43 protein-coding genes and 1 rRNA gene are annotated in these 43,776 nt (G+C 41.6%); 38 read left to right on the top strand and 6 right to left on the bottom strand.

Annotated elements, in window-relative coordinates:
* The 8 genes from rrf to hisC all read left to right on the top strand — a co-directional run.
* Positions 1–106: ribosomal RNA gene (gene rrf / locus FTU39_RS11575) — 5S ribosomal RNA — on the top strand; the annotation flags it as partial.
* Positions 107–325: 219 nt separating this feature from the next.
* Complete coding sequence (locus FTU39_RS11570) at positions 326–1,780, top strand: RNA polymerase factor sigma-54 (protein WP_154320393.1); 1,455 nt, start codon at positions 326–328, stop codon at positions 1,778–1,780.
* A gap of 166 nt (positions 1,781–1,946) precedes the next feature.
* A complete protein-coding gene (gene hpf / locus FTU39_RS11565) occupies positions 1,947–2,279 on the top strand; it encodes a ribosome hibernation-promoting factor, HPF/YfiA family (protein ID WP_004975196.1) in 333 nt (110 codons plus the stop codon).
* A 138-nt stretch (positions 2,280–2,417) separates the two neighbouring features.
* Complete coding sequence (gene ibaG / locus FTU39_RS11560) at positions 2,418–2,669, top strand: BolA family iron metabolism protein IbaG (protein ID WP_004975198.1); 252 nt, start codon at positions 2,418–2,420, stop codon at positions 2,667–2,669.
* Between the two features lie 7 nt (positions 2,670–2,676).
* Positions 2,677–3,933: a UDP-N-acetylglucosamine 1-carboxyvinyltransferase gene (gene murA, locus FTU39_RS11555; protein WP_004975199.1), complete on the top strand. Its 1,257-nt coding sequence runs from the start codon at positions 2,677–2,679 to the stop codon at positions 3,931–3,933.
* Entirely contained in the window at positions 3,933–4,637 is a 705-nt protein-coding gene (gene hisG / locus FTU39_RS11550; RefSeq protein ID WP_004975201.1) for an ATP phosphoribosyltransferase, read from the top strand. Before murA ends, hisG begins: the two co-directional genes overlap by 1 nt.
* 186 nt (positions 4,638–4,823) lie before the next feature.
* The gene (gene hisD / locus FTU39_RS11545) at positions 4,824–6,128 is read left to right on the top strand and encodes a histidinol dehydrogenase (protein WP_179990908.1); all 1,305 of its coding nucleotides are present in this window, start codon (positions 4,824–4,826) and stop codon (positions 6,126–6,128) included.
* Between the two features lie 135 nt (positions 6,129–6,263).
* On the top strand, positions 6,264–7,352 hold the full coding sequence (gene hisC, locus FTU39_RS11540; protein WP_180052206.1) for a histidinol-phosphate transaminase: 1,089 nt from the start codon (positions 6,264–6,266) through the stop codon (positions 7,350–7,352).
* A gap of 66 nt (positions 7,353–7,418) precedes the next feature.
* On the opposite strand, the gene pabB is transcribed toward hisC, so the two are convergent.
* Positions 7,419–8,759, bottom strand: coding sequence for an aminodeoxychorismate synthase component I (gene pabB, locus FTU39_RS11535; protein WP_180052205.1), 1,341 nt, complete (start codon positions 8,757–8,759; stop codon positions 7,419–7,421).
* Between the two features lie 255 nt (positions 8,760–9,014).
* On the opposite strand from pabB, the gene FTU39_RS11530 reads away from it, so the two are divergent.
* From FTU39_RS11530 to FTU39_RS11505, 6 genes are all read left to right on the top strand, one after another.
* Positions 9,015–10,034: a DUF6160 family protein gene (locus FTU39_RS11530; protein ID WP_180052204.1), complete on the top strand. Its 1,020-nt coding sequence runs from the start codon at positions 9,015–9,017 to the stop codon at positions 10,032–10,034.
* Between the two features lie 192 nt (positions 10,035–10,226).
* The gene (locus FTU39_RS11525) at positions 10,227–11,060 is read left to right on the top strand and encodes a C39 family peptidase (protein WP_104852437.1); all 834 of its coding nucleotides are present in this window, start codon (positions 10,227–10,229) and stop codon (positions 11,058–11,060) included.
* 45 nt (positions 11,061–11,105) lie between these two features.
* Complete coding sequence (locus FTU39_RS11520; protein ID WP_179996580.1) at positions 11,106–12,236, top strand: hypothetical protein; 1,131 nt, start codon at positions 11,106–11,108, stop codon at positions 12,234–12,236.
* Between the two features lie 12 nt (positions 12,237–12,248).
* A complete protein-coding gene (locus tag FTU39_RS11515; protein ID WP_070154334.1) occupies positions 12,249–13,913 on the top strand; it encodes an OmpP1/FadL family transporter in 1,665 nt (554 codons plus the stop codon).
* Positions 13,907–15,259 (top strand): putative pilus assembly protein FilE, encoded by a 1,353-nt coding sequence (gene filE / locus FTU39_RS11510; protein ID WP_180052203.1) that lies wholly within the window; start codon positions 13,907–13,909, stop codon positions 15,257–15,259. The genes FTU39_RS11515 and filE overlap by 7 nt, the downstream gene beginning before the upstream one ends.
* Before the next feature lie 20 nt (positions 15,260–15,279).
* The gene (locus FTU39_RS11505; RefSeq protein WP_180052202.1) at positions 15,280–17,190 is read left to right on the top strand and encodes a flagellar protein FilF; all 1,911 of its coding nucleotides are present in this window, start codon (positions 15,280–15,282) and stop codon (positions 17,188–17,190) included.
* 101 nt (positions 17,191–17,291) lie between these two features.
* Here the strand turns inward: FTU39_RS11505 and FTU39_RS11500 are convergent, their stop codons facing one another.
* Positions 17,292–17,840 carry an NUDIX hydrolase gene (locus FTU39_RS11500; RefSeq protein ID WP_178318289.1) on the bottom strand — a complete coding sequence of 183 codons (549 nt, stop codon included), beginning with the start codon at positions 17,838–17,840 and terminating at the stop codon, positions 17,292–17,294.
* Positions 17,841–17,963: 123 nt separating this feature from the next.
* Here FTU39_RS11500 and FTU39_RS11495 point away from each other — a divergent pair, with 123 nt between their 5' ends.
* From FTU39_RS11495 to FTU39_RS11455, 9 genes are all read left to right on the top strand, one after another.
* Positions 17,964–18,560 (top strand): CoA pyrophosphatase, encoded by a 597-nt coding sequence (locus FTU39_RS11495; protein WP_004975226.1) that lies wholly within the window; start codon positions 17,964–17,966, stop codon positions 18,558–18,560.
* Positions 18,561–18,591: 31 nt separating this feature from the next.
* On the top strand, positions 18,592–19,122 hold the full coding sequence (locus FTU39_RS11490) for a gamma carbonic anhydrase family protein (RefSeq protein WP_104852433.1): 531 nt from the start codon (positions 18,592–18,594) through the stop codon (positions 19,120–19,122).
* A 160-nt stretch (positions 19,123–19,282) separates the two neighbouring features.
* Positions 19,283–19,948 (top strand): tRNA (adenosine(37)-N6)-threonylcarbamoyltransferase complex dimerization subunit type 1 TsaB, encoded by a 666-nt coding sequence (gene tsaB / locus FTU39_RS11485; protein ID WP_096902124.1) that lies wholly within the window; start codon positions 19,283–19,285, stop codon positions 19,946–19,948.
* A gap of 12 nt (positions 19,949–19,960) precedes the next feature.
* On the top strand, positions 19,961–20,785 hold the full coding sequence (locus FTU39_RS11480) for an undecaprenyl-diphosphate phosphatase (protein ID WP_104852431.1): 825 nt from the start codon (positions 19,961–19,963) through the stop codon (positions 20,783–20,785).
* Positions 20,779–21,588, top strand: a complete 810-nt coding sequence (locus FTU39_RS11475; RefSeq protein ID WP_179990324.1) for a class I SAM-dependent methyltransferase — start codon at positions 20,779–20,781, stop codon at positions 21,586–21,588. Before FTU39_RS11480 ends, FTU39_RS11475 begins: the two co-directional genes overlap by 7 nt.
* A 157-nt stretch (positions 21,589–21,745) precedes the next feature.
* Entirely contained in the window at positions 21,746–23,155 is a 1,410-nt protein-coding gene (locus tag FTU39_RS11470) for a C13 family peptidase (protein WP_180052201.1), read from the top strand.
* A gap of 18 nt (positions 23,156–23,173) precedes the next feature.
* A complete protein-coding gene (gene fghA, locus FTU39_RS11465) occupies positions 23,174–24,013 on the top strand; it encodes an S-formylglutathione hydrolase (RefSeq protein ID WP_179990320.1) in 840 nt (279 codons plus the stop codon).
* Between the two features lie 168 nt (positions 24,014–24,181).
* A complete protein-coding gene (locus tag FTU39_RS11460; protein WP_179990318.1) occupies positions 24,182–25,285 on the top strand; it encodes a YjgN family protein in 1,104 nt (367 codons plus the stop codon).
* A 14-nt stretch (positions 25,286–25,299) separates the two neighbouring features.
* Positions 25,300–26,331, top strand: a complete 1,032-nt coding sequence (locus FTU39_RS11455; RefSeq protein WP_179990899.1) for a M48 family metallopeptidase — start codon at positions 25,300–25,302, stop codon at positions 26,329–26,331.
* 10 nt (positions 26,332–26,341) lie between these two features.
* On the opposite strand, the gene FTU39_RS11450 is transcribed toward FTU39_RS11455, so the two are convergent.
* Entirely contained in the window at positions 26,342–26,623 is a 282-nt protein-coding gene (locus FTU39_RS11450; RefSeq protein ID WP_180052208.1) for a DUF2218 domain-containing protein, read from the bottom strand.
* 229 nt (positions 26,624–26,852) lie between these two features.
* Here FTU39_RS11450 and rpe point away from each other — a divergent pair, with 229 nt between their 5' ends.
* The 8 genes from rpe (at position 26,853) to FTU39_RS11410 (ending at position 34,461) form a co-directional block, all read left to right on the top strand.
* A complete protein-coding gene (gene rpe, locus FTU39_RS11445; RefSeq protein ID WP_004975246.1) occupies positions 26,853–27,539 on the top strand; it encodes a ribulose-phosphate 3-epimerase in 687 nt (228 codons plus the stop codon).
* 426 nt (positions 27,540–27,965) lie between these two features.
* Positions 27,966–28,487, top strand: a complete 522-nt coding sequence (locus FTU39_RS11440) for a hypothetical protein (protein WP_373686613.1) — start codon at positions 27,966–27,968, stop codon at positions 28,485–28,487.
* Positions 28,488–28,532: 45 nt separating this feature from the next.
* A complete protein-coding gene (locus FTU39_RS11435) occupies positions 28,533–30,578 on the top strand; it encodes a multicopper oxidase domain-containing protein (protein WP_004975248.1) in 2,046 nt (681 codons plus the stop codon).
* Positions 30,565–31,536, top strand: coding sequence for a copper resistance protein B (locus FTU39_RS11430; RefSeq protein ID WP_179996576.1), 972 nt, complete (start codon positions 30,565–30,567; stop codon positions 31,534–31,536). The genes FTU39_RS11435 and FTU39_RS11430 overlap by 14 nt, the downstream gene beginning before the upstream one ends.
* 122 nt (positions 31,537–31,658) lie before the next feature.
* Complete coding sequence (locus tag FTU39_RS11425; RefSeq protein ID WP_104852421.1) at positions 31,659–32,720, top strand: cation transporter; 1,062 nt, start codon at positions 31,659–31,661, stop codon at positions 32,718–32,720.
* Positions 32,721–32,866: 146 nt separating this feature from the next.
* A complete protein-coding gene (gene sugE, locus FTU39_RS11420) occupies positions 32,867–33,184 on the top strand; it encodes a quaternary ammonium compound efflux SMR transporter SugE (protein ID WP_004975255.1) in 318 nt (105 codons plus the stop codon).
* A gap of 95 nt (positions 33,185–33,279) precedes the next feature.
* Positions 33,280–33,771 (top strand): methylated-DNA--[protein]-cysteine S-methyltransferase, encoded by a 492-nt coding sequence (locus FTU39_RS11415; protein ID WP_004975257.1) that lies wholly within the window; start codon positions 33,280–33,282, stop codon positions 33,769–33,771.
* 51 nt (positions 33,772–33,822) lie between these two features.
* Positions 33,823–34,461 (top strand): nuclease-related domain-containing protein, encoded by a 639-nt coding sequence (locus tag FTU39_RS11410; protein ID WP_004975258.1) that lies wholly within the window; start codon positions 33,823–33,825, stop codon positions 34,459–34,461.
* A gap of 63 nt (positions 34,462–34,524) precedes the next feature.
* Here the strand turns inward: FTU39_RS11410 and FTU39_RS11405 are convergent, their stop codons facing one another.
* The gene (locus FTU39_RS11405; protein ID WP_180052200.1) at positions 34,525–35,292 is read right to left on the bottom strand and encodes a hydroxymethylpyrimidine/phosphomethylpyrimidine kinase; all 768 of its coding nucleotides are present in this window, start codon (positions 35,290–35,292) and stop codon (positions 34,525–34,527) included.
* 88 nt (positions 35,293–35,380) lie between these two features.
* Here FTU39_RS11405 and FTU39_RS11400 point away from each other — a divergent pair, with 88 nt between their 5' ends.
* Both FTU39_RS11400 and FTU39_RS11395 read left to right on the top strand, forming a co-directional pair.
* A complete protein-coding gene (locus FTU39_RS11400) occupies positions 35,381–36,040 on the top strand; it encodes an HAD-IA family hydrolase (RefSeq protein WP_019837216.1) in 660 nt (219 codons plus the stop codon).
* 106 nt (positions 36,041–36,146) lie between these two features.
* Positions 36,147–36,494 (top strand): hypothetical protein, encoded by a 348-nt coding sequence (locus FTU39_RS11395; RefSeq protein WP_004975264.1) that lies wholly within the window; start codon positions 36,147–36,149, stop codon positions 36,492–36,494.
* 117 nt (positions 36,495–36,611) lie between these two features.
* On the opposite strand, the gene hemJ is transcribed toward FTU39_RS11395, so the two are convergent.
* Both hemJ and FTU39_RS11385 read right to left on the bottom strand, forming a co-directional pair.
* Entirely contained in the window at positions 36,612–37,064 is a 453-nt protein-coding gene (gene hemJ / locus FTU39_RS11390) for a protoporphyrinogen oxidase HemJ (RefSeq protein WP_004975266.1), read from the bottom strand.
* Between the two features lie 18 nt (positions 37,065–37,082).
* The gene (locus tag FTU39_RS11385) at positions 37,083–38,312 is read right to left on the bottom strand and encodes a beta-ketoacyl synthase N-terminal-like domain-containing protein (RefSeq protein WP_004975268.1); all 1,230 of its coding nucleotides are present in this window, start codon (positions 38,310–38,312) and stop codon (positions 37,083–37,085) included.
* A gap of 284 nt (positions 38,313–38,596) precedes the next feature.
* Here FTU39_RS11385 and FTU39_RS11380 point away from each other — a divergent pair, with 284 nt between their 5' ends.
* The 5 genes from FTU39_RS11380 to FTU39_RS11360 form a co-directional block, all read left to right on the top strand.
* Positions 38,597–40,105, top strand: a complete 1,509-nt coding sequence (locus FTU39_RS11380; protein WP_180052199.1) for an EcsC family protein — start codon at positions 38,597–38,599, stop codon at positions 40,103–40,105.
* Between the two features lie 139 nt (positions 40,106–40,244).
* Positions 40,245–40,619 carry a 30S ribosomal protein S12 gene (rpsL, locus tag FTU39_RS11375; RefSeq protein ID WP_000246374.1) on the top strand — a complete coding sequence of 125 codons (375 nt, stop codon included), beginning with the start codon at positions 40,245–40,247 and terminating at the stop codon, positions 40,617–40,619.
* A gap of 179 nt (positions 40,620–40,798) precedes the next feature.
* Positions 40,799–41,269, top strand: coding sequence for a 30S ribosomal protein S7 (gene rpsG, locus FTU39_RS11370; RefSeq protein WP_004975277.1), 471 nt, complete (start codon positions 40,799–40,801; stop codon positions 41,267–41,269).
* A 131-nt stretch (positions 41,270–41,400) separates the two neighbouring features.
* Positions 41,401–43,536: an elongation factor G gene (gene fusA / locus FTU39_RS11365; protein WP_179990306.1), complete on the top strand. Its 2,136-nt coding sequence runs from the start codon at positions 41,401–41,403 to the stop codon at positions 43,534–43,536.
* 95 nt (positions 43,537–43,631) lie between these two features.
* The coding region (locus FTU39_RS11360; protein WP_257218308.1) for a GTP-binding protein at positions 43,632–43,776 on the top strand (145 nt) is incomplete at its 3' end.

Here is a 43,776-nt window from a genome sequence, read left to right as displayed (position 1 = left end):
CATAGCAAGAGTGAACCACCTGATCCCTTCCCGAACTCAGAAGTGAAACCTCTTCGCGCTGATGGTAGTGTGGGGTTACCCATGTGAGAGTAAGTCATCGCCAGCTCATTATTCAAACACCCTCAACAAATGTTGGGGGTGTTTTTTTATGCAAGAGAGAAAATAAAGTTAGAAAAACAATAATAAATTGAATAGAACTTCTGATTAAAATCTTTATGTCTTTTGATAAATCTGTGCTATACCTAATAAAACGGCATAGAAATTGCTTATCAAAAACTTATATATTAAGTTGTTGAAAAACATAAATTTAAAAGAGTGGGTGAAAATGAAGTTATCGGTTGGATTAAAAGTTGCAAACTCCTTGTCACTGACACCGCAGTTACAACAAGCCATTCGTTTGCTTCAACTTTCGAGCTTGGAACTTGAACAAGAAGTTCAAATTCAGTTGGACAGTAATCCCTTATTAGAAAAAGTCGAAGAACAAAGTAGTGTCGAAAGTTTATCCACCTTAGAAGAGCAAGAGCATGATCAAAAGGATTTGACTAAAGAATTAAATGCAGATCATCTACCGAATGACTTGCCTGTCGATACAGACTGGGATGATGTGTACACTCATTTACCCACGAGTTTGGGAGCAGCGGAATATGAAGAGCGCGAGGATAATCGTCAGGGACATTTAGGTTTAAAAGAGCACATGATGCAACAAATCAATCTGTTGCATTTTTCTCAAGTCGAGCAGCTCATTGCCTATTGTATTGTTGATGCTTTGGATGACAATGGTTTCTTGGATTGTGAAATATCTGAAATCACTACATCTGTGCAACATTTATTGATCTCCATGGAATACGAAGATGAAGTTGAAGACGATGAAGTTTTGGTGGTTTTGAAACATATTCAGCGTTTAGAGCCGATTGGTATTGGTTCGCGTAATTTGGCGGAATGTTTATCTATTCAGCTTGAAAGTTTGGCTACAGATGTGCCTTATCGGCAGGAAGCACTGCAACTCTTGCAGCATTATGAGTTATTAATTTCGAATGATTTAGCCAAGTTAATTAAGCAAACGGGTTTAAGCGCAGATCAGCTACAGCATGCAGTGGCTTTATTAAAAACCTTGAAAGCGCATCCTGGTACAGCATTTGAAGATCAGGAGTCAGATTATCAAATTCCAGATGTAGTGGTCAGTAAAAAGCAGGACCATTGGCAGGTGCAGCTGAATCCTGATGTTGTACCGAAGCTTAGAATCAATTCATTTTATGCCAATATGATTAAACGCGCAGATCAAAGCGAAGACAATCAATATTTGCGCAATCAAATGTTGGATGCAAAAAACTTTATTAAAAGTGTCGATGAGCGTCATAAAACTTTATTAAAAGTCGCAACCTGCATTGTGCAACATCAACGTGAATTTTTAGAAATTGGTGCTGAAGGAATGAAACCGTTGATTTTGCGTGATGTTGCCGATGAGGTGGAGTTGCATGAATCTACAGTTTCACGGGTGACCACTAATAAATATATGTTAACTCCACGTGGTTTATTTGAATTGAAATATTTCTTTTCAAGTCATGTTGGAACAAGTTCAGGTGGAGAAGCATCCTCAACTGCGATTCGCGCCAAGATAAAAAAATTAATTGCAGAGGAAAATCCACGTAAACCTTTGTCAGACAACACAATTGCAAACCTTCTTAAGGAAGAGGGAATTGATGTAGCACGCCGAACAGTTGCGAAATATCGTGAGTCATTAAATATTCCGTCATCTTCTGAACGAAAAGTCTTGATCTAATTTTTAAAATTGGTCTATTCTAAGGATTCATTATGACCAAATAATGAATTTTTTTTGAAGGAATAGTTAGACATGATTTAAAGTGACCGCTACAGTGATCTGTTATTTGGCAATCAATCATGTGAACTATGCCTTCCTAATCCTAATGAAGGTGAGGGATAGAATTATGCAAATAACAATTCGTGGACATCACTTAGCTATCACCCCTGCAATTGAAGAAAATATTCGACTTAAATTTGCACAAATGACCAAACATCTGGATCAGGTCAATAGTATGCAGGTGAAATTAAGTAAAGATCATCAAATCGATAAACATTCTAAAAAAGGCAGCGCCAATCATATTGCAGAAGCAATTATTCGTTTACCTGGAACGGAGCTTTTTGCGCAGGCTAGTGCAGATGATATGTATACTTCAATTAAGATGATGACAGAAAAATTAAAACGTCAGTTAGAGAAACATCGGAAGATGCAGTTGGATTATCAGCCTTTAGCCATCTAGTTAAAATGTGATTTAAAAAGAGGTTTTGGATAAACCTCTTTTTTTATTGCGATAATGTATAGGATTAATGAATTATTTTTTCTATTTATAGTAAAATGACAGGTTTTTACACCGTTGGTCCTATAAGAGGTCTTTGTGATGAATAGTGAACAGCTCACTGAAATTTTAAAAGCTGCTTTTCCAGAGGCTGAAGTTGCTGTAAGTGGGCAAGGCGGCAAGTTTGATCTTCGTATTGTAGATAATCAGTTTGAAGGTAAGCGTCCTGTTGCTCGTCAACAAGCAGTGTATGCACCATTGAATAGCTATATTGCCAGCGGTGAAGTTCATGCGGTTACAATTCGTGCAATGACACAAGAAGAATGGCGTAAAGCAAGCTTATTTGGAGCTTAATAATTTAATGGATAAATTTTTAATTCAGGGCGGTAATAAGCTCGAAGGTGAAGTGCGTATTTCTGGTGCAAAAAATGCAGCCTTGCCACTTCTTGCTGCAATGATTCTTGCAGAAACGCCAATTACATTGAAAAATGTTCCAAATTTAAAAGATGTAAATACCTTGGTGAAGTTGATCGCAGGCTTGGGCATTAAAATGTCTTATGAAGGCGATACAGTCATTGCAGATACCTCAACGTTGGACAACCAATTTGCACCTTATGAATTGGTAAAAACCATGCGTGCCTCTATTTTGGTGCTTGGCCCATTGGTTGCGCGCTATGGTAGTGCAAAAGTATCTTTGCCAGGGGGGTGTGCAATAGGCTCACGTCCTGTCGATCAACATCTTAAAGCACTCGAAGCGTTAGGCGCAGAAATTGAAGTTGAAAATGGCTATGTAAATGCCAAAGTCAATGGTCGCCTTAAAGGTGGCGAAGTGGTCTTTGATATGGTCACTGTTGGCGGTACAGAAAACATTCTCATGGCTGCGGTATTGGCAGATGGTGTTACCACTATTCGTAATGCTGCACGTGAACCTGAAATTACCGACCTTGCGCAAATGCTCATCAAAATGGGCGCTAAAATTGAAGGTTTAGACACCGATACTTTAGTGGTTACAGGTGTTGAACACTTGCATGGTTGTGAGTATTCAGTAGTTGCTGACCGTATCGAAACAGGTTCTTATTTGGCTGCAGCTGCAATTACGGGCGGTAAAATCAGAACCACACATACCGATCCTGCCTTGCTAGAATCTGTGTTAGATAAGTTTGAAGAAATGGGTGCGGAAGTCACACGTGGCGATGACTGGATTGAACTGGACATGATGGGCAAGCGCCCTAAAGCCGTGAGTTTCAGAACTTTACCACATCCTGAATTTCCAACAGACATGCAAGCACAGTTAATGGCGGTGAATGCGATTGGACGCGGTTTTGCTACCATTTCGGAAACTATTTTTGAAAACCGTTTTATGCATGTCCCTGAGTTGTCACGTATGGGTGCCAATATTCAGGTAGAAGGCAATGATGCGGTGGTGACAGGCGTAGAAAAACTTTCTGCTGCACCTGTTATGGCAACTGATTTACGTGCCTCATTCTCGTTGGTGTTAGCAGCATTGGCGGCAGAAGGCGAAACATTGATTGACCGTATTTATCATATTGATCGCGGTTATGAAAATGTAGAACAAAAGTTACAAGGTTTAGGCGCCCAAATTAAGCGAGTAAATTGATGAATGACATGAGAAACGATGATCCAAATTTTGACGTCATGGGCAATTTTGATCATGGTTTAACTTTGGCATTAAGTAAGGGGCGAATTTTAAAAGAAACTTTGCCTTTATTAGAAACTGCGGGAATTAATTTACTGGAAGATCCAGATAAATCACGTAAGTTGATTTTCCCAACCACACATAAACAAGTGCGTATTTTAATTTTACGTGCCTCTGATGTACCAACTTATGTTGAAAATGGTGCGGCAGATATTGGGGTTGCGGGTAAAGACGTGCTGATGGAGCATGGCGCTCAAAATGTATATGAGCCGCTGGATCTGAAAATTGCCAATTGTAAATTAATGACTGCGGGCAAAGTTGGTATGCAGCGTCCCAAAGGTCGTTTAAAAATTGCCACTAAATATGTGAATTTGACCCGTCAATATTATGCCAGCTTAGGTGAGCAGGTTGATGTCATTAAACTCTATGGCTCAATGGAATTAGCACCATTGGTCGGTTTGGGTGATTACATTGTCGATGTGGTTGATACAGGTAATACTTTACGTGCCAACGGTTTAGAGCCGCTAGAAGAAATCTGTAAAGTATCTTCACGTTTAATTGTCAATAAAGCCAGTTTTAAGCGCAAGCAAGATTTGCTCAATCCAATTTTGGCACAACTTGAAAAAGCTGTGGCAGAACGAGAGTTGGCAAAACAATCTGCTTAACTTTGTATCCATCATCCTGCCTTCTCAAAAAACCGTCATTCAATGGCGGTTTTTTTATGTTCGTGCATGATTCTGTTCTTGAATGATTTCGAACGTGAATTTCCATCAAAACATACTGCTTTCGCCATGTATAGATTCCCACAAAGCCCTAGAAACAAGGTAAACTAAACTTTTCTATCAAACCTTGTGGGTAAATTGATGCGACGTTTATCGACTCAAGATCAAAGCTTTAAACAAGCCTTTGCAGACTTGTTGGCTTTTGAAACTGTCAGTGATCCTGAACTTTTAAAAACTGTAGATCAAATTATTGCTGATGTGCGTCAGCATGGTGATGCTCAGGTTCTTAAACTCACTCAACAGTTCGATCGACATCCAGCGCATCAATTTTCAGAACTTGAGTTAAGTCAAGAACAACTGAAAGCCGCATTTGATGCTTTAGATAACGAAGTTCGTGAAGCTTTGGAATTGGCTGCTGCACGTATTCGTGAATTTCACCAAGCGCAAAAGCAGGATGGCTGGACTTATGTTGATGCTTTGGGCAATACACTTGGGCAAAAAGTCACGCCATTAGATCGCGTTGGTATTTATGTACCGGGTGGCTTGGCATCTTATCCATCTTCTGTGCTCATGAATGCCGTGCCTGCGCATGTTGCTGGTGTACCTGAAATTATTATGGTGGTACCTGCACCGAATGGTGAACTCAATCCATTGGTTTTGGCGGCTGCATATTTAGCAGGGGTGACTCGTGTATTTACCATTGGCGGAGCGCAAGCTGTTGCTGCATTGGCTTATGGTACAGAAACCATCCCATCGGTAGATAAAATTACGGGGCCGGGTAACCGCTTTGTGGCGGCTGCAAAACGTGCTGTGTTTGGTCAGGTCGGCATTGATATGATTGCAGGGCCATCCGAAATTTTGGTTTATGCCGAAGGTGAAAATAATCCTGAATGGTTGGCGATGGATTTACTTTCCCAAGCCGAGCACGACACGGTTGCACAATCTATTTTTATTACACCAGATGCGCAATTGCTGAATCAGGTTGAACAAGCGATTGAACAGCACTTGGCGAATTTGCCTAAAGCTGAAATTGCCCGCACTTCTATTGCAAATCGTGGTGCATTGATCTTAGTCAAAGATCGTCAAGAGGCGATTGAATTGATCAACCAAGTTGCGCCCGAACACTTGGAGTTGTGTATGGATGATCCACAAGTGATGGCAGAAGAAATTCGTCATGCGGGTGCGATCTTTATGGGGCGCTATACACCAGAAGCTATTGGTGATTATTGTGCAGGGCCAAACCACGTATTACCAACGTCGGGTACGGCACGTTTTTCATCGCCATTGGGTGTTTACGATTTCCAAAAACGCTCAAGTCTGATTATGTGTTCAGCTGAGGGCGTGAAAAGTTTGGCGAAAACCGCTGATATTTTAGCGAAGCAGGAAAATCTGGATGCGCATGCACGATCAGCACGTTATCGTTATCAATCATAAATAGCATTACAACCTCTCCCTGACCCTCTCCTAATAAAGAGAGGGGAATTTAAACCACACAAATTTTGTGTCTTTAGTAATGAAAATTCCTCTCCCTTTGGGAGAGGTTAGGAGAGGGTTTAAAGAGAATACAAAATGAATATCACAGCAGAACAAATGCGTTTTTGGAGCCCTGAAGTACGTGAGCTAGAGCCTTATGTACCGGGTGAGCAGCCAAAAATTCAAAATTTATTAAAATTGAATACCAATGAAAACCCGTATCCACCTTCGCCTAAAGTGGTGGAAGCGGTGCAAAAGGTTTTAGAAAACTCGGCAGATGCACTGCGTTTATATCCAGATCCAGATGCGTCTGAGCTTAAGCAAGCCATTGCGAAACAGCAAAATGTAGCTGTTGGAAATGTCTTTGTTGGCAATGGTTCAGATGAAGTCCTTGCACATATTTTTAAGGCTTTTTTTGTTCAGGAACAGCCGTTACTGTATCCAGATATCAGCTATAGTTTTTACCCTGTATATAGTCAATTTTTTGGGGTAAAAACTAAAATTTTGCCTTTAAATGATGATTTTGAAATTGTGGTTGATGATTATAAGCAAGCCAATGGCGGCATCATCATCGCCAATCCGAATGCACCGACCAGTATTGCTTTGGGTTTAAGTGCGATTGAAGAAATTTTACAGGCCAATCCAAATTCAGTGGTGGTGATTGATGAGGCTTATGTCGATTTTGGTGCAGAGTCTGCAGTAAAATTGGTAGAAAAGTACGATAATCTTGTGGTGTGTCAAACCACATCTAAATCACGTTCTTTGGCAGGTTTACGTGTTGGTTTTGCGATTGCGCAACCGCATTTAATTGCCGCACTGGAAGCCGTGAAAAATAGTTTTAACTCCTATCCAATGGATCGTTTTGCGATTGCAGCAGCGGTGGCATCTTTTCAAGATCAGGCGTATTTTGAAGCACAATGCCAAAAAGTTATTGCAAGCCGTGAGAAATTGGTGACGGATTTAACGAGCTTGGGCTTTAAGATATTGCCATCACACGCCAACTTTATTTTTGCATCACATCCTCAACAGGATGCGGGTGAATTAGCTGCAGCATTACGTGAACGCGGTATTATTGTGCGTTATTTTAATAAACCACGCATCAATCAATATTTGCGCATTACTATTGGTACAGATGATCAAAATCAACGCTTAGTAGATACTTTAAAATACGATATTTTGGCTTAATTGTTAAAATATCGTAGAGGCGAGTGAAGCATTGAATTCACTCGCTTTTTTTGTTTTTGCGACATGCTATTGCGCAGGTTTGTACCAGCGGTTCAATAAGTCCAACATCGCTGAAACTTTGTCAAAACATTCTTGATATTCTGCTTCACAAACAGATGCAATCGTGACGCCACCACCAGCCCATAATGAAACATCTTGCTGATATTTCTGAATAGAACGGATCAGGATATTCCAAGAACCCGTTCCATCGGCATCAAAATAACCCATAGAGCCGCAATAGGCGCCACGTGCTGCACCTTCGAGTTCATCTATAATTTGCATGGCACGAATTTTCGGTGCGCCTGTAATTGACCCACCTGGCAAGGCAGACATCAACACATCAAAAGGATTCATCTCGGCTTTTAGTGTTGCGGTCACTTCACTGACCATGTGATGCACTTGGTTAAAAGACTCAATATTGAATAACTTTGGCGTTTTGACGCTGCCAGTTTCGGCATAAACACTTAAATCATTACGTAATAAATCCACAATCATCACATTTTCAGCCTGATCTTTTTTAGATTCACTTAATTGTTGTTTCGATTGTCGGTCTAATTCAGGATCGCCATAACGTGGCATCGTGCCCTTAATGGGTTTTGTGGTAATTTTTCGATTTTCCTCAAAATCGATAAAGAGTTCGGGCGAACAACTTAAAATTTCAAAATCACCAATACGTAAATAACCTGCATAAGGTGCATTGGTCAGTTGCCAAAACTGAGCTGCAGTCTCTAAAAGTTGACCTTGAGCCTCAGCGCTAAACTCTTGCGTAAGATTAATTTGATAACAATCTCCTGCCACTATATAGTCTTGAACATGTTGAAAGGCGCGTTGGTAATCTGTGAAATTCCAGCGTGCTTGACACTTTTGGCTTAATTGGAACTGTTCAATTATGGTTGATTGAGTATATAAATTTAAAATAAAATCAAAGATTTGAGTAGCAGCATCGTCTGAACTATAAAAATACCAGCCATCAGTTTCTTGCTGTAAATAGCTTTTAAATTGACCTAAAAAAATACTTGGCTGGGGACGAGACTGCATATTGATGTGTTGCTGTGCTGCAGCATCATACGAAATAAAACCCATTACACTGCAAAATGGGGCAGTGTTTGTATCATTTGAAGTGCCTAGATGAGCTGTTAAATCTAATTGAGTTGGACTTAATTCATATTGATCCAATACCGTTTTTTGAAAGTAAAAATGTTGATGGTTTTGCTGCACACAATAGCGTTCAGCTAAAAAAGCAATACGTGCCTTTCCATTATTTTGCAAATAAATACAATGTGAAAGTGCTGCCAAAGCTTGCAAAATTCTTGCAGCCTCATATTCAGGTTCACAGAATAATTTTTTAAAATGAGTAGGATAGGACATAAAGCGTAAACAGCTGAGAGATTTTAAAAGGCTATTTTACATGATTGCAGCAGATAAAAAGCAAATAACCGTTTGTCGGTAAGATGTGGATTGCGACCAACAGCAGTTGAACAAAAAATAACTCAGATATACCTTTGTATGTGCAAACCGACTACTCAAGGAATGTGTGTCAGTGTTGTCCTCATCAAATAAAAACACAATCACTGGCACTGAGTGGTAAAACCAAAAAAATAATACTCTCGGGAGAGTAACAAGATGAAAAAATTTACTAAACTTGCTTTGGTATCATCAATCGCGTTAACGACAAATGCAATGGCAATGCAGGCAATGGACGATACTGCATTAAGCGCAACTACTGGTCAAGATGGTTTAAGCATCGGGATTGGTATTTCTAAAATCGAAATCGAAAAACTTTTAATCCATGATAATGATGGTTTGGCTGCAAAAGGTGCTGCTGGAGACTTAGGTTTCGGTGGTACTTCAAAGGCAGGTGCTATCGTAATTAAGGGCAATGGCGAAGGAAAAACAGCGAATCACGGTGTGGTTATTGAAGCCAATATGTCTGATGTGACAAATCCAACAAAATATTTATTGGCTTCTCATAATTTAGCAGATTTAGTCATTGATACAGATGCTGGTGAGACTGCTAATGGTGGTGCATTTATTAATGTAGCTGCTCAAGTAGCTGGGCTTGAAATTAATATTGGTGAAATTGGTGTCTCTGCATCGAATGCTAAGCCAGTAGCTGGTGCTACGAGCATTCGTCGTGGTAATGATGATAACAACTATAATGCAATTTTATCTGGCTTAACGTTAAAAACAGGTAAAATGGATGCCAATATTCAATTGGGTGCAGCGCCACAAGGTGCAATGATTAAATTAAATACCAAAATGGTGGGTGGTTTAGAAATCGCAAACTTAGGTATTTTGGACAACTCAACTAAGCAAGGTACTGGTGATGGTACTAAAGGTAATCGTGCAGCAGGTCAAATCTTTATTGAAAGCATTAAGTTTGCAGATGCTAATTCTACGGACTTAACCTTAAAGCAAGATATTAGTGTGATAGGTAAGGAAGGTGCAAACAATGGCTATATTCAAATCATTAGCCATGGTGGTGCAAAAGATAATTATGTACAAGGTATCCGTTTAGGCAGTAAGACTGCTGCTTCTATTGGTGATATGGAAGTTCAAGGCTTACAAACTTATTACGGTGGTAATACATTGCAACCTGCTGGTTATACACAAGGTGCAAAAATCACCATTTCTGGTCACTAATTTAAAAACTGAAAAAGCGCGTGAATTCACGCGCTTTTTTTTACAAATAAACTGATGAGTTCGCAAAAAAATAAAGAAAGCTCTTTTTTTTTTCTATAAAACGAGTATCTTTCTAAATACAAGGAAGTAGAGTGAAAACTCTAAAATAAAAATATTAGGCAGGTATTGCCGAGAACTAAAAAGTAAAAATATATGTTAGAGATCGCTTTGGGCTCGGCATTGATCTATTACGCTGCCACACAAGCCTTTGATTTAAAGGAACAGCATCCTGAAACTGTGCGTTACACAGAAACTTTGGATTCTAGAAATAATTCCTTTACCCGTATGCACAGAGAGCCTGTGCAAATTAAACCTGCTTTAGAAGATCAATTTCGCGGAATTGTGCGCCAAGCCTATGACTACAGTTGTGGTTCTGCAGCTTTAACAACCTTGCTGAATGGTTATGTAGGAACACAATTAAACGAGCAACAAACCATGAGTGGCTTGCTGCGTTATGGAGAATACGACCGAATTATTGAACGTCGTAGTTTTTCGCTATTGGATATGAAGCGCTTTGTCGCAGCTTTGGGCATGGAAAGTGGTGGATATCGCGGGGAGTTTTCGGATTTAGTTAAACAAGGACAGCCTGCAATTGTGCCGATTTCCTATGCAGGTTTTAAACATTTTGTGGTGTATAAGGCATATAAAAATGGACGTGTCTATGTGGCAGACCCTGCATTAGGCAATATCAGTTTCGATGAAGAACGCTTTAAAGAAGTTTGGGAGAATAACACCTTATTTCTAATTAATGTCGCACCGCAAAATCGTCAAACTATGTTGGCATTACAAGAAAAAGACTTGCGTCATGTGGAAGACGCAACAGTGAATCGTTATGCCTTTGTTGATATTCAATATCCACAATTTGCGATGGAAAAAATAGCCGATAAAGCATCGACAATACGTCTGGAACGTAATGTAAATAAAGATTCTGATAATTATGGACAGTACGAGCATCGTTTTTTAAGACTCTACTATAAAAACAAGTAATTAGTTGTTCACGAAATACAAAAATAAAAATGGAAGGGGTAAATCATGGATCGTAAATGGATGAATAAAACCTTATTGGCACTCAGTATTCAAATGGTATTTGGGGTGGCTTATGCCGCAGAGGAGCCGCAATTAGGGGAATATGAAACCACAACTGAACAGGCAGAAGTATCAGATACAGCAGCATCAACTGCAGATACAAGTGCTGAAACAAATAGTGCGGTTGTCGCTGCAAATGGTGCACAAGCAGCATCATCTGCTTTGCAACAGCAAGAGGGCGATGCAACCAAAGAGGCGAATTTAGAAGAAGTATTTACCTCGAATGAGCGGCAATACTCGCTCATGAAAAAAGGTGATATTTCATCTTATTATGATATTGATTATACCTATCATCGTGATACGCAGCTCGACCTTGAAATGGCTCAAGGTCAGTTGTATCAGCTTCGTGTGCAAGAAAATGCGTCCCACGCATTAACTAACACCTTCACCGCACAATATGGTTTGCGTGACAATTTAACTTTATCTGCTTCTGTACCATTGGTTGCAAAGTCAGACTTGTTAAAAGATGCCACGGCAGCAGGCTTGGGGGATATTTCTTTAGGTGCACGTTGGGAGCCATTCCCATTAAAAGCGGGGCGTTTACCTTTAATTTTATTCGCAAATTTATCGACCAAAACGGGGGATAGTCCTTACGAGATTAATCCTGTTAAAGATTTATCAACAGGTAAGGGTTACTACTCTGCAGGCATCGGTGCAAGTACGCGTAAATATATTGACCCTGTTGTATTGTTTGCTTCTGCTTCAGCCAACTATGGTTTTAAAGAAAGCGGTCTCAATCAAATTCGCGGTAGACGTATAATTGAAGAATTTGAGCCAGGGATTAGTGGTGGTTTTGCTTTTGGTTTTGCATATTCGTTTAACTACGATGTGTCGATGACCATGTCTTATCAGCAGAGCTTCAATACTGGTTCTGAGTTTTTTTATGAAGGAGGTGAAAGCTATTCGCCTGCAGACCAAACCAGTGCGACTTTAGCTATTTCATTAGGCGTGCGCGTTTCGCCTGAAACCATTGTGAATGGTACGGTAGGAATCGGTCTGACCGAAGACGCGCCAGACGTATCACTTGGTTTGTCATTCCCACTGGATATTCTCGGTTTCGGTAAAAAAATTCGCTAAGAGGCTAGTCGCATGAAAATGATACGACTTCGCCCGTTAGTGACTGCAATTATACTGTCGGGCTGTTCAGGGGCTGCTTTTGCGCAGCTTGGACAAAACTTATCTGTCGATATTCGTTCTTTGACTATGGGGAATGCGGTCACTGCAGATCCTCCTGGTATTAGTGCGATTCACTTTAACCCTGCTGCACTGACCAAAATTGAAGGTTTGCAAACAGATGTGCAAGGGGTATTGGCACATTTTGATGTACAGCGTGAGCTTTCTGTTCCAGCAGGTTATGACGTATTTGGTTATTCTGATGACCCTGTGGTGTGTAACGATGGGCCAGAAATTTTGGCCGATTTTTGTACCGATTTTAAAGGTACAGTACAAGCCGATGTAGAATATCCAACGCTGTATGTCCCGATTCTGAAAAAATTTGTCGATTTGGGTAAAGGCATGCCACTGGCAGCGCCAACCAACGGTATTGCCTATAATCCACCAGGTTCCAAAGTGACCTTTGCCACCGCATTATATGCGCCGTTGATTGCGGGCTTTGGTGCCGAAAATGGTAACCCTGGTAACTTTATGGGACAACAGGTTGCCTTAGAGCGTATTACTTATCTTTCTCCATCTATCGCCTATCAAGTCAATGATGAATTGTCAGTCGGTGCGTCAATAGGGATGTCTTACCAAGCCATCGCCATGAATACCGATTTACGCTTCCCGAATGAACTGATCGGGATGTTACGTATGGTGGATGAAGTGGTCTGTACGCCATTTAAAGAAAACGCCAATATCATCACCGATATTTTGTTGCTCGGGATTTGTAATGCCGAAGAAGGCATGAATCCATTTTCGCGTTTTGGGCAAATGCAATTGGCGGTTGAGCAAAGTTTAAGCCCGAGTTATAACTTGGGTATTTTGTGGGAACCGACAGAAGATTTTAGCTTTGGTATGGTGTATCAGAGTGCAGCTAAAATGCGCTTGAAGGGCAAATATCATATTGATAACTCGAAAGCACCGCGTGAGTTAATTAATGGTTTGATGTCTTCACCAACAGGGCAGATTTTAGCGGCAATTTTAGGTTTCCCAAGTTATATTCCAGCCAGTGAGTCTGGTTTGGTTTCTATGGATTTTGAATATCCTGCGCACTTTCAAGCGGGGATAAAATATAAAGTCATGCCTGATTTACAAGTCAATTTTGATGTGGGCTGGACTGACTATAAAGCATGGGATAAATTCAAATTCGAGTTTGACCGTCAAATCTCGGCATTAAAAATTGCAAAATTGCTTTCGGAGCATGTGTCTGATGACAGTTTAGCTTTGCCATTAGAGTTTAAGTCACCGTGGAACTGGGGTGTTGGCATCGAATATTCAGCCACAGACCGTTTAAAACTGCGTGCGGGTTATGAACCACGTGGTAGTGCGATTCCTGACAATAAGCGTAACACCATGGTACCAATTAATAATGCACGTTTATTCGGTCTGGGTGTGGGATATCGTTTTGATGCAGATACAGACCTTGATTTATCCATCGGCTTTTTACAAAGTAAGGATAAAATTCCAGCCAATACCAGTAGCTTAGCCAATAAGGAAGGTGTGAATAACCTGCTGTTAAACCCTTATGCGGGTTTGAATGTGAAAACGGATACAAAAATTACAATTCTTGGATTGAGTTATAGAACACGATGGTAAGTTCAGTACGGAAAATAAAACGGACTTTATTTTCAAAGTCGATACTCACACTGATTTTCAGTATGGGATCGGTGTGTTACGCGAATCAGTTTTACACCATTATTGGACCAGATGGTCGTCCAATTGTGGTGCAGCGTAATGCTGCAGAAAAAAAGCAAACGATACAGGCGTTGGAAACCGCACAACAGCAAAAGCAAGTCCAACAAAAGCAACTACAAGAAAACCAACAACAAGACCAGTTTAAGCAAGACAAGGTGCATCAAGTACAGCAGATAACTGCTCAAACATCCGTTCAGGTATCTAAAAATATTTCTGTTCAGGCGAGCAAGCAACTGAATTTGTCTAAGCCGAATATCTCAGAACAATCCGCTATGTCACAAAATCAGGCTAGTCAAAGCAAAGAGAACTCATCATTGCGTGCATCACACACTGAGCCAAATGCAGTGCAGCAAGATATTTCCAGTGCGGAATCTGTTCATCAAACAGGATTGGCAAAAGAAGCAGCGATCAACAAAATCGCGGTCAAACAATCTGTGCTAGAGGGTTTACAACAGCTTCCTCAGCAATTTGCGATTGATCCATCCACAGTGTCTGTTTCTAAAAAAACACCAGATCAAGCATCGCATGCATCTGCCCAACAAACGGGTTTTATGGAGATGGCGGGAGAACAGTATGTTAAAAGTGAGTATTTGGAAGATCAGGAGTTTAATTTAGAAGGAAAAAAACGCTTTTATAGTATGCCAGAAGGCATAATTGACACAAAAAATGGCGGTGGTGCTCGTATGCAAGTGGTCGAACGTGAACGTGGTGTAAGCCGTTCCGTTCTCAATAAATTATTTAAAAAGCAATCGGTTGCTGAGCCTCACGCTATTGTTTTGGCTGCAGACTATTATCGTGTTAATCAAGCTGAAGCAATTGAGGGTTTGGGGCAGCAATGTTTTGCTGAAAGCAAAAAAAATAAAGCTAAAACCTTAAAAGCACAACAAGATTTAAATTTGTGGCCTAGAGCTCCCTTAACCGAAAAATTTGATTATGAATTGGTGAAGTTAGAAGGCAATATTCAAAATATTCAAATCAACTCTTATGCCATGAAGCAAAATCAACCGACCTTTTATTGGCCGTTTGTGGTTTTTCTGGATCAAAAAGGCTGTGTGATTGAAGGTGCAGGTGGTTTTAGAAATCAGGATACTGCAGGCAATGTCTTACGACACGAGGTAATAGAAGGTATGCTGCAACTTCCAGAAAATAGCCACTATGTATTATTAACGCCATTGGCTTCTGCAGTGGATATGGAACATCGCGCGCTCAGTAACCAAGGGCAATTAAAACTTATTGCGATACGCTAACAACAATAAGAGAATTCAGGATGAAAACAAGACATATTTTACCTTTTGCAACGACAGCATTGATGGCGGCATTGAGTGGCTGTGGTGGAGAAAGTGCCAATATTAATCCAGAGCCGAATGCTGTGCCGTATATCAATGGAAGTTGTGCCAGTACAGCAAAAAACTGTGTGGAATTTGCATTGGATTATCCTGTGAATGGTTTGAATTTTACCTGTAGCAGTGATACCAGTAAAACCTACATCACTATGATTGAGCCGAAAAGTAATGCGGCAACAGGTAAATGTAGTGAAGGAGATAAAGTCCACTTCTTTATTCAGGAAAAGACCAATCAATATATAGACTTAGGAACAGTGTCATTGTCTGATATTGGAATGGTCAGTACTGCAGGTGCGGGTTATCCACGTTTAAGTGTGCTTGATATGGCACGTGGATTAACAGGACGCCAAGCAACGAGTTTGAGTAGTAGCGACGAAACAATACAGGTCGCGACTGCAATTGTACGTTTGCTACAAGCACTTTCTGTTGAGGGTGGAGGAACGATTGCTGGTGATATTCAGCCTTTAACAATTACGCCCCTTAAAAAAGAACAATTGGCAAGTATTGCTGAGTCCGTTGACGTTGGGGATTATCGTTCAGGGGCTTATGCCAGTATTTTACGCCCATGGGTAGATGTGTCACAGGTGTCTCAAGATGATGCTTATCAAGCATTAAACACCTTGGTTTATATGAATAACTCGGCATCTTATCAAGCCAACTATCCAATTTTAGCCAAAGAAGATTCACAATTGCCACAAGGTTTATATGGCTGTAATTTGGCATACTGTAAATCTACGGTCGCAGATTTGAAACACCTCATTGGGCAGTATCAACTGATCACAGACCGTTCTGGATATACCTTCGGTTATGGTATGCAATGGAAAGGTACAGTGTCTGCAAACACCACCAACCCAATTTTAACGGTGAGTGGTGAATTGATTCGTAAAGTTCGTCCTGAGCGAATGGTGGCATCAGCACAAACCACATGGGTTAACCCATTGAATAAACGTATTCAGGGGCCATTCCATTTTAGTGTGAATGAAAATGCGTCTGATGATTTTAAAATAATCCAAGGTAAGGTATTTAATGATTATTTAATTGCGGGTACGGAAGGTTTTTATAAATTATTGACAAAATCTACAACAGCAAATCCTGCAGATTATGGTCAATGGCAACAAACCATAGGCACCGATCAGTTCAAAGGATCTTTTGATGCCTATAAATTCTTTTCTGTGAACTTTTTGGATAATCGTGTTTTTAAAACTCAGAAAAATGTACCTTTAGGCAGTCGCTATATTTTCCCAATTTATGCAACCTTGACCTTTAATTTTGATGGCGGAACGACTACAGATAGCATCAAATTAGGTGTTGTTTTAGATGAGGATGGCAATATTCGTACAGATATAGCACCAAATGCCACAGAAACCGATATGTCTGGTCAGTGTGCAGCAATTCGTCAGTCTGGTGCTGAATATGTTGATACAAATGGTGTGCAGCAATACCGTATAGGTGTGTTAGGTGCAACCGATATCGACAATAAAGCAGTTACTTTGCGTATGATTTTGGCCAATCCAATATTTCATAAACTTGATGGCGCAGTCATTGGTTTGAATACCAAAATTGAAGCGGTTGAAGGTGGAAATGGTCAAGTGGTGGGCGGTGCACGTGCCAATATTGGCAATTTAGTTGCAGCCAACTCTACACGTATTACATTGTCTGATTTCAATGGCTCAACAGTGAAGTGGAGCAATATTTATCATGCGCAACTTGCAACTTACGTGGCTCAAAACCCAGCTTTAGCAACCGATACAGATAAAGCTTTGGTGAAAGCCCAAGGTGGAGCTGTAAGTCTAGATGTTGCCGAATGTTATAACCCAGATAAAGTGCGTATTTAGCATTAATTTCCTATGATATAGAGATGAAAATAGCTCACTACTCAGTGGGCTATTTATTATTCAGATTTTAGCTTGATTCAAATGAACATCATGTGGGGTTTTTAACCCGTATGATCGGTACGTGAACCTAAGGTTTCTAAGTGGGTCGTGAAATGGTTGTTTTTTCGATCTGCAAAGTAGTGTTGTAAAGTACGTTCTACACTTGGGAAAGCCAATTCAGACCACGGAATTTCATCTTCACTAAACAAGCGTGATTCGATGGTTTCTTCACCTGCACCAAATTGACCATTCAACAATTGAGCTTTGAACAGCACATAAATTTGCCCAATCCGTGGAATGTTATACATGCAATAAAGTTGTTCGATTTCAATTTCCGCTTCGGCTTCTTCGCGGGTTTCACGGGCAGAACCTTGCTCCATGGTTTCAAACATTTCCATATAGCCTGCAGGTAAAGTCCACAAACCATAGCGCGGTTCAATTGCACGACGACACAATAATACTTTATTTTCCCAAACGACCAATGCCCCACAAATGACTTTTGGATTGACGTAGTGAATGCTGCCACATGCGCTACACACTTGACGCAATTGCTGATCGCCAAGCGGAATTTTCGTTATTGTTTTTTGCCCACAATTTCCACAAAAGTTCATAGTGATCGTCATTGTTAAAGGGAGCCCTCAGAATAACTGAAAATTTCAACTTTGGCATCCTCTCTATCAATTGCATGTCTATTTCAGCTATGATGAAAACTTAGACAAGGAGAATAATAAGGCATGATTGATCATTCGCTCACGCATCTATTACAGCAACGTTTGCGCTTTTCTAAAACGTTCATGGAAGCGCATGCAGCGGTATTGATTGCCATTACCGACGAGTCTGATCCAAAGGTATTGCTAACCCGCCGTTCTACCTTACTCAATAATCACGCGGGTGAGGTGTCTTTCCCTGGTGGCAAACGCGATCCGCAAGATACCAGTAATATTGTGGTGGCGTTACGTGAAGCACAGGAAGAAACCGCATTAAATCCATTTGAAGTGCAGTTGATTGGTGATTTACCAATGCAAAAAGCCCGTAATGGGATGTTGGTTAAACCTGTGGTGGGGCTGATTCCCCCAAAAGTAGAACTAATTCCACAACCTTCAGAAATTGATCGGATCTTTTTTGCCTCTTTACAGCATTTAATGGAAGCGCCACCAACGCCGTATGAAGTGAGCTTTGCACAACAAAAATTATATTTTCCGAGTATGCAGGTTGAAGATGAAGTGGTTTGGGGCTTAACAGCGCGGATGTTGGTGTCTTTATTTGAATATGGTTTGGATTATCGTAAAGAATGGCCGTTTTTGTTAAATTCACCAACATTTAAGAAATAGAAAAATTTTGATGTGAAGATAGGAAGGAACCATGTTGTATAAATTTAAAGGATATGCCCCGAAAGCAATGCAGCAACCGTGGGATGGTTGGGTGGCGGATAATGCCACGGTCATTGGTCAGGTTGAGTTGGGGCAAAAAGTCAGCATTTGGTTTGGGGCTGTGGTACGTGCCGATAACAGTAAAATCAAATTGGGTAATTTTAGCAATGTTCAGGAAAATGCTGTTTTGCACACCGATGCAGGCATTGAAATGCAGATTGGTGATTATGTGACTATTGGACATCAGGCGATGTTACATGGTTGTACCGTGGGCGATAACACCCTGATTGGTATTAATGCAGTGGTGCTGAATCATGCGGTGATTGGTAAAAACTGTATTATTGGTGCCAATGCTTTAATTCCTGAAGGGAAAGTGATTCCCGATAATTCTGTGGTGATGGGTTCTCCCGGTAAAGTGGTTAAGACTTTGGATGAGTCTGCAGAAGCACGTTTAAAAATGAGTGCGCTGCACTATGCTGAACATTTTCAGCATTTTGTAAACCTAGAGCCTGCAACACTCTAAAATAGAATTTGCATCGTTTAGTCAAACGCATTTTTTAGCTGTAATTACATAGAATTTTATACTCAGGAATTGCAATCTAAGGCATGTAAATCCTCGCGTGAATTTCAGGAGTGGAGTATCATAACGCCAATTTTTGATATTTACTCCTTGAAGGTTGTGCATGAAATTGCTGGCATTGGAAACTGCCAATGAGCAGTGTTCCGTTTCGATTGTAGATGAAACACAGGAACTCTTTTTTCAATTAGATGCGCGAGCAAAAGCACAAACGCAAACCATCTTACCGATGATTGAGCAAGGCTTTGCTGAAACTCAAATTAGTACGGCTGATCTGACTGCAATTGCCTTTAGCCGTGGCCCGGGTTCTTTTAGCGGTGTGCGAATTAATGCGGCAGTCACGCAAGCTTTGGCGTGGGCGCATGATGTGCCTGTAATTCCTGTATCGACTTTGCAGGCATTGGCGCAGGCGGCTTATCGTCTTGAAGGATTAACTGCGGTTACGGCTGTGTTGGATGCACGCATGAATGAAGTGTATATCGCCAGTTTTGAGCTAGATGCACAAGGAATCATGCAGGCGGTTGATCAGGAACAATTATTGAATTATAGCGATGCTGCACAGACGGTACGCTTTCAATTGGTCGGTTCTGGTGCAGGTCTAATTGATCAAGAACAAATACAATACAAAGGCTTAAGTGCAACCGCACAAGATATTGCTACTATTGCACGCGTCTGTGCACAGCAACAGCAATGGGTCAGCGCAGAACAAGCATTGCCTGTCTATTTACGTGACAATGCTTGGAAAAAAATTCCAGAACAAGGCAAGGCATAATTAGGGTTATTTATGGATCTTTTACTGCTGCTCAAAGCGGCAATTATGGGTATTGTAGAAGGGATTACCGAATTTCTACCCATTTCTAGCACAGGACATTTGATTCTCGCTGCAGAGCTGATGGACTTTTGGACCAAAGAAAAAAGTGATGTATTTGTGATTGCCATTCAAATGGGGGCAATTGCAGCGGTCATTTATGAGTACTGGACACGTCTATGGGGCGCAGCTACGGGCATGTTTACAGGCGAAGAAAAAGGTCGTCGCTTGGGCTTTGGTCTGATCATGGCATCTATTCCAATTATTTTGATTGGATTGACCTTTGGGCAGACTGTAAAAGAATTACTCTTTAATGATGTTGCCGTGGCGATTGGTTTGATTATTGGCGGCTTTATCATTATGTGGATTGAAAAACATCCACCACAAGTACGTGCCCATGAGGTTGAAGACCTAACTTACCGAGATGCTATTTGGATTGGTCTAATTCAGGTATTGTCGCTGATTCCGGGGACTTCGCGTTCAGGTGCAACCATTATTGGTGCGATGTTCTTAGGTGTGTCGCGTAAAGCAGCAACCGAGTTTTCCTTCTTTTTGGGGATTCCTGTCATTATTGGCGCAGGATTACTCGACTTGTACCAAAGCTATGATGTATTCCAAACCACCGAAGATTGGACCGTACTCAGCTTCGGGATCATCGTCTCTTTTGTTTCCGCACTTTTGCTGATCCGTGCATTGGTGGCTTATGTGGCGAAACGTGATTTTATGATTTTTGCTTGGTATCGTATTGCTTCAGGTTTAATCATTTTATTGTTCGCATTCACAGGCTGGAAACTATGGTAAGCGAACTTCGCTTATACACCGAAGCCGAGTGGCTCACTCAAGCACAGCATTATTCTGCTGTGCTTTTGTCTAGAGGCGTGCAAACGCGCATTGAAACAATAGAAAAACTCAATGCGCGTTTTTTGCGTTTGAACCCTGAATTGGCATTGTGTGTCGATGCTGAAGGGCTGTGGTTATGTGCCCATGGCATGAAAATGCAACCCGAATGGAAAGCTGAAATTGGGCGGTTAAAGCGTGCCTCTTTAAAATCGGAAATGATTGCCCGTGCCTGTAATTTGTCGGAAAAACCAAGCCTGATTGATGCTACGGCAGGATTAGGACACGACAGCTTGCTCATGGCACATTTGGGTGCTCAGGTCACGTTGTTGGAACGTCATCCGATTCTTTTTACTTTGTTGGAAGATGCTAAACGTCAAGCCGCAGATGATCCTTTTTTAGCAAGTGTTGTTGCTCGTATCCAATTGGTTTTTACAGATTCAGCAAATTATTTACGCAACTGTGCGGCACAGGGCAAAGTTGTTGATGTGGTGTATTTAGATCCGATGTTTCCGCAGCGAGATCAACATCAACAGGCGCAGAAAAAGCAGGCTCAAGTCAAAAAACAAATGCAGTTATTACATTTGCTGTTACCTGAAGATGGCGAAATGGATTTAGGTGATCATTTACTGGGTTTGGCACAGCAAATTGCCAAACGTGTTGTGGTGAAGCGTCCACGTTTGGCGGTGTTTTTGGCGGGGCAGGAAACTACACATCAATGGCAGGGTGATGCTTGCCGATTTGATGCTTATTTCCAAGCAATTTGAACAACGGGTAGATTTCTACCACTAAAGCAGTGGCAAGGCGTTCAATGCTTCTATAATGCGCAAAGATTTGTTATATAGTTAAAATTGACAATTGATAATTACGACGACAAGCATAAACTTGGAGTTTGGAAACGCGAGCTGCGATTAACAGAATCCTATGATTGACTTCAAACCCTCCATTAATTTTTGGCACGATTTTAAAAGCAACCAAGCCGCAGGCGTTTGGTTATTTTTGGGTTCGCGACGCTCTTTGCAAATTATTCGTCCTTCTATCTTACAACTGATTTTTTGGGGGATTTTAGGTGGTCTTGCCAATACCTTATTCAGTTGGTTGGTCGCGGGAGAAGTGGGCGAATTTAACCCACAGGGTTTGGTCAGTTATGCCTTATGGCCTTTTATTGCTTTAATTGTCGGAATCATTCTTTCTCAGCGTGTCAATAACCCGCGTTTATTGTTAGTACCTGCTTTGTTGTGGTTGGTATTAGATACTCACGTTGCTTTATTGCAAAGCTTGATTCAATACATGGGCATGATGGATGTCTTGCCGTATGTGTTATATGACTATTTACCTACCATTTTTATGGTGCTGTTTGTTTGGCAAAGTTTGGCAGTAGTGTGGGTGTTTTCACGTGAGCTGCATTGGCCGTGGTGGGAACGTGCGCTGATTGTTTTAGCGACCTTATTCACTTTGGTGGTTTGGCAAATGTCAGTGATAAGTCAGCCCATTTGGAAGGTAGAAGAAGTTCCACCAAGTCTAAGCGAAGAAGCTTTTTATGCACAAAGTCGTGTACTCAATAAAGCTTTAGACAGTATTCAATATGGGGAATTTGCTCAATCGCATTGGTACTTTTTAGGGGTTGCAGGGGCGAGTTATCAAGACGTATTTATGTCTGAAATAGAACGGATTCGTGAACAGTTTGATACTCGTTTTGGTACTTTTGGGCGTTCGATGGTGTTAATTAATAACCCAATGACCCGCAATGTAATTCCAATTGCTTCACAAACTAGTATTGAATTAGCGCTGCGCCGTATTGGACAACGCATGAACCGTGAAAGTGATGTGCTGTTTTTATATATGACCTCACACGGTTTAAAAGATCATTTTGAAATTGAAAATGCACCACTTGACTTAAATCAGGTCGATCCGAAATGGTTACGCGATACTTTGGATAAATCGGGTATTCGTTGGCGTGTGATCGTCATTTCAGCCTGTTATTCAGGTGGCTTTGTATCCGCCTTGCAAGATGATAATACCTTGGTGATTACTGCATCGGCAGCAGATCGTGAGTCGTTTGGTTGTTCAAACGAAGCTGATTATACTTATTTTGGTCGTGCCTTTTTTGATCAGGCTATGCGTGAACAAAACTCTTTTGCTAATGCTTTTAATGAAGCCAAAGTGACTGTGGCGAAATGGGAGCAAGCGCAAGGTTTTGAACCTTCAGAGCCACAATGGGCAATTGGTAAAAATATGGAATTGTTGTTGCCACAATTAGAGCAGCGTTTGTTTCCACAAAAAAATGTTGCAACATCGGCTGAAATTCAATTGAGTGCACAATCTGTTCAATAAGCCAAAGAGGAGAGGGTGATGGAGTTAATTCAGAACAACCGCTGTTTTGAGGGTGAGCAACGGATTTATCGTTTTCATTCAAATGCTTTACAGACTGAAACTCAGTTTGGCATTTTTTTACCAGAACAAGCTTTGGCGGGGCAGGCGTGTCCTGCGGTATTTTATTTGGCAGGTTTAACGTGTAACGAAGAAACCTTTGCGATTAAAGCACATGCGCAGCACATGGCAGCACAATTGGGACTAATTTTGATTAGTCCAGATACTTCACCACGTGGTGAAGCTGTTGCGAAAGGCGACCATTGGGATATTGGACAGGGTGCAGGTTTCTATATCAATGCGACACAATCACCGTGGGCGACACATTATCAAATGGAAACGTTTGTCTCCGATGAGCTTTATCAATTGGTACTGCAACAGTTCCCAATTCAGGCACAGCACCTTGGCATCATGGGGCACAGTATGGGCGGTCATGGTGCATTGACCCTCGCGTTTAAATATCCTGACAAATTTAAGTCCGTATCTGCTTTTGCTCCGATTTGTGCGCCAAGCCAATGCCCGTGGGGTGAAAAAGCGTTTTCGAATTATTTAGGTACAGATCAGCAAGTATGGTTACAGCACGATGCGACTGCTTTGGTGCAGGCCAAAGGTGCATTGTTCAGTGAAATTTTGATTGATCAGGGATTGAAAGATCAATTCTACAGTCAGCTCAATCCTGCATTATTTCAGCAAGCTTGCGATGCGGTTGGGCAAAAATTGAGTTTGCGGGAACATGCAGGCTATGATCATGGCTATTATTTCATTCAAAGCTTTATAGATCAGCATTTGCAATTCCATGCGGTACAATTGCAAGCGGACTAAGCCAAGTACTCAATTTTACGCATTGATTTTTAAACTTTTCTAGGCAAGTTGTTCACTTTTTATTAGAATGTTGAAGACTTGCTTTTTTACCATTTGGAAACATTGCTCATTTGGGTTTGAGTGTCTGGGTAAAATAACGACCGCACAATAAAATAAATAAGGCATCACATGCACAATTCAGAATGGGATTCACCACAACAAGCAACGCCATCTTCCCCGTTTTTTCCAGTGGAACCGACAACGCCACCCGCACGGAATCCATTACTTGGACGGATTCATCATTTTCAGTTTCATGGTAGCGCCTCAGAGTATTTTGGTATTTGGATTGTCAATATTTTGTTGATGATCGTGACCTTTGGGCTGTATGCACCGTGGGCAAAAGTACGTCGTTTGCGCTACTTTTATGGCAATACCGAATTAATCAAACGTCGTTTTGATTTCACGGGCATCCCACATAAAATTTTATTGGGACGTTTAATTGCTATTGGAATTTATGTTGCGATCTCGGTGATTTCCAATTATTCAGTCAAAGCAATGGTCATTGGCGTGGTGGCTTTATATTTGGCTGTGCCGTGGTTGATTCGAGCAACCATTCGTTTTAAGGCGCGAAATAGTAAATTTGGCAATGCCCGTTTTTATTTTTCAGGCAGTAACAAAGAAGCCTATTGGGTATTTCTAAAATGTATCGTAATTAATTTGTTTACTTTGGGCTTATTTTTTCCTGTGTTGGTGTGGATGTATAAGCGTTATTGCCTAGACCATTTATATGCAGGACAGCTTAAATTTAAACTAAAAGCAGACTGGCCAGCATATATGCGCGCAATGTATATGCCTATTTTTTTGTTCTTTGGCATTTTGCTTGCTGTCGGGATAATGTTGGCTTTGGCAGGACAGTTGAGTCGTAATCCTGCGCAGTTGGTTTGGTTATTTTTAGCGGTTTATCTGTTGGGGATATTTTTAATTTGGCCACTAATGTCGGCGCGAATTTTTATCACCACATGGAACAATACCAGTATCAGTCGTAGTGAATTTCAGACCGATTGTGGGCAGTGGCACTATACTTGGATTGTGGTGACCAATTGGATTGTGAAAGTCCTGAGTTTGGGTTTAATGACCCCATGGGCAGCTATTCGTTTATATCGCTATCAGGTTGAGTCTTTAAGTTTACATTTAAAAAATGATCCAGATTTGATGATCAATCAACTGCAAGCTGAACATAGCGCACTTGCAGAAGAACTCAGTGATATTTTTGATATTGATGTATCGCTGTAAGCTAGGAGAAGAAGATGGCAGCACAGATCGTGGATGTGGTGTTTTATGATGGTGTAGTGTCTAAACCATGGGCTGCCAAAATCTCTCCTATAGATGCTCAGTCGGTACTTATTCGTTATGGTGAAAATTTACAGCAACAACGACACTATCATTATCAAGACATGATGTTGGTGGGCGCACTAGGTAAAATTCAACCTGTCATTGAACTTAAAGACGATGCACGTATTGAATTTTCCGAAGCCTTGCCTGAATGGTTTCAACTGCGAAATAAACAGGTGCAGCATTCTATTTGGAAATTGGAACGTACGCCAAGCCTAATTGTATTTAGTCTGGTTTTTGTGTTGTTGATGGTATTTGCCACAGTGCAATGGGGCATCCCAAGTGCATCCAAATACGTTGCTTTTCAGTTACCTGCGAATACCTTAAAGCAAATTGGTGATGAAGCAGAGCGTTATATCTTAGACATGACAGCGCCAAGCCAACTGCCCGCAGCGCGTCAGCAGAAAATTCTAACAGATTATCGACAGCTTATTGCAGGAGATACACCTGCCAAAGTGCTGTTTCGACAAGGTGATCGCTTAGGCGCGAATGCTCTGGCAATTCCGAATAACACCATTATTTTGACCGATGAATTGGTGGAATTGGCGGAGAATGATCAGGAAATCATTGGCGTGTTGGCACATGAACAAGGGCATTTGGTAGAACGACACAGCTTGCAACAGGCTTTATCGAGCTTAGGGTTTAGTATTATTTTGCTCGCGATTACAGGAGATGGTACAGATTTAGTTTCGACCTTGCCTGTGGCGCTCGTGGGGGCAAATTATTCACGTAATTTTGAATCTGAAGCAGATTATTATGCTTTAAATACGATGCATGCTCAGGGCATTCCAACCATTCATTTTGCCCATTTTCTGGAGCGTTTGGCAGAAGATGCAGGTGAAGACACCGCCAAAAGCCCTTTGGATTTTTTACAAAGCCATCCTGCAACACAAAAACGTATTCAAGCGGTTAAGGATTTTGAACAAACGCAGCGTTTAGCGCCTTAACATGAAACAGTTAGTGGCGTTGCCAAACCGCGCTCAATTCTGTTTGTGCCATACGACTTAAATGATCAAGCACAACTTGTTCGAGGTAACTTAAATCTGTTTCAGTATTTTTTACCTGAATTTCAACTACAAGCTCATGTGTTTGGGGTATAAGTAGAATTGTGGCACTTGGCATCATAATTTGGTATTGGGTTGCGCTTTCTGCAACGTCAAATTTATGTTTCCAGTGGTTGAGTAGACGCTTGGCAATACGGCTTGCTTGCGTTGTTTGAATATGGGCAGAACTGTTTATCATCTGTTGAAACCAGCATGTTGTTCAAATGAGTAATGGTGTTCACCATAACAAAGCCAGACTGAAAGAACAGTGGAGTGCTGCAACAGAGCGTTGCGGAGATAGAATTATCAAATTGGCTGATCGACCTGAATCATCGAACTGAATGATCCAATCGTAACAGAATCCACCACACCAAGCAGTCTTTGCTATAATGCGCCACAATCCCAATATTTAGCTAGGTTCTCCCATGTCCAAGCCTTATTTAATTGCGCCGTCTATCTTATCTGCAGATTTTGCTCGTCTAGGCGAAGAAGTGGAAAATGTACTTCAGGCGGGTGCCGATGTGGTGCATTTTGATGTGATGGATAATCACTATGTACCGAATTTAACCTTCGGTGCAGGTGTATGTAAGGCATTGAAAAACTATGGCATTACTGCACCAATTGATGTGCATTTAATGGTGAAACCTGTAGACCGCATGATTGGTGATTTTCTAGAAGCGGGCGCAGACATTATCACGTTCCATCCTGAAGCTTCAGAGCATATTGACCGTTCATTGCAACTGATTAAATCGGGTGGGGCAAAAGCGGGTTTGGTCTTTAACCCTGCTACACCGCTGCATTATTTAGATTATGTACTTGATAAAGTTGATCAGATTTTACTCATGAGTGTGAACCCTGGTTTTGGTGGGCAAAAATTCATTCCAATGACTTTAGAGAAATTACGTCAGGCACGTCAAATCATTGATGCTTCAGGTCGTGATATCCGTTTAGAAGTCGATGGTGGTGTGGGACCTGCCAATATTCGTGAAATTGCAGAAGCGGGCGCAGATATGTTTGTTGCAGGCTCAGCAATTTTTGGCAAGCCAGACTATAAAACGGTGATTGATGAAATGCGTGCTGAATTGGCAAAAGTTGGCGCAGTCGAAGTATAAATTTCTACAATCACAAGTGCTTATGCTGTGGATAACTTTGTAGATAACCGTATGGATATCTATGTTGATAACACTATGGATAAGCCGATTAATTTATAAACATTTGTACATCAATTGTTTATGACTTATACAAAATAAGTATAAAAAGGATTCAGTCGAATCCTTTTTGTTTATTTTAAATACACTGAATTTATTGAGTATTTACTCAGTTAATTATAAAAATAAGTTGCTTAATATATAACTTGATTGTTTTAGTTGGCTTTTAAATCGCACGGATTCACTCTGTTTTTCAATGCAGAAGATATTGTGTATAAGTGGGGCTTGAATTATATTGAGTGCATTGTAGATTGTGGATTGTACTTGGCAAAAATGTTCAATTCTTGTGCAAGTTCAGGTCTGCATCTTTCATACTCAGGAATTTATTTAGTGCTGACTCAACCCTACAAACAAATGTGGTTTGTTGTCCTGATGGCATTTGTCATAGGGTGGAGTGGTATTGTTAGTGCTGCGGTAAAACCTGCACATGATTGGATGATGTCAAATCAGGCAGCAGGGTCTGAGATTCGACATTCTGCAACCGCAGCGAGTGAAATGACATCTTTGCCAGATTGTCATACCGCAGCTTTACAAACGCATCCTGAAACCAAGCAGCATATATCTGGGTATGATGCCAAGGCCAACCATCATCTCAGTCAGCACACATCCGCAACGGATACCGATTTAAATGCGGCAGATTGTTATGGCTCGGCTGATTTTTCTACTGCAAAGATGAATTGTCAGGACTGTGCGCAGTTGCATTGTCAAAGCTTAAACAGTGTGTTGAATGTGCAAGTCCCTGAACTGATTCAACCTGTAGCACTTTCATCTGTCAATATTCTGTTGCCTGCTTATCAAGCTCAACATTTACTTGGGCATTGGCAGCAAATTTTACGTCCACCCAAAGCTTAATCCTGAATTCAAAACACTTTTACGTTTTATTTTAAGGATTAAGTCATGTCTAAATTTTATCAGCCTGCGCTGTTTTTAACAGTCTGTGCATTGTGTTCGAGTTCTGCATTTGCTGCGGTCAAGGAATATCACCTGACCATTGCAGAACAAACGGTCAATATCACGGGAAAACCTGTTCAACGTATTACAGTCAATGGACAATTTCCCGCGCCTGCACTCGAATTTGAAGAAGGCGATGAGGCGGTAATTCACGTTAATAATCAATTAAAAAATCAGGACTCATCTATTCACTGGCATGGTTTATTGTTGCCCGGTTTGATGGATGGTGTGCCTGGATTTAATGGTTTTCAAGGGATTAAGCCACAAGGACATTTTGTTTATCAATTTAAAGTACGTCAAAGTGGTACCTATTGGTATCACGCACATTCCAAAGGTCAGGAACAAGATGGTCTATACGGCTCTTTGGTGATTCATCCTAAAGCCAAGCCAGCCGTAAACGCACATGAATACACAGATCGTGATTATGTGGTGATGCTGTCAGATTTTCATGAAAAATCTAGCAATCAAATTCAGAAAGATTTAAAAATTTCAGCCGAGTTTTATCAAAATCAGCGTGAAACCTTAGGTGATGTTTGGCGTCAAGTACAGCGTGATGGGCTAAAAGCCACATGGTCAGACCGCAAAATGTGGAATCAGATGCGCATGCTGAAAACCGACCTTTCCGATGTCACAGGCTATACTTTTTTAATGAATGGCAAGACACCTGAACAGAACTGGACAGGTGTATTTAAGCCAAATGAAAAAGTGCGTTTACGTTTTATCAATGCCTCTGCCATGTCGTTTTATGATGTGCGGATTCCAAACTTAAAAATGACAGTGGTCAGTGCCGATGGTCAGCCAGTCAAACCTGTTACTGTGGATGAATTTCGTATCGGCACTGCAGAAACCTACGATGTGATTGTTGAACCTCAAGCAGCGCATTATCAAATTGAAGCGGAATCAATAGACCGCTCAGGTTTTGCTGTGGGTAGCTTGCAGAGTGAACTTCATTCTGCAACATCAAATCTACAGCTCCCTGCAGCGCGCCCGCGTGCTTTACTCACCATGCAAGATATGGGGCATGCTACAGAGCATTCAGGCGATGATCATTCCAAGATGAACCATGCAACGATGTCTGAAATGGATCACTCAAAAATGAATCATGCAGCGATGTCTGAAATGGATCATTCCAAAATGAACCATGCAGCGATGTCGGATATGGATCATTCCAAGATGAACCATGCAGCGATGTCGGAAATGGATCATTCCAAGATGAACCATGCAGCAATGTCGGAGATGGATCATTCCAAGATGAATCATGCAGCGATGTCGGAAATGGATCATTCCAAGATGAACCATGTAGCGATGTCAGAAATGGATCATTCCAAGATGAATCATGCGGTAATGTCGGAAATGGATCATTCCAAGATGAACCATGCAACAATGTCTGAAAATACGCATACACAACATGGCATGCCTTCAACAGAACACAAAAATGCGGTGGTATATGGATGGGCAAATGCTTCTACACCCGCGGGGCATAAAGCCTTGCACTATGAAGATTTGAAATCGCTGCAGCCACAAGCAGATACACGTGAACCAAGCAGTGAATTGGTCGTGCGTTTAGGCGGTACGATGGAGCGTTATATCTGGACAATCAACGGTAAGAAATTTAGTGATGCCACACCACTCAAGGTGAAATATGGTGAGCGTATTCGGATTAAATTTATCAATGACAGCATGATGGCACATCCAATGCATTTACATGGCATGTTTATGCAGTTGGAAAATGGTCAAACGGCAGCAGAAATGCCGAATAAACACACCTTAATTGTGCCGCCAGGTCAAACTGTAACTGCACTGCTTACTGCAGATGAATTAGGTGAATGGGCAATACATTGTCATTTGCTCTATCACATGAGCGCGGGAATGATGAATAAATTGATTGTAGCGCAGGTGAGTGAAAATGAACCGCTTTCAACCACAGCAATTCAAGCCACTCAAACCCCTTCAGCGACAGCGCAAAAAGGAGCAGCACATGCACAACATTAATCTTTTTGCGAAAACAGTTTTAAGTATTTCTGTCTGCTGCATCAGTACAGTTGGGCTAGCAGCGACAGAGGTGCATAGTGCACATGCCAGTTCAGCAGAGATTGCAACAATTGCAGCTCAGGCTGATACTCAATCGCATCAATCGCATCAATCGCATCAATCGCATCAATCGCATCAATCGCATCAATCGCATCAATCGCATCAATCGCATCAATCGCATCAATCGCATCAATCGCATCAATCGCATCAATCCGATTCGTCCGTGCAAGAGTCGCAGTCACACGATCATCGTAAAGAACATGGTGCGCAGGTGTACGCGGTGAGCACTTTAGATACGCAATGGCAAGTGAATGATCATGCCGAGGGAGTGCTCAAATCTAAATTACAAACTCGTATCGGAACTGATGAAAACAAGTTGTTTGTGAAAATTCATAGCGATAAGCAAGAGTCACAAGCGACTGAATATGATGCCAAGTTGTTATACAGTCGTATGATTTCAGATTTTTGGGATGTGCAAGCAGGTGTGCGTTATCGACACGAAGTGAATCAGCAAGAGCATCAAACAGACCGAGAAGATAAGTTTGACGCTGTGTTTGGCTTACATGGTTTAGCTCCATATTTTTTTGAAACCGATGCTTATTTTTATTTGGGTGAGGATCAATATGCGGCTTTGAGTTTGGAAACCACACGGGATCTGTTATTGACTCAGAAATTGATCGCACAGCCTTATTTAGATGTAGATGTTATTCTGCAGGATGATGCCAAATATGCGAAAAAAACAGGACTCAACCGCGCAGCTGTGGGTGTGGAAATGCGTTATGAAATCAGCAAGAACATCATGCCGTATATCAGTGCAGGTTATGAGTATACGAAAGGTGATCAACACACTGCTTGGCAGTCTGCAACCGATTCCGAGCAGAGCGGCTTATATGCGATAGGCTTGCGTTTCAGGTTTTAATGATTAGGGGTATTTATCAATGATTAAGTCAATGGATCGTTGCTGCTTCTAAATAGAATAGATTGTCCCTAAATACATAGGCTTGGTTTATACTGAGCCTATTGTATTTTTGGGTGTGGCGTATGTCTTCATCAACTCAAGATCCTCAATCGAATCAAGATAAAAACTTAGAAAACCAAAATCTAAACAATACTGGCTGTGGTTGTGATACGCAAAAAAATGTAAACCAGCCTTGTGCAACTGCGCCTACACACTCCAAGTCATGTGGCGATACAGGCTGTGGTTCGTCTTGCGATACAGAAAAAAGCTGTGCTGATCAAAATAGCTGTACATCTGCAACGACTGCCAAGACAGATAAAGCAACAATTTTGGATTCGGAACTTTTGAGTCCGTGGGTGAGTGCATACCATATTCCTAAAATGGATTGTGGCGCAGAAGAACAAATGGTGCGGATTGCTTTGGCAGATCATAATGATATTGCAGCCTTGTCTTTTGATTCACCTGCACGACTTTTAAAGGTTTATCACAGCAACCAATCTGCCACAGAAATTACCCATAAATTAGAAGCATTGGGTTTGGGTGCTGTGTTGCAACAGACTGAAGCCAATACACAAACTGAACTGCCTGTATCTAACAGCGCTGCACAACAAAAAGTGCTATATGCCTTGCTTGGTATTAATGCCGCTATGTTTTTGGTGGAATTAATTGCAGGTTTAATTGCATCTTCGACTGGGTTAATTGCTGACTCCTTAGATATGTTTGCCGATGCCGCCGTGTATGGTTTGGCTTTATTTGTCGTGGGTCAATCCGCCAAGAAACAGCTCAAAGCTGCACATTTGTCTGGTTGGGTACAACTGGGTTTGGCTGCACTGGTTATCTTTGATGTCCTGCGCCGTTTCTTCTTAGGCAGTGAGCCTGAATCCATGTTGATGATGGTCATTGGTGCTGTGGCATTGCTGGCAAACGTCACCTGTTTATGGCTAATTTCAGGGCATAAAGATGGTGGAACCCACATGCAAGCCAGTTATATTTTTTCCGCCAATGATGTGATTGTGAATTTAGGTGTGATTATCGCGGGCGGTTTGGTGATGCTGACAGGGTCGAATTATCCAGACCTGATTATTGGCTTAGTTGTGGCCATGTTTGTATTGAATGGTGCGCGCAAAATTTTAAGTTTAAAATAGACGGATCATCGCTGCGCGGTGGCTTAAATTGCAACAGGAGGAACGACCTCCCTTGTTTGGGTTTTTAGAAATAGTCAAAGTGACTGAACACTCGACAAGAAAAATCTTCAGGACGGCCTGATTTCATGCTATTGAAGGAGGGCGTTATGGCCTGGATGATGTTGATATTGGCGGGTATTTTTGAAGTGGTTTGGGCATACTCCATGAAGTTGTCTGACGGCTTTAGTAAATTAACGCCCAGTATCGTGACTATCTTTTTTATGATTTTAAGTTTTGCGCTTTTGGCCTATGCCATGCGTACTTTGCCATTAGGCACGGCTTATACGATTTGGACAGGTATAGGCGCAGTCGGTTCATTTTTAGTCGGTATTTTTGTTTTAGGCGAACCTGCCAGTGCTATGCGTATGTTGGCTGCAGTTCTGATTATTTCAGGTTTGGTGCTTATGAAAATTTCATCCAGCTAACTTGGAATGCAGTCTTTTAGTGTGTGCTCAATAACAGATCGGTTTGAGTTAAAAACAGGATGACCTGATACCCAACCTGCTTGAGGAGAAAAATAATGCAATTGGCATTTACTGAAATGGACACTCCTGTAGGCGTGCTTAAATTGGTGGCTCACGATCACGCATTGGTTGCGGTAATGTGGGATAACGAAGATCATAAACGGGTACGTTTAGCCAGTTTAGTTCGACAAGATGATCATCCAATTTTGCTCAAAACTCAGCAGCAACTCCAAGAGTATTTTGCAGGTCAGCGTCAGCAATTTGATGTGCCTCTTGATTTTGAAGGCACTGAATTTCAGAAGAAAGTCTGGCAGGCGTTATTAAGCATTCCTTTTGGGGAAACTCGTAGTTATAAGCAAATTGCCGAACAAGTTGGTAGTGAGAATGCGATGCGTGCCGTAGGGGCGGCAAATGGCAAAAATCCAATTTCGATTATTGCACCGTGTCATCGGGTGGTGGGTGCAAGTGGAAAATTGGTGGGCTTTGCAGGCGGGTTGGATAATAAAGCGATTTTGTTAAAGTTAGAATCTTCAACTTCAAAAGTTTAAATGACTGAGATTCAACAACAATTTTGATCAAAATAAAATAGAGCAGGGGAAATGTTAAAAACATTATTGTTGCAGTTTTGGTGGCTTATTCTGCTTGTTGCAGGTGTAGGGCTGATCAAAATTTTCAAACCTTTTCTAAAGGGAAAGGTGGGGGAACTCGCAGTAAGTACGCATGTGAAGTTGTATTTAGATGAACGTTATATCTTGTTGAATGATGTAACTTTGCCTGATGAGTTCGCAGGAACAACTCAAATAGATCATATTTTATTGAGTCCTTTTGGGGTTTTTGTGATTGAAACAAAAAACTATAAAGGCTGGATTTTTGGTGGAGAACGCCAAAAAGTATGGACACAAAAAATTTATAAAAAGACCTACAAGTTTCAAAATCCTGTCTATCAGAACTATAAGCATATAAAAGTTTTGGAATCAGTATTGAGCGATATTGTCGAGCCTGAATATCTGCATTCTGTGATTGTATTTATGCCAGACTGTGAGTTTAAGACCTCTTTGCCCAACAATGTTTTTAAAGGCAGTGCATGGGTTGAGTATGTCAAAGGTTTTCGGCATGAAGTCATTTCACCGATGAAACTGAAACGTATTCAGCTGAGAATTGAAAAAGAACTACTTGATAAGTCTTGGAAAACCAATCGTCAACATGTCGAAAATTTGAAACAACGGCACGAACGTTAAAAAGTTGCAATGAAAAACCCTGATACAAGGTGATCAGGGTTTGAAGGAGTTGAACGATAAGCACTAAAACCTTTTCGGAATTTTCTGTCCGTTCGGTACAGGCGTTTCCGCATATTTAAGCACACCAAACAACCAAGTTTCAGCATGTTGTACCGCTTGTTTCAGTTGATCTCCCATTGCCAAGCGCCCTGCAATAAAGCTCGCCAATGAACAGCCTGAACCGTGATATTCACCTTCAAGCCGTGGACAGCGGGTTTCTGAAACTATTTCATTGTTAATATACAGTGCATTACGAATATGATCAGGGGTATCTTCGTGCCCACCTTTGACCAAAACGGCCTGCGCGCCCATTGCAAATAATTTAGCTGTTGCGCGTTCTAAATCATCTTCACCCGTTAAGGCACGTAATTCCACAGTATTTGGCGTGATTAAAGTCGCCAGTGGAATCAACTCGACAAATGCCTGAACCAAAGTCGCTTGATTACCTAAAGAACCACCACTATTGGCAACCAAAACAGGGTCAAGCACATATAAATAATCAGGATGTGCACGTAAAAAATCTGCCAGCGCTGCAATATTGTCAGTGGTGCCCAACATGCCCGACTTTACAACTTTAATGGGCAAATCATTCACCACCGCATTGGCTTGCGCCAATAACAATTCTTTAGACGTTGCTTTAAAGCCAAATACTTGCTGAGAGTTTTGAATGGTCAGTGCTGTGCAGGCAATCGCTGCATGTGCACCGCTATTGCCAACGGCTTCAATATCAGCCTGTAAACCAGCGCCACCCGAAGGGTCTAAACCAGAAAAACATAGTACTGTTGGTCGCACACACATATCCTTAATTGCTTCTATTTACGTTAGTATAGGCAACTTTGGAGTAACACTCGATAGTCATTTAGGCACATAGGCTGACATTGTGATAAAGAACCTTTTAATTGATTTAGATGGCACGCTGACCGACCCGAAAGAGGGCATTACCGCTTCTGCGCGTTATGGTTTGGCTAAGGTTGGACATCCTATTGCAGATACGGAAAATATTGATTGGATTATCGGGCCGCCCTTAAAAGCCTCTTTGGCAAAATTACTTCATGTAGATGTGCATGACGTATTGGCAGAGCAAGCCTTAGCAGGCTATCGAGAGCGTTTTGCTGCAACAGGCTTATTTGAAAATCATGTCTTTGAAGATGTTGCTGCAACATTGGCAGATTTAAAACAGCAAGGCTATCGACTGTTTTTAGCAACAGCCAAACCTGAAATTTATGCACGCCAAATTTTAGATCACTTCGATTTATTGCAATATTTTGAATATCCCTACGGTAGCGAACTAAATGGTGAGCGTACCAATAAAGCGGATTTAATTGCCTATATTTTGCAGCAAGAACAATTGCAACCTGAACAATGTTTAATGATTGGAGATCGTGAACACGATATTTTAGGTGCACGAGCCAATGGAGTCGATTGTGTTGCAGTCGAATACGGCTATGGTTCGGCTCAGGAGTTAGACTTGGCTGCACCAAAACATAGAATTCAGTGTTTTGCGCAAATTTTGTCGGTGCTTGAACAGTTATCTGGATGAGCGAGATGCTTACATCTGTTTGCATTTCTAGCGCAGTGTTATTGCAAAGATCGTGCTTCAATATTTAATTTGAATATTTAATTTTAATATTGAAAGAGGGTATGTGATGAAGATATTTAGTCAATCTATTGCAGTAGTAGCGGTTTCAATACTGATGACTGCATGTGCCAATCATGCTGCTACATCCACAACACCTACTGCGCAGGTCGAAATGTACACATCATTGCAACATCGACAGTGTGAGCCAGATTCAGGTTTAACCCTTACGGAAATTGTTCAGCGTTTACAGCAAGCACAGATTCAGGTGAAGCGGGCCAGTGTAGGTTCAGATGGGCGGATGTATGCACAGGTCTGTGGTGGTGCAGATGGAAAAATTGCTATTGTCACGATTCCTCAATCTCAGCAGAAACAAGCAGCGGCATTGGGCTTTCAGCCTTACTCACAAATACGTTGAATTAAAGCATAAGTGCTGTTTTTAGTTGTCACCCATAAAAAAACCTCAGTTCTTTGCACTGAGGTTTTTTTACAACCGAATCAGGTTGAGATGTCAGGATACTTGGCGTTTCAAATTTTAGAACTGTGGTTTTACCACGACTAAAATTACAATCGCTAATAGCAGCACAGTCGGCATTTCATTGAAGAATCGCCAGAACTTGTGTGATTTATAATGCGCATTGCCAATCAGTTTTTGGCGGTAATAGCCACAAACCAAATGGTAAATCACCAATAAACCGACCAATGCTACTTTCAGGTAAAACCATAACGCATCGTGGTAATTGCGGGTCGCATCGCCCCAATCTACCAAAAAGTGTGCCGTGATGAGGGTGGCAATCATAGACGGCCACATAATCCCTCGGTACAACTTGCGCTCCATGATTTCAAAACGCTGATGGCTCAGTGTATCTTCACTCATGGCATGGTAAACATATAAACGTGGTAAGTAGAACAATGCAGCGAACCAGCAAACCACGGCAATAATATGTAATGCTTTTACCCATAAAAAAGCATCAGAAGGTGCATCCATCGACTATCCTATAGGAGATTATTCATCCCACTTCTTGAAAATAAGGCAGGCATTTACACCGCCAAAACCAAAACTGTTACTCATCACAGTATTCAATTTTGTGTCGCGTTTTTCAAGTACGATATCAAATGCTTTCGCGCCTTCATCAAGTTCAGTGACGTTGATGTTTGGTGCAATGAAGTCGTTTTGCATCATCAAGACAGAATAAATTGCTTCTTGAACGCCTGCAGCACCCAAGCTGTGACCAGTCATTGACTTCGTTGAGCTAAGAGCAGGCACTTTACCTTCACCAAACGCACGTTCCATGGCTTTCAATTCAGTCACGTCGCCTGCTGGAGTAGAAGTACCATGTGTGTTCACATAGTCAATTGCGTCTACACCGTGTTGTTTCGCTTCGTCTAAAGCCATCAAGATACAACGTGTTGCACCTTCACCGCTTGGTGCAACCATGTCTGCACCGTCAGAGTTTGCAGCATACGCAACCACTTCAGCTAAAATATTTGCACCACGTGCTTGTGCGTGTTCAAGTGATTCAAGAACCACGAAACCACCACCACCTGCAATGACGAAACCATCACGGTCTGCAGAGTACGGACGAGATGCTGTTTCTGGTGTGTCGTTGTATTTAGAACACAAAGCACCCATCGCATCAAACAATAAGCTTTGTGACCAGTGATCTTCTTCACCGCCACCTGCAAGCATTAAATCTTGTTTACCCAATTGAATTAGGTTGTAGGCATAACCAATTGCATCGGCAGAAGTTGCGCATGCACTGGTAATTGAGTGCGCGATACCTTGTAATTTGAACGCAACACCCAAGTTTGCCGTAATGGTGTTCGACATGTTACGTGGTACGAAGAACGGGCCAATTTTACGTGCGCCTTTTTCTTCAAGTAGCTCAATCATTTCTGCAACAGATGCAGTTGAGTTACCGCCTGAACCACCCGCGATACCGTAACGTGGGTTGCCTGCTAAATCTTCTTGCTTTAAGCCCGCATGTTCAATGGCATCTACTGCAGCGTTGTAAGCGTACATCGCACACACGCCCATAAAGCGTTTTAATTTACGGTCAATGTGGTTAAAGTTTTGTTCTGCTGCTGCACTTACGTGGCTTTTGAAATTAAGTTCAGCATAAGTTGGGTTGGAACGTGTCCCAGAAATACCGTTTTGTAAAGAATGAGTCACAGCTTCTAAAGTATTACCAATGCACGAGTTAATGCCCATGCCGGTGATTACAACACGTTTCATCTACAGATCCCTTTTATGGTGATAATGTTGAGCCGAACACCGTGACTGCCAAGCAATCGCTGATACGGTATGACTCATGTCTTACAATTGCGTTCATAATAGCAGAAAGAATTTTGAATTCTTATGGCAAATATGATGCCACTTTGCAGGGAAGATCAAACCGCAGCGAAGCGGTAAATGAGATGCAGGAAGCCAACCAAAAGATACACAATCATATTGAGATAAACTTAGACTACACCTAGTATCTACCCATAAATCATAGAAATTAAAAATGAGGAGTAAGAATGTCAGATTCCAAGAATAAACAATCAAGCGGATTCTTCTCGAATGCGATTGGGGTGGCTAAAAAGCTCAGCAGTACAGGCATCCATGTATTGCAGCAAGTTGCACCAGGTACTGTAGCGAAGGATGAGCACAGTGCAAAATCAGGGCAAATTATTGAAGGTCAGGCACGTAGTTTTAGTGCTTTTCAAGCGCGTCAGTATGACAATCCTCAACACATGCTCAGACAGCATGTGCCACAAGTTTCACGTCAGCTTTTAGGACGTCACTATAATCGCGTCAATCAGGTAGCGAGTTTTGTGTCGCCCGATTTTTCCGACAAAATTTCAGATTATTTATTTGATCAGCTGAATAGTTTTACCTCCAATATTAGCTCTGTTGATGATGTGCTTGATCAAGCAGGTGTGCGCGATTTAGAAGAATTGACTCAAGATGTAGATCGTTCTAAACGAATTAGTCAGGCACTTGCAGAACAAAATAAATGGATTGCATCACTGCAAGGCGCATTGACAGGTGCAACAGGAGTAATCGGTTCAACCATTGATGTGCCTGCATCTATTGTGATGTCTTTACGTACCATTTATCAGGTTGGGCGTGCCTACGGTTTTGAACTGAATAAAGACACCGAGCAAGAAATTGTTCAGTTTATTTTTAAACAAATTGATTTAGGCGTCATTGCAGAAAAGCAAGCGGTACTGATGGGGCTAAAAACCTTATCCAATATGCTGCAAACTCATGATGTGCATCAATTACAAAATATGCTCGGTTCAAGCAATGATTATGAGGCATTAAAGAAATACTTCTTGAATGAGCAAGGTCAAGTCAAATGGCCGTGGTTGAATCATGTACCTAAGTTTTCCATGTTGAATAAACTCACGCCTGTAGCAACCGCATCGGTGAGTGCAGTATATAGCTGGAAATTGGTGGAAGATGTGCATCACAAGGCACAGCAAGTGTTTTCCAATGCCCGTAGCTATTTAATTCAGCATAAAGACAGCAATTTATCAGCCATTCATGCGTATGAAAAATCGTTGGAATTGCTGGCACAGGCTGCGCCTAAACTCTTGGAGCAATTGAAGGGCAATGAAGCTAAACATGCGGAGCAAGATGAATTAGTAGCGGGGCAAGAGCGCGCGGAATCTGCGCCGTCAGATGCTTTAGTGCAAACCGTATCAGACCATGAAAGTATCCGAGCGGTAAAAGTGCAGAAAAAATCGGACAAAGTGGAAACAACTGCAGCACAGCTCGATGAAAATATTCAGCAAGGTCTAGAAGAATTGGCAGATCAAATGCTAGAGCCACATGCTGAAGTTGCACCGCAAAAACCTGCTGTACCTGCAGAAGAAATTGATGAATATAGGCTGGAAGATGCTTTAGAGCCTGTGGAAGATTCAACCCAAGTGGCTGAAACTGTTATGGAAAATCCAGTAACATCAAGTACAGAAACTGCAAAGCAGGTTACAAAAAAGCCGAGAACTCGTACAAGTACTCGCAAGCCAAAAGCTGAATAAAAACAAGTGATAAGTAGAAATTTGGTTGGTATTTTAACTGCCTATGAAATATTGACCATTTTTCTATCTTCGCTTACAATTGCATGCCCTCAAAAAGTAGTATGTTTTTGGGGCTTTTTATTAACGGGAGAATTGCCACATGGCAACAACAAATCAGTTGATCCGTAAGGGTCGTACGACTTTGGTTGAAAAATCAAAAGTTCCTGCGTTGAAGGCTTGTCCACAACGTCGTGGTGTTTGTACACGTGTTTACACAACTACACCTAAAAAACCTAACTCAGCAATGCGTAAAGTTTGCCGTGTTCGCTTAACTTCAGGTTTTGAAGTTTCTAGCTACATCGGTGGTGAAGGTCACAACCTACAAGAGCACAGTGTTGTTCTTATCCGTGGTGGTCGTGTTAAAGACTTACCAGGTGTACGTTACCATACCGTTCGTGGTTCTTTAGACTGTGCTGGTGTGAAAGATCGTAACCAGTCACGTTCTAAATACGGTGCTAAACGTCCTAAGAAATAATCTTTTAAAGATTAAACTCTTAGTTCGTAGAACTGCAATCCTTTATCGTCTCGCTTGTCTGATTTCTGCATTTAATTTTGTGAAATTCAAGCGACGTGTAGTAAGGCCAGCGAAATGCACACGACACTTTGTGCTACGGCTGGATCACCCTGAAGTGTCATATTTATAGGTAGTTTAAAATGCCAAGACGTCGCGTAGTCGCTGCTCGTGAAATCCTTCCGGATCCTAAATTCAGCAGCCAAACAATCGCTAAATTCATGAACCACGTAATGCAAGATGGTAAAAAATCTATTGCTGAAAGTATCGTTTACGGTGCTTTAGACCGCGTTCAAGAAAAATCTAAAGTAGACCCAGTTGAATTTTTTGAAGCTACGCTTGAAAAAGTTCGTCCAATGGTCGAAGTAAAAGCACGCCGTGTTGGTGGTGCTACTTATCAAGTTCCTATGGAAGTACGCCCATCCCGTCGTACTGCTTTAGCGATGCGTTGGTTGGTAGATGCTGCTGCTAAGCGTTCTGAAAAAACTATGGCGTTACGTCTTGCTGGCGAGTTGCTTGATGCATCTGAAGGTAAAGGCGCAGCGATCAAAAAACGTGAAGATGTGCACCGTATGGCTGAAGCCAACAAAGCCTTCTCTCACTACCGTTTCTAAGCGGATAAAACAGGCCCTAATCAGGAGGGTGATGAATCGGTTGTCACTGAATTGTCATCAAATCGCTTTAAGTTGCTAGGCAGCTTAAAGCGTCCTGTTTTAAACAACAAAATTTAGGAATGCTAGAAATCATGGCACGTCAAACCCCAATTTCTCGTTACCGTAACATTGGTATCTCTGCGCACATCGATGCGGGTAAAACAACAACTTCAGAACGTATTTTGTTCTATACAGGTGAAAGTCACAAACTTGGTGAAACTCACGAAGGTTCAGCAACAACTGACTGGATGGAACAAGAGCAAGAACGTGGTATTACTATTACCTCAGCAGCTGTAACATGCTTCTGGAAAGGTATGGGTAACCAATTTGACCAACACCGTATTAACGTAATTGACACACCGGGACACGTTGACTTCACAATTGAAGTTGAGCGTTCTATGCGTGTTCTTGACGGTGCATGTATGGTTTACTGTGCTGTAGGTGGTGTTCAACCGCAGTCTGAAACTGTATGGCGTCAAGCAAACAAATATAAAGTACCTCGTTTAGCGTTCGTTAACAAAATGGACCGTACTGGTGCAAACTTCTTCCGCGTAGTTGAACAAATGAAGACACGTTTGGGTGCTAACCCAGTGCCTATCGTTGTTCCAGTAGGCGCAGAAGACACATTTACAGGTGTTGTTGACTTAATCGAAATGAAGTCAATCATCTGGGATGAAGCTTCTCAAGGTATGAAGTTTGAATACGGCGAGATTCCAGCTGATCTTCAAGCAACTGCTGAAGAATGGCGTACTAACATGGTTGAAGCTGCTGCTGAAGCATCAGAAGAACTCATGGACAAGTACCTAGAAAATGGTGAACTTTCTAAAGAAGAAATCATTGCTGGTTTACGTCAACGTACATTAGCGGGTGAAATTCAACCTGCAATGTGTGGTTCTGCATTCAAAAACAAAGGTGTTCAACGTATGTTGGACGCAGTAATTGAATTCTTACCTGCACCAACTGACGTTGAAGCAATTAAAGGTATCTTAGACGACAAAGACGAAACTGAAGGTTCTCGTGAAGCGTCTGATGAAGCACCGTTTGCTGCGTTAGCGTTCAAAATCATGAACGACAAATTCGTTGGTAACTTAACGTTCGTACGTGTTTACTCAGGTGTTCTTAAAGCGGGTAGCCCGGTTTATAACCCAGTGAAAATGAAGCGTGAGCGTATTGGTCGTATCGTACAGATGCACGCAAATGACCGTCACGACATCGAAGAAATTCGTGCGGGTGATATCGCAGCGTGTGTAGGTCTTAAAGATACAACCACTGGTGATACATTGTGTGACGAAAACGCAGTGATTACACTAGAGCGTATGGAATTCCCAGAGCCAGTAATTGCATTGGCTGTTGAACCTAAGACTAAAGCTGACCAAGAAAAAATGTCAGTAGCTTTAGGTCGCTTGGCGAAAGAAGACCCTTCATTCCGCGTACGTACAGACGAAGAATCTGGCCAAACGATTATTGCGGGTATGGGTGAGCTTCACCTTGACATCATCGTTGACCGTATGAAGCGTGAATTCAACGTTGAAGCGAACATTGGTAAACCAATGGTTGCTTACCGTGAAACGATCAAAAAGTCTATCGAACAAGAAGGTAAGTTCGTACGTCAAACTGGTGGTAAAGGTAAATTCGGTCACGTATTCGTACGTTTAGAGCCGCTTGATCCTGAAGCTGGTAAAGATTACGAATTCGCTGAAGAAGTTGTAGGTGGTGTAGTACCTAAAGAATTCTTCGGTGCAGTAGACAAAGGTATTCAAGAACGTATGAAGAATGGTGTCTTGGCTGGTTACCCAGTTGTAGGCATTAAAGCTACATTGTTCGACGGTTCTTACCACGATGTCGACTCTGACGAATTATCGTTCAAAATGGCAGGTTCTTACGCATTCCGTGATGGTTTCATGAAAGCAGATCCTATCCTTCTTGAACCAATCATGAAAGTTGAAGTAGAAACTCCAGAAGACTACATGGGCGATATCATGGGTGACTTAAACCGTCGTCGTGGTATGGTTCAAGGTATGGACGACTTACCTGGCGGTACTAAAGCAATTCGTGCTGAAGTTCCACTTGCAGAGATGTTTGGTTACGCAACTCATATGCGTTCTATGTCTCAAGGTCGTGCGACTTACTCTATGGAATTTGCTAAATATGCTGAAACTCCACGTAACGTGGCTGATGGCATTATTGCTAAATTCCAGTCTGGTGGTAAAAAAGGTGACGACGAGTAATCTTTCGATTACTATAAGCGCAAACTAATTCATAGTTAAAAAACCTAATGCTCATGGAGTGATCCTCCATGAGTTGTTTTAAAAAGGAAGATCTCATGGCTAAGGCTAAGTTCGAACGTAATAAGCCACACGTTAACGTGGGCACAATCGGTCACGTTGACCATGGTAAAACAACTTTAACAGCTGCGATTGCTACAGTATGTGCACGTAAGTTTGGTGGTGAAGCGAAAGATTACGCTG

Source organism: Acinetobacter sp. YH12099 (genome assembly GCF_013419195.1).
GTDB classification, from domain to species: Bacteria; Pseudomonadota; Gammaproteobacteria; order Pseudomonadales; family Moraxellaceae; genus Acinetobacter; species Acinetobacter towneri.
The sequence above is the reverse complement of the archived record's forward strand: the minus strand, read 5'-3'. Positions and strand labels throughout refer to the sequence as shown.

Coding starts and splice junctions, on each gene's coding strand:
- FTU39_RS11570 (WP_154320393.1), top strand. CDS start 326: ATGAAGTTATCGGTTGGATTAAAAGTTGCAAACTCCTTGTCACTGACA.
- hpf (WP_004975196.1), top strand. CDS start 1,947: ATGCAAATAACAATTCGTGGACATCACTTAGCTATCACCCCTGCAATT.
- ibaG (WP_004975198.1), top strand. CDS start 2,418: ATGAATAGTGAACAGCTCACTGAAATTTTAAAAGCTGCTTTTCCAGAG.
- murA (WP_004975199.1), top strand. CDS start 2,677: ATGGATAAATTTTTAATTCAGGGCGGTAATAAGCTCGAAGGTGAAGTG.
- hisG (WP_004975201.1), top strand. CDS start 3,933: ATGAATGACATGAGAAACGATGATCCAAATTTTGACGTCATGGGCAAT.
- hisC (WP_180052206.1), top strand. CDS start 6,264: ATGAATATCACAGCAGAACAAATGCGTTTTTGGAGCCCTGAAGTACGT.
- pabB (WP_180052205.1), bottom strand. CDS start 8,759: ATGTCCTATCCTACTCATTTTAAAAAATTATTCTGTGAACCTGAATAT.
- FTU39_RS11530 (WP_180052204.1), top strand. CDS start 9,015: ATGAAAAAATTTACTAAACTTGCTTTGGTATCATCAATCGCGTTAACG.
- FTU39_RS11525 (WP_104852437.1), top strand. CDS start 10,227: ATGTTAGAGATCGCTTTGGGCTCGGCATTGATCTATTACGCTGCCACA.
- FTU39_RS11520 (WP_179996580.1), top strand. CDS start 11,106: ATGGATCGTAAATGGATGAATAAAACCTTATTGGCACTCAGTATTCAA.
- FTU39_RS11515 (WP_070154334.1), top strand. CDS start 12,249: ATGAAAATGATACGACTTCGCCCGTTAGTGACTGCAATTATACTGTCG.
- filE (WP_180052203.1), top strand. CDS start 13,907: ATGGTAAGTTCAGTACGGAAAATAAAACGGACTTTATTTTCAAAGTCG.
- FTU39_RS11505 (WP_180052202.1), top strand. CDS start 15,280: ATGAAAACAAGACATATTTTACCTTTTGCAACGACAGCATTGATGGCG.
- FTU39_RS11500 (WP_178318289.1), bottom strand. CDS start 17,840: ATGAACTTTTGTGGAAATTGTGGGCAAAAAACAATAACGAAAATTCCG.
- FTU39_RS11495 (WP_004975226.1), top strand. CDS start 17,964: ATGATTGATCATTCGCTCACGCATCTATTACAGCAACGTTTGCGCTTT.
- FTU39_RS11490 (WP_104852433.1), top strand. CDS start 18,592: ATGTTGTATAAATTTAAAGGATATGCCCCGAAAGCAATGCAGCAACCG.
- tsaB (WP_096902124.1), top strand. CDS start 19,283: ATGAAATTGCTGGCATTGGAAACTGCCAATGAGCAGTGTTCCGTTTCG.
- FTU39_RS11480 (WP_104852431.1), top strand. CDS start 19,961: ATGGATCTTTTACTGCTGCTCAAAGCGGCAATTATGGGTATTGTAGAA.
- FTU39_RS11475 (WP_179990324.1), top strand. CDS start 20,779: ATGGTAAGCGAACTTCGCTTATACACCGAAGCCGAGTGGCTCACTCAA.
- FTU39_RS11470 (WP_180052201.1), top strand. CDS start 21,746: ATGATTGACTTCAAACCCTCCATTAATTTTTGGCACGATTTTAAAAGC.
- fghA (WP_179990320.1), top strand. CDS start 23,174: ATGGAGTTAATTCAGAACAACCGCTGTTTTGAGGGTGAGCAACGGATT.
- FTU39_RS11460 (WP_179990318.1), top strand. CDS start 24,182: ATGCACAATTCAGAATGGGATTCACCACAACAAGCAACGCCATCTTCC.
- FTU39_RS11455 (WP_179990899.1), top strand. CDS start 25,300: ATGGCAGCACAGATCGTGGATGTGGTGTTTTATGATGGTGTAGTGTCT.
- rpe (WP_004975246.1), top strand. CDS start 26,853: ATGTCCAAGCCTTATTTAATTGCGCCGTCTATCTTATCTGCAGATTTT.
- FTU39_RS11435 (WP_004975248.1), top strand. CDS start 28,533: ATGTCTAAATTTTATCAGCCTGCGCTGTTTTTAACAGTCTGTGCATTG.
- FTU39_RS11430 (WP_179996576.1), top strand. CDS start 30,565: ATGCACAACATTAATCTTTTTGCGAAAACAGTTTTAAGTATTTCTGTC.
- FTU39_RS11425 (WP_104852421.1), top strand. CDS start 31,659: ATGTCTTCATCAACTCAAGATCCTCAATCGAATCAAGATAAAAACTTA.
- sugE (WP_004975255.1), top strand. CDS start 32,867: ATGGCCTGGATGATGTTGATATTGGCGGGTATTTTTGAAGTGGTTTGG.
- FTU39_RS11415 (WP_004975257.1), top strand. CDS start 33,280: ATGCAATTGGCATTTACTGAAATGGACACTCCTGTAGGCGTGCTTAAA.
- FTU39_RS11410 (WP_004975258.1), top strand. CDS start 33,823: ATGTTAAAAACATTATTGTTGCAGTTTTGGTGGCTTATTCTGCTTGTT.
- FTU39_RS11395 (WP_004975264.1), top strand. CDS start 36,147: ATGAAGATATTTAGTCAATCTATTGCAGTAGTAGCGGTTTCAATACTG.
- hemJ (WP_004975266.1), bottom strand. CDS start 37,064: ATGGATGCACCTTCTGATGCTTTTTTATGGGTAAAAGCATTACATATT.
- FTU39_RS11385 (WP_004975268.1), bottom strand. CDS start 38,312: ATGAAACGTGTTGTAATCACCGGCATGGGCATTAACTCGTGCATTGGT.
- FTU39_RS11380 (WP_180052199.1), top strand. CDS start 38,597: ATGTCAGATTCCAAGAATAAACAATCAAGCGGATTCTTCTCGAATGCG.
- rpsL (WP_000246374.1), top strand. CDS start 40,245: ATGGCAACAACAAATCAGTTGATCCGTAAGGGTCGTACGACTTTGGTT.
- rpsG (WP_004975277.1), top strand. CDS start 40,799: ATGCCAAGACGTCGCGTAGTCGCTGCTCGTGAAATCCTTCCGGATCCT.
- fusA (WP_179990306.1), top strand. CDS start 41,401: ATGGCACGTCAAACCCCAATTTCTCGTTACCGTAACATTGGTATCTCT.